Origin of the sequence: Micromonospora sp. WMMD734, assembly GCF_049178975.1 — a bacterium.
GTDB classification, from domain to species: domain Bacteria; phylum Actinomycetota; class Actinomycetes; order Mycobacteriales; family Micromonosporaceae; genus Micromonospora; species Micromonospora wenchangensis.
On the sequence record NZ_JBMHMK010000001.1, the window covers coordinates 3454751 to 3511797 of the forward strand.

Annotated in this window: 50 protein-coding genes and 1 riboswitch (2 of these 51 running past the window's edge); of the genes, 25 read left to right on the top strand and 25 right to left on the bottom strand. The window is 73.5% G+C overall.

The window, feature by feature from the left end; genetic code table 11:
• Nucleotides 1-547, top strand: partial view of a D-ribitol-5-phosphate cytidylyltransferase gene (locus ACN267_RS14740; protein WP_421488925.1) — the final stretch only. The gene continues 962 nt to the left of window position 1, outside the view; only the last 547 of its 1509 coding nucleotides appear in the window; the start codon falls outside the window, past its left edge; its stop codon occupies nt 545-547.
• A 24-nt stretch (nt 548-571) separates the two neighbouring features.
• Nucleotides 572-2284, top strand: coding sequence for a CDP-glycerol glycerophosphotransferase family protein (locus ACN267_RS14745; protein WP_204961191.1), 1713 nt, complete (start codon nt 572-574; stop codon nt 2282-2284).
• Between the two features lie 408 nt (nt 2285-2692).
• Here ACN267_RS14745 and ACN267_RS14750 read toward each other — a convergent pair whose 3' ends face one another.
• The 4 genes from ACN267_RS14750 to ACN267_RS14765 form a co-directional block, all read right to left on the bottom strand.
• Entirely contained in the window at nt 2693-3544 is an 852-nt protein-coding gene (locus tag ACN267_RS14750; protein WP_204961444.1) for a C39 family peptidase, read from the bottom strand.
• Nucleotides 3545-3818: 274 nt separating this feature from the next.
• Nucleotides 3819-3963, bottom strand: a riboswitch (cyclic di-AMP (ydaO/yuaA leader).
• Between the two features lie 364 nt (nt 3964-4327).
• Nucleotides 4328-5089 (bottom strand): hypothetical protein, encoded by a 762-nt coding sequence (locus tag ACN267_RS14755; RefSeq protein ID WP_421488926.1) that lies wholly within the window; start codon nt 5087-5089, stop codon nt 4328-4330.
• Between the two features lie 137 nt (nt 5090-5226).
• Nucleotides 5227-5622 carry a hypothetical protein gene (locus ACN267_RS14760; RefSeq protein ID WP_421488927.1) on the bottom strand — a complete coding sequence of 132 codons (396 nt, stop codon included), beginning with the start codon at nt 5620-5622 and terminating at the stop codon, nt 5227-5229.
• 217 nt (nt 5623-5839) lie between these two features.
• Nucleotides 5840-7051 carry an acyltransferase family protein gene (locus tag ACN267_RS14765; RefSeq protein ID WP_421488928.1) on the bottom strand — a complete coding sequence of 404 codons (1212 nt, stop codon included), beginning with the start codon at nt 7049-7051 and terminating at the stop codon, nt 5840-5842.
• Nucleotides 7052-7231: 180 nt separating this feature from the next.
• Here ACN267_RS14765 and ACN267_RS14770 point away from each other — a divergent pair, with 180 nt between their 5' ends.
• The 3 genes from ACN267_RS14770 to pseI all read left to right on the top strand — a co-directional run bounded on the left by ACN267_RS14770 (nt 7232) and on the right by pseI (nt 10877).
• A complete protein-coding gene (locus tag ACN267_RS14770) occupies nt 7232-8557 on the top strand; it encodes a polysaccharide pyruvyl transferase family protein (protein WP_421488929.1) in 1326 nt (441 codons plus the stop codon).
• Between the two features lie 89 nt (nt 8558-8646).
• Entirely contained in the window at nt 8647-9765 is a 1119-nt protein-coding gene (locus tag ACN267_RS14775) for a glycosyltransferase family 2 protein (RefSeq protein WP_421488930.1), read from the top strand.
• Between the two features lie 62 nt (nt 9766-9827).
• Nucleotides 9828-10877: a pseudaminic acid synthase gene (gene pseI, locus ACN267_RS14780; RefSeq protein ID WP_281899196.1), complete on the top strand. Its 1050-nt coding sequence runs from the start codon at nt 9828-9830 to the stop codon at nt 10875-10877.
• 43 nt (nt 10878-10920) lie between these two features.
• Here pseI and ACN267_RS14785 read toward each other — a convergent pair whose 3' ends face one another.
• Genes ACN267_RS14785 through ACN267_RS14800 form a run of 4 tightly spaced genes read right to left on the bottom strand, consistent with a single transcriptional unit; the run spans nt 10921 to nt 13567 of the window.
• Entirely contained in the window at nt 10921-11349 is a 429-nt protein-coding gene (locus ACN267_RS14785; RefSeq protein ID WP_281899197.1) for a hypothetical protein, read from the bottom strand.
• Nucleotides 11333-12079 (bottom strand): SDR family NAD(P)-dependent oxidoreductase, encoded by a 747-nt coding sequence (locus ACN267_RS14790; RefSeq protein ID WP_204961185.1) that lies wholly within the window; start codon nt 12077-12079, stop codon nt 11333-11335. Before ACN267_RS14790 ends, ACN267_RS14785 begins: the two co-directional genes overlap by 17 nt.
• On the bottom strand, nt 12072-13319 hold the full coding sequence (locus tag ACN267_RS14795; protein ID WP_421488931.1) for an AMP-binding protein: 1248 nt from the start codon (nt 13317-13319) through the stop codon (nt 12072-12074). Before ACN267_RS14795 ends, ACN267_RS14790 begins: the two co-directional genes overlap by 8 nt.
• Nucleotides 13316-13567 (bottom strand): acyl carrier protein, encoded by a 252-nt coding sequence (locus ACN267_RS14800; protein WP_239486210.1) that lies wholly within the window; start codon nt 13565-13567, stop codon nt 13316-13318. Before ACN267_RS14800 ends, ACN267_RS14795 begins: the two co-directional genes overlap by 4 nt.
• Before the next feature lie 89 nt (nt 13568-13656).
• On the opposite strand from ACN267_RS14800, the gene ACN267_RS14805 reads away from it, so the two are divergent.
• The gene (locus ACN267_RS14805; RefSeq protein WP_204961183.1) at nt 13657-14169 is read left to right on the top strand and encodes a GNAT family N-acetyltransferase; all 513 of its coding nucleotides are present in this window, start codon (nt 13657-13659) and stop codon (nt 14167-14169) included.
• Nucleotides 14170-14265: 96 nt separating this feature from the next.
• Here ACN267_RS14805 and ACN267_RS14810 read toward each other — a convergent pair whose 3' ends face one another.
• Nucleotides 14266-16056, bottom strand: a complete 1791-nt coding sequence (locus ACN267_RS14810; RefSeq protein WP_421488932.1) for a hypothetical protein — start codon at nt 16054-16056, stop codon at nt 14266-14268.
• 323 nt (nt 16057-16379) lie between these two features.
• On the opposite strand from ACN267_RS14810, the gene pseB reads away from it, so the two are divergent.
• From pseB to ACN267_RS14845, 7 genes are all read left to right on the top strand, one after another.
• Nucleotides 16380-17363: a UDP-N-acetylglucosamine 4,6-dehydratase (inverting) gene (gene pseB / locus ACN267_RS14815; RefSeq protein WP_204961181.1), complete on the top strand. Its 984-nt coding sequence runs from the start codon at nt 16380-16382 to the stop codon at nt 17361-17363.
• The gene (locus ACN267_RS14820) at nt 17360-18517 is read left to right on the top strand and encodes a DegT/DnrJ/EryC1/StrS family aminotransferase (RefSeq protein ID WP_421488933.1); all 1158 of its coding nucleotides are present in this window, start codon (nt 17360-17362) and stop codon (nt 18515-18517) included. The genes pseB and ACN267_RS14820 overlap by 4 nt, the downstream gene beginning before the upstream one ends.
• Nucleotides 18518-18529: 12 nt before the next feature.
• The gene (locus ACN267_RS14825; protein WP_204961179.1) at nt 18530-19366 is read left to right on the top strand and encodes a hypothetical protein; all 837 of its coding nucleotides are present in this window, start codon (nt 18530-18532) and stop codon (nt 19364-19366) included.
• Nucleotides 19363-21168, top strand: a complete 1806-nt coding sequence (locus tag ACN267_RS14830; RefSeq protein WP_421488934.1) for a class I SAM-dependent methyltransferase — start codon at nt 19363-19365, stop codon at nt 21166-21168. The genes ACN267_RS14825 and ACN267_RS14830 overlap by 4 nt, the downstream gene beginning before the upstream one ends.
• A 74-nt stretch (nt 21169-21242) precedes the next feature.
• Nucleotides 21243-21971 (top strand): cytidylyltransferase domain-containing protein, encoded by a 729-nt coding sequence (locus ACN267_RS14835; RefSeq protein ID WP_204961439.1) that lies wholly within the window; start codon nt 21243-21245, stop codon nt 21969-21971.
• Nucleotides 21968-23056: a PseG/SpsG family protein gene (locus ACN267_RS14840; protein WP_281903137.1), complete on the top strand. Its 1089-nt coding sequence runs from the start codon at nt 21968-21970 to the stop codon at nt 23054-23056. The genes ACN267_RS14835 and ACN267_RS14840 overlap by 4 nt, the downstream gene beginning before the upstream one ends.
• A gap of 13 nt (nt 23057-23069) precedes the next feature.
• Entirely contained in the window at nt 23070-23702 is a 633-nt protein-coding gene (locus ACN267_RS14845; protein ID WP_421488935.1) for an alpha-ketoglutarate-dependent dioxygenase AlkB, read from the top strand.
• A gap of 48 nt (nt 23703-23750) precedes the next feature.
• On the opposite strand, the gene ACN267_RS14850 is transcribed toward ACN267_RS14845, so the two are convergent.
• Together ACN267_RS14850 and ACN267_RS14855 are read right to left on the bottom strand one after the other, a co-directional pair.
• Nucleotides 23751-26240, bottom strand: a complete 2490-nt coding sequence (locus ACN267_RS14850) for a DNA gyrase/topoisomerase IV subunit A (RefSeq protein ID WP_421488936.1) — start codon at nt 26238-26240, stop codon at nt 23751-23753.
• 38 nt (nt 26241-26278) lie between these two features.
• The gene (locus ACN267_RS14855; protein ID WP_281899215.1) at nt 26279-28336 is read right to left on the bottom strand and encodes a DNA gyrase/topoisomerase IV subunit B; all 2058 of its coding nucleotides are present in this window, start codon (nt 28334-28336) and stop codon (nt 26279-26281) included.
• A 312-nt stretch (nt 28337-28648) separates the two neighbouring features.
• On the opposite strand from ACN267_RS14855, the gene ACN267_RS14860 reads away from it, so the two are divergent.
• Complete coding sequence (locus ACN267_RS14860) at nt 28649-29905, top strand: hypothetical protein (protein WP_204961174.1); 1257 nt, start codon at nt 28649-28651, stop codon at nt 29903-29905.
• A 62-nt stretch (nt 29906-29967) separates the two neighbouring features.
• Here ACN267_RS14860 and ACN267_RS14865 read toward each other — a convergent pair whose 3' ends face one another.
• Nucleotides 29968-30423 (bottom strand): RrF2 family transcriptional regulator, encoded by a 456-nt coding sequence (locus ACN267_RS14865; RefSeq protein WP_204961173.1) that lies wholly within the window; start codon nt 30421-30423, stop codon nt 29968-29970.
• Nucleotides 30424-30568: 145 nt separating this feature from the next.
• On the opposite strand from ACN267_RS14865, the gene ACN267_RS14870 reads away from it, so the two are divergent.
• The 4 genes from ACN267_RS14870 (at nt 30569) to ACN267_RS14885 (ending at nt 34886) form a co-directional block, all read left to right on the top strand.
• Nucleotides 30569-31786 carry a globin domain-containing protein gene (locus ACN267_RS14870; RefSeq protein ID WP_421488937.1) on the top strand — a complete coding sequence of 406 codons (1218 nt, stop codon included), beginning with the start codon at nt 30569-30571 and terminating at the stop codon, nt 31784-31786.
• 238 nt (nt 31787-32024) lie between these two features.
• On the top strand, nt 32025-33242 hold the full coding sequence (locus ACN267_RS14875; protein ID WP_421488938.1) for a glycosyltransferase: 1218 nt from the start codon (nt 32025-32027) through the stop codon (nt 33240-33242).
• A 56-nt stretch (nt 33243-33298) separates the two neighbouring features.
• Nucleotides 33299-34162, top strand: coding sequence for an alpha/beta fold hydrolase (locus ACN267_RS14880; protein WP_204961170.1), 864 nt, complete (start codon nt 33299-33301; stop codon nt 34160-34162).
• A gap of 100 nt (nt 34163-34262) precedes the next feature.
• Nucleotides 34263-34886, top strand: coding sequence for a hypothetical protein (locus tag ACN267_RS14885; RefSeq protein WP_067311729.1), 624 nt, complete (start codon nt 34263-34265; stop codon nt 34884-34886).
• Between the two features lie 109 nt (nt 34887-34995).
• Here the strand turns inward: ACN267_RS14885 and ACN267_RS14890 are convergent, their stop codons facing one another.
• Nucleotides 34996-35895: a DUF72 domain-containing protein gene (locus ACN267_RS14890; protein WP_281899226.1), complete on the bottom strand. Its 900-nt coding sequence runs from the start codon at nt 35893-35895 to the stop codon at nt 34996-34998.
• Nucleotides 35896-36039: 144 nt separating this feature from the next.
• Here ACN267_RS14890 and ACN267_RS14895 point away from each other — a divergent pair, with 144 nt between their 5' ends.
• Nucleotides 36040-36546, top strand: a complete 507-nt coding sequence (locus ACN267_RS14895) for a DinB family protein (RefSeq protein WP_421488939.1) — start codon at nt 36040-36042, stop codon at nt 36544-36546.
• 9 nt (nt 36547-36555) lie between these two features.
• Here ACN267_RS14895 and ACN267_RS14900 read toward each other — a convergent pair whose 3' ends face one another.
• Entirely contained in the window at nt 36556-37602 is a 1047-nt protein-coding gene (locus ACN267_RS14900; RefSeq protein WP_421488940.1) for a polyprenyl synthetase family protein, read from the bottom strand.
• Between the two features lie 4 nt (nt 37603-37606).
• Nucleotides 37607-38071 (bottom strand): hypothetical protein, encoded by a 465-nt coding sequence (locus ACN267_RS14905; RefSeq protein WP_281899232.1) that lies wholly within the window; start codon nt 38069-38071, stop codon nt 37607-37609.
• A 183-nt stretch (nt 38072-38254) separates the two neighbouring features.
• Between ACN267_RS14905 and ACN267_RS14910 the strand changes: the two genes are divergently transcribed.
• Together ACN267_RS14910 and ACN267_RS14915 are read left to right on the top strand one after the other, a co-directional pair.
• Complete coding sequence (locus tag ACN267_RS14910) at nt 38255-38542, top strand: hypothetical protein (protein WP_281899234.1); 288 nt, start codon at nt 38255-38257, stop codon at nt 38540-38542.
• A gap of 52 nt (nt 38543-38594) precedes the next feature.
• Complete coding sequence (locus ACN267_RS14915) at nt 38595-39290, top strand: Pr6Pr family membrane protein (protein ID WP_421488941.1); 696 nt, start codon at nt 38595-38597, stop codon at nt 39288-39290.
• Here the strand turns inward: ACN267_RS14915 and ACN267_RS14920 are convergent.
• The 3 genes from ACN267_RS14920 to ACN267_RS14930 all read right to left on the bottom strand — a co-directional run bounded on the left by ACN267_RS14920 (nt 39282) and on the right by ACN267_RS14930 (nt 42327).
• Complete coding sequence (locus ACN267_RS14920) at nt 39282-41348, bottom strand: glycogen debranching N-terminal domain-containing protein (RefSeq protein ID WP_421488942.1); 2067 nt, start codon at nt 41346-41348, stop codon at nt 39282-39284. The genes ACN267_RS14915 and ACN267_RS14920 overlap by 9 nt on opposite strands.
• Nucleotides 41345-41722 (bottom strand): SCP2 sterol-binding domain-containing protein, encoded by a 378-nt coding sequence (locus ACN267_RS14925; RefSeq protein ID WP_204961162.1) that lies wholly within the window; start codon nt 41720-41722, stop codon nt 41345-41347. The genes ACN267_RS14920 and ACN267_RS14925 overlap by 4 nt, the downstream gene beginning before the upstream one ends.
• Nucleotides 41723-41820: 98 nt before the next feature.
• Nucleotides 41821-42327: a mycothiol transferase gene (locus ACN267_RS14930; protein WP_421490424.1), complete on the bottom strand. Its 507-nt coding sequence runs from the start codon at nt 42325-42327 to the stop codon at nt 41821-41823.
• Nucleotides 42328-42526: 199 nt separating this feature from the next.
• Between ACN267_RS14930 and ACN267_RS14935 the strand changes: the two genes are divergently transcribed.
• Nucleotides 42527-43924, top strand: coding sequence for an acyl-CoA synthetase (locus tag ACN267_RS14935; RefSeq protein ID WP_421490425.1), 1398 nt, complete (start codon nt 42527-42529; stop codon nt 43922-43924).
• Between the two features lie 4 nt (nt 43925-43928).
• Here ACN267_RS14935 and ACN267_RS14940 read toward each other — a convergent pair whose 3' ends face one another.
• From ACN267_RS14940 to ACN267_RS14955, 4 genes are all read right to left on the bottom strand, one after another.
• Nucleotides 43929-44768, bottom strand: coding sequence for a metallophosphoesterase family protein (locus tag ACN267_RS14940; RefSeq protein WP_421488943.1), 840 nt, complete (start codon nt 44766-44768; stop codon nt 43929-43931).
• Nucleotides 44769-44846: 78 nt separating this feature from the next.
• The gene (locus tag ACN267_RS14945) at nt 44847-45485 is read right to left on the bottom strand and encodes a 4'-phosphopantetheinyl transferase family protein (RefSeq protein ID WP_421488944.1); all 639 of its coding nucleotides are present in this window, start codon (nt 45483-45485) and stop codon (nt 44847-44849) included.
• Nucleotides 45482-46531 carry a 2-oxoacid:ferredoxin oxidoreductase subunit beta gene (locus tag ACN267_RS14950; protein ID WP_281899247.1) on the bottom strand — a complete coding sequence of 350 codons (1050 nt, stop codon included), beginning with the start codon at nt 46529-46531 and terminating at the stop codon, nt 45482-45484. Before ACN267_RS14950 ends, ACN267_RS14945 begins: the two co-directional genes overlap by 4 nt.
• The gene (locus ACN267_RS14955) at nt 46524-48425 is read right to left on the bottom strand and encodes a 2-oxoacid:acceptor oxidoreductase subunit alpha (RefSeq protein WP_421488945.1); all 1902 of its coding nucleotides are present in this window, start codon (nt 48423-48425) and stop codon (nt 46524-46526) included. Before ACN267_RS14955 ends, ACN267_RS14950 begins: the two co-directional genes overlap by 8 nt.
• A 361-nt stretch (nt 48426-48786) precedes the next feature.
• On the opposite strand from ACN267_RS14955, the gene ACN267_RS14960 reads away from it, so the two are divergent.
• From ACN267_RS14960 to ACN267_RS14970, 3 genes are read left to right on the top strand one after another with little or no spacing between them, the layout of a single operon-like run.
• Nucleotides 48787-50313 carry a serine/threonine-protein kinase gene (locus tag ACN267_RS14960; RefSeq protein ID WP_421488946.1) on the top strand — a complete coding sequence of 509 codons (1527 nt, stop codon included), beginning with the start codon at nt 48787-48789 and terminating at the stop codon, nt 50311-50313.
• A gap of 17 nt (nt 50314-50330) precedes the next feature.
• The gene (locus ACN267_RS14965) at nt 50331-51635 is read left to right on the top strand and encodes a sensor histidine kinase (protein WP_204957353.1); all 1305 of its coding nucleotides are present in this window, start codon (nt 50331-50333) and stop codon (nt 51633-51635) included.
• Nucleotides 51599-52261, top strand: coding sequence for a response regulator (locus tag ACN267_RS14970; RefSeq protein ID WP_204928153.1), 663 nt, complete (start codon nt 51599-51601; stop codon nt 52259-52261). The genes ACN267_RS14965 and ACN267_RS14970 overlap by 37 nt, the downstream gene beginning before the upstream one ends.
• A gap of 68 nt (nt 52262-52329) precedes the next feature.
• On the opposite strand, the gene ACN267_RS14975 is transcribed toward ACN267_RS14970, so the two are convergent.
• From ACN267_RS14975 to ACN267_RS14985, 3 genes are all read right to left on the bottom strand, one after another.
• Nucleotides 52330-54894, bottom strand: a complete 2565-nt coding sequence (locus tag ACN267_RS14975; RefSeq protein WP_204957243.1) for an FtsX-like permease family protein — start codon at nt 54892-54894, stop codon at nt 52330-52332.
• Complete coding sequence (locus tag ACN267_RS14980) at nt 54894-55700, bottom strand: ABC transporter ATP-binding protein (protein WP_204957242.1); 807 nt, start codon at nt 55698-55700, stop codon at nt 54894-54896. Before ACN267_RS14980 ends, ACN267_RS14975 begins: the two co-directional genes overlap by 1 nt.
• A gap of 142 nt (nt 55701-55842) precedes the next feature.
• A protein-coding gene (locus tag ACN267_RS14985) for an AAA family ATPase (protein WP_421488947.1) crosses the window boundary here: on the bottom strand, nt 55843-57047 show its end. Its footprint extends 1630 nt past the window's final position; the window shows 1205 of its 2835 coding nt (coding positions 1631-2835); its start codon lies off the right edge, out of view — the gene reads right to left on this strand; its stop codon occupies nt 55843-55845.

A 57047-nucleotide genomic window follows, 5' to 3' on the forward strand; every position in this document is an offset into this window, starting at 1 on the left:
GTTCGAGGCCACCGGCCGGATCGACCACGTGGTGGTCACCGCCGGCATCCTGGAGAAGGGCGCGCTGGCCGAGATGGACGAGGAGACCATGGACCGGGTCCTCCAGGTCAACTTCGTCGGGCCGGTGATCGCCGCCCGGCAGTCCCTGCCGTACCTGCAACAGACCAAGGGTCAGCTGCTGCTCTACACGTCCAGCTCCTACACCCGGGGCCGGGCCCAGTACGCGCTCTACTCCTCGACGAAGGCGGCGCTGGTCAACCTGACCCAGGCGCTGTCCGACGAGTGGGCCGAGTACGGCGTCCGGGTCAACTGCATCAACCCGGAGCGCACCGCCACCCCGATGCGTACCAAGGCGTTCGGTGAGGAGCCGGAGCACACCCTGCTGGCCGCCGAGACGGTCGCCCAATCCTCGCTCGACGTGCTGATCTCCGACCTGACCGGTCAGGTGATCGACGTCCGGCGGGCCCCCGGCGAGCCGGCCCCGGTGCCGGCCCAGCCAACCGCGGCCGAGCAGGACCGGCTGCCCAGCGGCGTCGACGCCGGCTGACCCGCCCCCCCGGAGACGTACGACATGCGTGGTGACCTGGTCAGGAAACTGATCGCACGGTGCCTGACCACCGGCCTGGCCGTGCTCGCCTTCCTGGTGGTGGCGTTCACCGGCGCGACCGGCTGGGGCCTGGCCCTGGCGGTGGCCGCGCTGGCCGCCGCCGGCTACGAACGCCGGGTCCGCCCCGACGCCGACATCGTCGCCGAGACGGTGCTGCTGGCCGCCGGCATCCTGGTCGGCTACGCCCGCCGGCTCGACGACGGGTTCGACCCGGTGCTGGCGCTCACCGCGCTGCTGCTGCTGGGCCTGGTGCTGCTGGTGGGGCCGCTGCGCGACGCCGGCAACCTGGAGATCCGGGCGGCGAACCTGCCGGTGCGGGCGTGGACCCCGCTGGTCGCCGCCCGCCTCGGCGGCATCCTGCTGGGGCTGCTCGCGGTGGTGGCGGTGGCCGCCGCCCTCGCCCTGCCCGCCGTGGTCGCGCTGGCCGTCGTGCTGGTGGTGGCGGCCGGCTGCGGCGCGGTCGGCCTGGACCTGGCCCGGCGGCGGTTCCGGCCGCCGGGCGGGGGCGGCCCGGTGACCCGGGCGCTACGTGCGCACCAGCCGGAGTTCCTGCTCTACTTCTCCGCCCCACCCGGCTCGGAATACCAGGTCACCATGTGGCTGCCCTACCTGGAACGGTTGGGCCGGCCGTTCCTGGTGCTGCTGCGGGAGCCGGAATTCCTGCCCACGATCGCCGCCGCGACCAGCGCCCCGGTGGTCTACTGCCCCACCCTCAAGGCCATGGACGAGGCGCTGGTGCCCAGCCTGCGGGTGGCGTTCTATGTCAACCACGGGGCGAAGAACAGCCACTGCATCCGGTTCACCCAGCTCACCCACGTGCAGCTGCACCACGGCGACAGCGACAAGGCCCCCAGCGCCAACCCGGTCTCGGCCATCTTCGACAAGATCTTCGTGGCCGGTCCGGCGGCGATCGAGCGGTACGCGCGGGCCGGCGTGGAGATCCCCGCCGAGAAGTTCGTCGTGGTCGGCCGTCCACAGGTCGAAGCCATCGAGGTACGCCGGGAGGCCCGCCCGCCGGCCGCCCCGACGGTGCTCTACACCCCCACCTGGACCGGCCACCACGCCGACGCCAACTACTGCTCGCTGCCGGTGGCAGAGCCGCTGCTGCGCCGGCTGCTCGACCGGGGGGCCACGGTGATCCTGCGGGCCCACCCGTACACCGGGCAGAACCCGGCCTCGGCCCGGCAGTTGGCCCGGCTCACCGAGCTGCTCGCCGCCGACCGGACCCGGACCGGGCGGCAGCACCTGTGGGGGGCGGCGGCCAGCCGTGAGCTGAGCCTGACCGACTGTGTCAACCGCTCCGACGCGCTGGTCTCCGACGTCTCCGGGGTCATCTCCGACTACCTCTACTCGGGCAAGCCGTACGCGGTGACCGACCTGGGCGTCGACGGTGACGAGTTCCTGGACCGGTTCCCGCTGGCCCGCTCCGGTTACGTGCTGCGCCGGGACATGGCCAACCTGGACGAGGTGCTGACCGGGCTGCTGGACACCGATCCGCTGGCGGCGGCCCGGTGGGACACCCGCCGCCGCTACCTGGGCGACTTCCCCGACGACGCGTACGCCGACGGTTTCCTCGACGCGGCCCGCCGGGAGCTGGAGCCGGGCTGGAACCCGCCGGCCCCGCGTACCGCCGGCACCGCCACCTGGGACGACGCTTCGGTGTCCCCGCGCGGCTGACCGGGAGTCGACCCGGGCCGGGGTGGTGGCGTGGTTCGCCACTCGGGCCCGACGCGTGCACGGACGCCCCCTCACCAGTGCCGTCTGCCGCCTACAGACCTGATGACGCAAACGAATCACGCCGTGTGTGCCCTCGCTGACCGGCCGGGTACCGGCAATGATCGGCTCCGCCTGAAGTAGGTGCGGCGTCGGCACTGAGTCGTTGCCGTCATCAGCTCTGTAGGGAGCGAGGGTGGTATGTGCACCCCTCGGACGATGCAGGCGTGGTTGGTCCGGGGCGCGCCGGGTGGCACCCGGCATCGGTGGTGCCGATGCCGTCAGTCCTCGTCGGTCGGGCCGACAGCGGACCGCCCCGGTGCCCGTGGTCAGGCAGCCGAGGCGGTCCGGATCGAATTCGAGAGCAACGGGTCAGGCGGAGTAGCCCCGGGTGGCGATCCAGTTCGCCAGGGTGGTCACGCCGACCCAGTAGGCCGGCAGGGACGGGTCGGCCGAGTCGGCGATCCGCACGGTACGGCCGTTGTCCCGGTAGCCCACGGCGGCGACGTAGTGGCCACCGGGGAAGGAGTGCCAGCCGCCGTCGAGGTCGGTGGCGTCCCCGGCCACGTTCGCGACCACGGCCCGCTTGTCGGTGACCGCCGCGACCACGTCGGCCCGCAGCCGCTCGACCTGCGCGTCGCTCGGGGTGCCGGCGAACATCCGGGTCCGGTACGGATCGCCCTTGACCACGGCGTTGAGCACCCGGGTGGTGTCCTCGGCCGAGTTGGTGCCCATCTCGGTGGTGCCCAACTGGGCGGCGAGGTCGTCCTGGCCGCGCTCGATGCCGGCCGCGCTGAGCGCGTTACGCACCGCCGCCGGGCCACAGTAGTAGTAGGTGATCTGGGCCTGGTAGTCGTAGCGCAGAACCTTCGACGACGGCGGCTTCGGGGCCGCCTTGCGGGTCAGGTCCGGGTCGACGGTGGGACGGGACTTCGCCCGGGTGACGCGCGGCGACGGGGTGGGGCTCGCCGACGGGCTGGCCGTGGGGGTGGCCGACGGGCTGGCCGGGGCGGGCGTGGCCACCCGGGCCTGGGCGCGGCTGGCGACGTCGTCGAGGCGGGGGGCGGTCTCGGCCACGGCGGTGGCGCGCTGCTGGTCGGTCGGGGCGTCGTCGACCCCGGCGGCCAGGGCGGTGCCACCGGCGGCCAGGACGAGGACCGCCGCCGAGCCGACGACCATCCGGTACGGGCGCTGGGCGCCCAGTCGGCGGAGCTGTCGCTTCATGTGGTGCTTCACGGGGTGTTCCTCCACGGGGGCGAGGCGGCCGGGCACGCCGGACCGGCACGTGGCGGGTACGCCACGCGCGGATCGGGTGTTTGGGCCGCTCGTTCGGCAGGGTCCGCCCGACGGGAGCCGGGCGGATCGGCGGGTCGCCCGAGCGGGGTCGGGCGGCGGGGTGGACGGCCGGGTCAGCGCGTCAGGCGCGACGGTCCGGCGGCACCCCGGCACCGAGGTGGAGGGATTACCGAGGGGGTGGGGTCATGCTGCACGAGGAGGGAACTCCTTCCGCTGCCGCCGACCGGGTTAGCTGACGGATTCGGGCGGGAAGATCGCCCTACCCCGGGCCGTGGCCCGGAGATTCACCCCAGGTGGTGCGTGTGGGTCCCCGGTTCGTGACAAGCACGATTGAGCGGGTCGGCGCGGCGTCGCCTGCTGCGATCGGGAACCGCACCGGACCGCAGCGACACTACTGGTCGCCCTCCTCTCCCGCCAAGCCCTGTGACCTGCGTAAACATCGCCGGGCAGGCCGATGTGCGGGGCGTTCGGGCAGCCCGGGTGCGGGCCGGGGACGAATGGTCGTCCGGGCCCGTCGGGGCCGTGACCGGACAACCGACCCGCAACCTCCGATGATCAACGAAGTCGATGTGACCGGGTGTGACGGGCTGTCCGGTTCCGCCGCTGCGTGACCGCGTCCACACCCGCCTGGGTAACAATTCGGTCCCCGGGACTCCCGACCTCCCGGCCCACCCGGCCCGGGGTGGGACCAGGCGGTAGTCGCGGGGCGGGTCAGCCCACCCGGGCCGGGTGCCAGCGGGTGGCCGGGGTCGGGCGGGTCGCCGCCGACGTCGCGGCCCGGGGCAGCGGCACCCGGCCCGGACGCACCCGCTGCGTCGCCGCGTACGCCTCGGCGGCCAGCGACCGGGCGGCCTCGGCGGCCAGCTCGGCGGCCCGCCACGCGACGCGTTCCCGCCAGTGCGCCGCCCGGTACGCCGCCCGCCGGTCCTCCCGGACCGCCCGGGCGAGCATCACCTCGTGCTCGACGGGGTGCCGGCGCGGGTCCCAGCCGTCGCGGTGCGCGAAGACGTCCCGCAGCCGCTCCACCGACAGTTCGCCCCGCCAGTGCGCCGCCACCGCCTCCTGGTGCAGCCACCGCTCCCGGCCGGCGTACTCGGCAGGCGTCCGGGGGGTACGCGGGCTGGGCAGCGCCCCCGCGCCGGTGAACCGTCGGGCCGCCGTCTCCGCCTCGTCGTACTCCTGCCAGGCCCGTTCCAGGGTGTCCTGCGCGGCCAGCCATGCGGCCCGGTGACGGCGGGCGGTCTGGGCGGCCCCGGCGGCGGCCACGGTCACCTCGTCGGCGTAGCGGCGCAGGTCGGCGACCGGGGGTGGGGCGTCGGGCGGCGGCCCGACGGCGGTCACGTCGGTCGGCTGCTCCCGTTCGGGGCGGGCGACCAGGACGGCGAGGCCGGTCAACGCGAGGACGAGCAGCAGGGACCAGATCGCGGTGGCGGTCGGCACCCCGATCAGGAACTGGGACAGCACGGTGGTCACGGGTCGACACCTCGCGGGCGGATGGGGCGGATCGGGGCCGTACCGGGGCGGAACCGTTGCGGGCAACGTCCGTCCGGGGCGGTACGGGGACGAGGTCGTGGTGGTGGCGGCGGGCGGGCGGCCCCGGTGGGGCGGGGTCAGCGCGCCGGGGGTGCCCGGGGCCCGGGGGCGGCGGGCATCCGACCGGCCGGTGTCGACAGGGTGGCCGTCGGAAGCTCCCGTGCCGGACCGGCCGGCACGGCGGGCAGGCCGGCGTCGACCCGGTCGGTCGTCACCACGTCGACCCGCTCCGTCCCGCGGCCGTCGGCGCGGATGCCGTCACCCTGACCGGACGGGGTGTCGAGGGCCCCGGCGGCGGGGAAGGAGTGCGACGCGTCGGTCGACAGTGCGCCGGGGACCGGATCGAACAGCGCGGGGCCGGACAGCGCCGGGCCGGCGGCGGCGAACGCGAGTGCGACGGCGAGGCCGGCGAGCAGCCGGGACATCCCGCGCGCGACCCACCACAGGGGACTGGTGAGCGCGACCGGGAACACGGGACCACGCTACCGAAGGGGCCACCGGCCCGCAGCACCGCCGGGCGTGTCGCCGCGCCGGCCGCGCGGCAACCGGTCACACCCGGGCGGGCGACGGACCCCGGGCTTGGCATCCACCGTGGAGGGAGTCCCGCCGCCGCGCCCACGACCGAGCCGGCACACCGCCACCGAGGCGGCAGGTAGCGGCAGGCCGGCAGGGAACAGAGCCGGGGCAAGATCAGTGCGGGTCGCGCGGGCCCGCGTACTCGACGGGGCGGGCGTCGCGCGGCCCGCCGTCGGCCCCCCTCGGCCCCGGCACGACCGCCGTCCCGCCGGCACCCGGAGCAGCGGCACCGGGAACAGCGGCCGGGGCGGTGCGGCGGCGGGGGGCCAGCCGGCGCATCATCGGGGTCTCCACGAAGCGGTGCAACGCGGCGGCCAGCGCCAGGTTCACCACCAGGAAGCCGAGCACGGCCAGCGGCCCCGACCAGCCGGGCAACCCGACACCCCAGTGCCCGGTGAGCCGCAGCACGGTCATCATCACCAGCACGTGCACCAGGTAGAAGGCGAACGACACCTCACCGAGCCAGATCAGGGTGCGGTGCCGCCACGGCGACCGGCGACCCTGCACGTCCGCGCGGGCCGCCGCCGGGATGACCAGGATGTACGCCACCGACAGCAGCGCCGCCCACATCTCGGCCGGGATCCAGTGCGCCGCCACCCAGACGACCACGAACAGCAGGCTGGCCAGGGTCAGCCCGGGACCCCGCCAATGGCCCCGGCGCAGCAGTTCGGCGGCGGCCACGCCCAGCCAGAACTCGGTGGAGCGAACCAGCGGGAAGACCTGGGTGAACCACCAGTTGCTGCCCTCGGGCAGCAACTGCTGGCCGGGCCAGAGCGCCAGGATCACCAGCGGCACCGCCACCACCACGGCCCACAGCACGCCGGAGTGGGCCCGTCGGATCGCCGGCAGCGCCAGCGGCAGGCAGAGGTAGAAGAACAGCTCGCAGGAGAGCGACCAGCTCACGTTGTTGATGCTGTAGAAGTAGCCGGGGGTGGGGTCCCACGCCTGGACGAGGAAGAGGTTCTCCAGGGCGGCGCGGGGCACCACCGGGTCGGCGAACCACCACATCACCAGCAGCGCCGCCGCCCAGGTCAGTACATGGTTGGGATAGATCTTGGCGAGCCGGCGACGCCAGAAGTCCCGCCGCCGGTCGCCGTCGCGGGCCGACCAGACCAGCACGAAGCCACTGAGGATGAAGAAGAACTGCACCCCGGACAGGCCCAGGGTGAACAGCCAGTCGACCACCGCCTTGGCGTCGGGCTGGGTGACGATCCGCATGGTGCCGACGTGGTAGCCGAAGACCAGCATGGCGGCGATCCACCGCAGCCCGGTCAGCGACGGGAGCCGGTTCAGCGCCGGGGACGCGGGGGTGGGCACGCTGGTCACCCGGGGCACCCTACCGGCACACCCCGGTACCGGCGACGGACCGGGGTGGTGCGGATGTGCGGAAGGTGTACGAAATCCCTCCACTGCCCTAACATCGCGGGACCTGTCGGTGTCGGCGTACCCGTGGGTCAGATCGGCGGCCGGCGGAGGCTCCCGGCGAACGAGGAACGGAGCGAAGTGGTGCACCAACGGATCCTGATGCGGGCGAAGAAGGACCCGTTCGACGTACGCGGCCCGGAGGAGGCGTACGAGGGGAACTGGATCGGGGAGAACAACGGCAACCTGGTCTTCAGTCACGCCGCCCACAAGCTGCTGCGCACCTCCACCGCGCGGATCACGTCGACCGAGTTCAAGGTCGACCTGCGCGACGCCGACCGGATCAACGAGCAGTACGACGTGTACGTCATCCCGCTGGCCAACGCGTTCCGGCGCAGCTACGCCCACCGCATCGAGGTGATGACGAAGCTGGTCGAGCGGCTGCGCATCCCGGTGGTGGTCTTCGGGGTGGGCGTACAGACCGACATCCACGGCGACCGGGAGTACCTGCGTCCGATCGACGACGTGGTCAGCCGGTTCGTCCGGGCGGCGCTGGAGCGGGGGCCGAGCATCGGCGTACGCGGGGAGATCACCGCGCAGTACCTGAACACGCTGGGCTTCTCCGCCGTCGACGTGATCGGCTGCCCGTCGATGTTCCTGCACGGCGACCGGCTCCGGGTGGAGAAGACCGCGCCGGCCCTGAGCACCGACGCCCGGGTGGCGCTGACCGTCTCCCCGTACGTCAAGTCGATGGCGAAGATCATCGCCTCGCACCAGGCCCGCTACCCCAACCTGCGCTACCTGCCGCAGGACCTCAAGACGCTGGGCACCCTGCTCTACGGCGACGCGCCGCAGGACCGGGGCAAGACCAGCGCCATCCCGATCCACACCTCGCACCCGCTGTTCACGCAGGACAAGGTGCGGATGTTCCTCGACCCGTGGACCTGGATGGACTACCTCGCCGGGTTCGACTTCGCCTTCGGCACCCGCATCCACGGCACCATCACCGCGCTGGTCGCCGGCACCCCCGGCTACCTGTTCGCGCACGACTCGCGCACCCTGGAGCTGGCCCGCTACTTCGACATCCCGCACCGGCTGATGCCGGACGTGCCGGCGGACGTGGACGCCGCCCAGCTCTACGCCGAGGCCGACTACACCGGCCTGAACACCGGGCACCGGGCCCGCTACGAGGTGATGCGCGCCTTCCTCGCCCGGCACGACCTGGGCAACGCGTTCGACGACGGCGACAGCGCGGCCCGCTTCGACGCGCAGGTCCGCGAGACGGTGTTCCCACCGGCGGTCCGGCCCGCCTCGGCCAGTTCACCCGAGGAACTGCTGGCCCGCATCCAGTGGCTGCGCGACCGCAACACGGCGCTCGGCGACGACGTGCGGGAGCTGCGTGACCAGCGGCTTCGGGCCCGGGTGCGGCGCGCGGTCCCGGCACCGGTACGGCGGATCATAGGTCGTTAACCTGCCGCTCGGCCGGTGTTCAGCAGCTCCATCTCCACCGGATACGTCACGTTCCGTGGCCGTCCATACCCGTGCACCAGGGTGGCGGGGTGGTCAACCAGCCCGCGCCCACCCCGCTGCTCAGCGTCGTCGTCCCGGTCCACGGGGTGGAGGCGTACCTGCACCAGTGCCTCGACTCGGTGCGCACGGACGTGCCGGCCGACGCGGCGGGCGCGGTCGAGATCGTCGCCGTCGACGACGCCTCGCCGGACCGGTGCGGGGAGCTGCTGCGCGCGTACGCGGCCGAGCATCCGGGCGTCCGCGTGGTGCATCTGGCCCGCAACGTCGGGTTGGGTCCGGCCCGCAACGCCGGCCTGGACGTGGCCGTCGGCGAGTACGTCTGGTTCGTCGACAGCGACGACTGGTTGCCGCCGGGCACCGTCCCGGCGGTGCTGGACCGGCTCCGGGCGCACCGCCCCGACGTGCTGATGCTCGACCACCTGCGGGTACGCGACGACGGCCACCGTGAGGTGGACGCGAGCAGTCACCTGCTGCGCGGCATCCCCGGGGTGGTCCGCCTCGCCGACCGCCCCGGGCTGCTGCGGGTGCAGCACACCGCGTGGAACAAGGTGGTCCGCCGGGCCTACCTGCACGCGTTGGAACTGCGCTTCCACCCCGGCTGGTACGAGGACATCCCGTTCAGCAACCCGCTGCTCATCGGTGCCGAGCGGATCTCCGTGCTGGACCGGGTCTGCTACCTCTACCGGCAGGGCCGGCAGGGCGCGATCACCTCCACCCGCAGCGGTCGCCACTTCGACGCCTTCGACCAGTACGACCGGCTGTTCGACTGGGTCGCCCGCCGGTATCCCGACGAGCGGCTGCGCGGCGAGCTGTTCGCCCTGATGGTCAACCACATGCTGGTGGTGGTCGGCAACGACGGCCGGCTGCACCCGCACCTGCGTCGGGAGTTCTTCCACCGGGTCGCCGCGCACTACCGCCGGCACCTGCCGCCGGGCGGCTACCCCCGGCCGGGCGGGGTGGCCGGGCTCAAGCACCGGCTGGTCGGTCGGGACGCCTATCTCGCGTACGCGGTGCTGCGCAACGCGCACCGGCTGGCCGGCTGGCTGCGCCGCCCGGCCGCCCCACCGCAACCGGTGCCGCCGGTCGTCGGGCCGGCCCACCACTCCCCCGCCGACCGCGACGCGCTGGCGGGTCGCGGCAGCAGGTGACCGGCCGGTGGTTCGGCGGCGGCGGGGTTACCAGCAACGAGCACAGGGAACAGGGGTTTCAGATGACGACAGTGAAGATCGGGCCGCACCTGGTGGGGGCCGGGGAGCAGCCGTTCGTGGTGGCGGAGATGTCCGGCAACCACAACGGTGACCTGGGCCGGGCGCTTTCGATCGTGGACGCGGTGGCGGCCAGCGGGGCGCACGCGCTGAAGCTGCAGACGTACCGGCCGGACACCATCACCATCGACGTGGACACCCCGGCGTTCCGGATCTCCGGCGGGCACGAGCTGTGGGGCGGGCAGAACCTCTACCGGCTCTACGAGCGGGCCCACACCCCGTACGAGTGGCACGGGCCGATCGTCGAACGGGCCCGGGAGCGGGGGTTGACCGTGTTCTCGTCCCCGTTCGACCCGTCGGCGGTGGAGCTGCTGGAGGGGCTGGACGTCCCGGCGTACAAGATCGCCTCGTCGGAGCTGGTCGACCTGCCGCTGATCCGGCTGGTCGCGGGCACCGGCAAGCCGCTGGTCATCTCCACCGGCATGGCCACGCTCGCCGAGATCGACGCCGCGGTGCGCACCGCCCGCGACGGCGGGGCCGGCGGCATCGTGCTGTTGGCCTGCACCGCCGCCTACCCGGCCCCGCCTGCCGACAGCAACCTGCGCCGGATCCCGGTGCTGGCCGACGCGTTCGGGGTGCCGGTCGGCCTGTCCGACCACACGCCGGGCATCGGGGTGCCGGTGGCCTCGGTGGCGCTGGGCGCCTGCTTCATCGAGAAGCACGTCACCCTCGACCGGGGCGACGGCGGGGTCGACTCCGACTTCTCGCTGCACCCCGACGAGTTGGCCGCCCTGGTGGTGGAGTCGGCGCGGGCGCACGCGGCGCTCGGCGGCACCGCCGTCGGGCCGACCCCGGCCGAGCGGGAAGGGCTGCGGTTCCGCCGTTCCCTGTTCGTGGTGGCCGACGTCCGGGCCGGCGACGAGGTGACCACCGCGAACGTCCGCTCGATCCGTCCGGCCGGCGGCCTGCCCCCGGTGGAGATCGACCGGGTGCTCGGCCGCACCTTCACCACCGACGTCCCCCGGGGCACCCCGCTGAGCTGGGACCTCATCTGAGCTGTCCTGCTGCCCCGCCGTTGCGGTGGGGCAGCAGGACGCCTCAGGGGGCGAAGGCGACCGTGACCACCAGGTCGGCCAGGCGCAGGGTGCGCCAGACCGCGCGGGTGTGCGGGGGTACGGCCAGCCCGTGCCGCCGCCACCAGGCCGCCACCGGCACCTCGGCCAGCTTGCACAGACTCTCCGCCCGGGTCCAGCGGGCCCAGAAGTCGGCCGGGCCGAAGCGCGCGGCCAACGCGGGCGGGACCTCGGCGGTGGCCCGTTCGGCGTCGATCGCCACCCGCCAACCGGGCGCGGTCGGCCCGTACCAGCCGACGCAGCGCCCGTCGTCGAGGTGGCTGCGGGTCACCGCGTACCGCAGCTCGGCGGGGGTGCCGACGCGCAGGTGCCGTTCGGCGGCGCCCAGCAACGCCGGCACCGGCCGTAGCCCGACGTCCCGGCCCGGATGGGCCAGGTCAGATCGAGGCGGCACCGTCGACCACGATGACCTGGCCGTTGATGTTGGTGTGCGCGCACAGCAACATCCGCACCACCGGGACCACCTCGGCCGGTTCGGTCAGGTGGCCGGTGGGGGTGCGACGGACGATCTGGTCGAGCTGGGTGCTGCCCAGCACGGCGGACATCTCCGAGGCGAAGAAACCCGGTGCGACGGCGTTGACCAGCATCCGCCCGCCCAGCTCGCGGGCCAGCGAGCGGGTCGCCGCGTCCATCCCGCCCTTGGTGGCCGAGTACGCGACCAGGCCGGGGAAGCCGCGCTGCGCGCAGATCGAGGTGACGTTGACGATCCGCCCGCGCCGCCCCTGGCCGAGCATCCGCCGGGCCACCAGGCGGGTGAGCTGCAACGGCGCGGTCAGGTTGGTCTCGACGATCCGGGCGATGTCGGCGGTGGCGGTGTGCGTGTGCATCGAGTCCTGGCCGACGGCGGCGTTGTTGACCAGGCCGTCGACCGGGCCGAACCGCGCCTCGACCTCCCGCAGGAAGCGCTGGGCCGCCGCGAGGTCGGTGACGTCCACCGCCCCGACGTGCACCCGGTCGGGGTGCGCGTCGGCCAGCTTCTCCAGCTCGGGGGTGACGCTGCGGGCGAACGCGGCCACGGTGAGCCCGGCGTCGAGCAGGTCGGTGACGATGGCCAGGCCCAGCCCCCGGGACCCGCCGGAGACGAGGACCACGGTGCTGGCGGGAACGGGCGGGGAGTCAGACATCGCTCTTCAGGGTCTCCTTGACGGGGATCTCGGTCAGCAGGCGGATGCGCCGGGGCACCGCGTACTCGGGGAGCCGGTCGGCGCACCAGCGCACCAGCGCGCCCTCGTCAGGCGGGACCCCGGCGTCGCCCGGCGCGGTGCTGGGGACGACCTCGGCGACCACCATCCGGCCGAGCACCGGTGCGCGGCGGCCGGTGACCCGGGCCCAGGCCACCCCGGGGTGGGCGGTGAGCACGGCGCGGACCAGCCCGGCGGAGACCTTGCTGCCGCCGACGTTGATCTCGTCGGAGTCCAGCCGGCCGGTGATCACCACTCGGTCGTCGACCACCTGCGCCCGGTCACCGGTGCGCACCGGCCCGCCGAGGCCCACCCCGTGGTGCGGGGAGGTGATCACCAGTTCGTCGTCGCGCAGGGAGAGGGTGGGTCGGCCCGGGGTGACCCGGTCGAGCCAGGAGACCGGGAACCCGGCCCGCCCGTCGTGCACCACGATCGACGCGCCGACCTCGGAGGAGGCGTAGATCCAGGAGATCCGGGCGGTCGGGAAGAGCTCCCGCAGGCGGTCCAGGACGGCCTGGTCGACCGGTTCGCCGCCGAGGGTCAGCTGGCGCAGCGGCACCCGGGCCAGCGCCTGCGGGTCGCGGTGCAGGGTGCGCCGCCAGAAGGTGGGGGTGCCGGAGACGGCGTCGACGCCGTGCGCGGCGGCGAGCGCCGGCCAGTCGTCCAACTCGTGCGGGTCGACCACCACGAGGTGCTGACCGGGCTGGGTCAACGACAGGGTGACCACCTGCCACCAGGCGTAGCTGCCGGGGGCGTACGGGCACAGCCAGGTCCGGGCCGGCTGCGCCGACCGTACGGTGGTCAACGAGTCGAGGCTGTGCCCGACCCGCTTGGGCCGCCCGGTCGACCCGGAGGTCAGCAGCCAGAGCCGACCCGGCTCGGGTGACCTGGTGGTGGCCGGCGGCTCGGTCTGCGGCACCCCGTCGGTGAGCACGGTGACGGCGAACCCGGCGGCGCGCAGCTCGTCGCGCATCGCCGCGTCGACCCGGGTGGGGGCGGCGAGCAGCAGTTCGGTGCCGTCGACGGCGTGCCGCCCGGCGACGGCGAGCGCGTCGGCGGCCCCGGCGGTGAGGACCACCCCGGGGGACGGCAGCGCCGGGGCGGGCAGGTCGCGCCAGCTCCGGGCCACCCCGGCGACGACGACCCGGTTGTCCAGCCCGGCCGGCGAGGTCGCGACGGTCACTGTCGCTGGAGTTCGGCGAGGAAGTCGAGGACGTCGCCGACGGTGGCGATCCGGCGCAGGCCGGGGGCGTCGAAGTTCAGCTCCTCGCCGGTGGCGTCCTCGACCCGCAGGGCCAGCTCCGAGAAGTCCAGCGACCGGAAGCCGATCTCCCGCAGGTCGGTGGCGTCGTCGTCGGGCAGCACCCGGCCCTGGTTGCGCACCACCTGCGCCATGAGGTCGCGAATCTGCGCGCGACTCAATTCGTTCATGCGCCGGAGTGTACAGCCCGACAATTATCGGGCCGCTTTACCCGGGTAAGGTCCGCAGGAGTCCACAAGGTGAATACAAAGGGGTACGGGTGCTGCGCGAGGCCACGACGGACGACGTTAACCTGATGTTGTCCTGGCGTAATCAGGAAACCAACCGGCGGGTCAGCAAGACCAGTCACGAGATCACCGCCGCCGAACACGCGGCATGGTGGTCGCGGGTGCGTACCGACCCGACCCGCCGGGTGCTGATCTACCTGTACGACGACCGGCCGGCCGGCGTGGTGACCTTCTTCGACCTGCGCCCGGACGGGCCGCAACGCACCGCTTCCTGGGGTTTCTACCTGGACGCCGACGGGTTGGCCGAGCGGGGGGCGACGCTGCCCGCCTGGCTGGGCGTGATGCGGGCGGCGGTGGACCACGCCTTCGACGTGCTCGCGCTGGACCGGCTCGACGGCGAGGTACTGGCCGACAACACGGTCGTCCGGCAGATGAACCGACGGTTCCGGTTCGTCGAGGGCACCGCCCGACGGGAGACGCACGACGGCCGGGAAATCACCGTCGTCCCCATTTCCCTGAATCGGGAGAACCGCCGTCATCGCTGATTTTCCCGATTGTCCGGCGACCATTCACCGACTCGCCACCCCCCGTTAACCGAATTGCGCCCCGGCGGGGCGGTCACGGGCGGCCCGGCGATGGAGTCAGCTCCGCCGCCAGGCGGCCCAGCGCTGCTCCGGGTTGCCGCCGAGGCGGACGAAGCCGTACCGGGTGCCGTCCCAGTCGTCCGGCTCGCCGGGGGCCCACCTGACGAACACCACGTCGGCGTCGGCCGGCGGGTCGTCCCCGAACCACCGCACGTCGGCCCAGGTCACCTGGTGGCTGAGGTTGAACCGGAGCACCCACTGCACGCCGAGCGACGCCCAGACCCGGTCGCCGGGACGTACCCCGAGGTCGGAAACCCGGGGGGTGGGCGCGGTCGCCGCGACCAGCGGCCGGACCAGCCGGTCGGTGATCACCTGCATGGTGCCGAGGTTCACCGCCACCAGGGCGGCGAGCACCGGCACCCGCCACCGGGGCAGCCGCAGGGCGGCGACCAGCAGCAGGCAGCCGGCGATCCCCACGGCCGCCCCGGTGAACGGCCGGAACTCCCGCCAGCCACCGGTGAGCGCCATCAGGTCCGGTGCGCCGAACCCGCCGTAGCGCAGTTCGTGTCCCCGGCCGGCGACCCAGGCCAGCCGGGCGGCGATCAGGGTCGCGCCGGCCAGCAGCAGGCCCACCGCGACCGCCGCCCGCCGCCACCGCTGCCGGGGCGTCGCCGTCACCAGCAGCCCCACCCCGAGCAGCAGCCAGAACGGGGCGAGCATCTGCACGTACCGGCCGTAGATGGCGTCCAGCGGTTTGCCGGTGATGCCGGCCAGGATCACCGACGCGCCGGCCGCCACCCCCACGCTGGTCACCAGCGCCACCCCGACCGTCCACCGGGTCGCCCCGACCGCGTCCGCCGGGCCGGCGGCAGGCCCCGGGGGCACGGCGTCGGGCCCCGGGGTCGCGGCGGGGGTGGGACGACGCAGCAGGAGGTGCACGGCACCGGCCCAGGCGACGCCGGCCAGCCCGAAGGTGATGACCACCAGGTACCAGAGTTGGGTGGCGACCGCCGCGCCGACCCGCAGCAGCCCCGGTCCGGAGGCGACCGCCCGGACGGTGCCGCCGCCTGGCGGGTCGCCCAGCAGGTAGACCCGGTCGCCGAGCAGCCGGATGACCACCTCGTTGAGCAGCGCCAACGCCAGCACCGGCAGCACCGCGGCGAGCACCTGCGCCGGGCTGACCCGACGCCGCAGGAACAGCAGCAGCACCAGGCCGGCGTGCACGCCCACGATCACCAGGCCCCGGGAGTGCAGCAGGTGGAACACCCCGACCAGGGCGCCCACCCCGGCGGCGGCCAGCGGGCCGGGCCGGCGCACCCAGTGGTGCACGGCCAGCAGCCAGGCCAGCACCAGCGGCGCGAGCACCGCGTCGATCATCGCCACCCCGGCGTAGAACACCGTCGCCGGCAGGGTGGCCGCGACGGTGGCGGCGACCAGGGCGACCGGCCGGCGTACCGGCGTCAGCCGACGCAGCAGCAGGTACGCAAGCGGCAGCACCGTCGCGTTCACCGCCGCATTGATCAACTGCACCAGTCGGTAACTGTCGGCGAAGTCCCGCTCCCCGAGGAACACCGGGGAGATCAGCAGCGGGTAGCCGACCCGGCGCAACGGCCCGTTCTCGCTGCTGAACCCGCCCGGCCCGCCGGCCAGCGCGCGGGCGGTGTGCAGGTAGCTGTCCTCGTCGGTGTGGGCGATGGGCAGCGGCACGTGCCGGGACAGCCACATCCGCCAGCCGACGCCCAGCAGCCAGCCCACCACCAGCAGCACCGGCACCAGTCGACGGCGTCGGCCGACCGGCCGCCCGGCCGGGTCGGCGACCCGGTGTCCCACCTCGGTGACGGCCACCATGCGTCGCCTCCTGCTCGTCGGGGCACCCACGTCGGCCCGCCCGGGACACGCGGCGGTCCCGGGCCGGCTGGTGTCCGGCCGTGGGTGTCGGATGCGGTCCCGGTGCCCACCGGCCGCGCCGGGCCACTGTAGTCAGCGGCGTACCCGCTGGTCAGCCGGCAGCGACCGGGTCGGCAAGTGTTCGCCTGCCGGGGGGCCGGCATTCACACGACCAGCGTGGTCGGTTCACCCGGGGGCGTCGGGGTGTTAACCCGGCCTGGCTAGCGTCCGTCCGGTCGCCTGGCCCGAGCCGGCGGCGCAACCACGAGCTGGGGAGCACCACCTTGAGTGAGTTGAACGGGTCCTCCATTCTGGTCACCGGCGGGACGGGTTCCTTCGGGAAGACGTTCCTCCGGCACGTCCTCGACGTGGCCGACCCGGCCCGGGTGGTGGTGTTCTCCCGCGACGAACTCAAGCAGTACGAGCTGCGCCAGCAACTCGGCGACGACCCCCGGCTGCGCTGGTTCATCGGCGACATCCGGGACCGGCACCGGCTCACCCGGGCCATGCACGGGGTGGACCACGTGGTGCACGCCGCCGCCCTCAAGCAGGTGGACACCGCCGAGTACAACCCGTCGGAGTTCATCGCCACCAACATCACCGGCTCGCAGCACGTGGTCGACGCGGCCATCGAGGCCGGCGTCAAGAAGGTCATCGCGCTCTCCACCGACAAGGCGTCCAGCCCGATCAACCTGTACGGCGCGACCAAGCTCGTCGGCGACAAGCTGTTCGTCTCGGCCAACCACTACGCCGCCCAGCACCCCACCCGGTTCGCCGTGGTCCGCTACGGCAACGTGGTCGGCAGCCGGGGTTCGGTGGTGCCGCTGTTCCGCCGGCTCGCCGCCGAGGGCAAGAGCCTGCCGATCACCGACAAGCGGATGACCAGGTTCTGGATCACCCTGGACCAGGCCGTGCAGTTCGTGCTGGACAGCTTCGACCAGATGCAGGGCGGTGAGCTGTTCGTGCCGCGCATCCCCAGCATGCGCATCCTCGACCTGGTCGAGGCGGTCGCCCCGGACGCCACCACCCACGAGATCGGCATCCGGCCGGGCGAGAAGCTGCACGAGGAGATGATCGCCCCGGACGACAGCCGCCGGACGCTGCGCGCGAAGGACCGGTTCATCGTCCAGCCGACGATCGCCACCTGGGGCTACCGGCCGCCCGTCGACTGCGAGCCGGTGCCGGACGGCTTCGCCTACCAGTCCGACGGCAACGACGAGTGGTTGAGCGTCCCGCAGCTGCGCGACATGCTCGGCATCGCCGCATGACGACGATGCTCCCGTACGGCCGGCAGTCGGTGACCGACGACGACGTCGCCGCCGTGGTCGCCACCCTGCGCAGCGACTGGCTCACCACCGGCCCGCAGGTCGACGCGTTCGAGGCGGACCTCGCGGGCTGGACCGGCGGGGCCGGCTGCGCGGCGGTCGCCAACGGCACGGCCGCCCTGCACGTCGCGTACGCGGCGGCCGGGGTGGGCCCCGGCGACGAGGTGGTGGTGCCGCCGATGACGTTCGTGGCGACCGCCAGCAGCGCGGTCGCCCTCGGCGCGCGGATCGTCTTCGCCGACGTCGAGGAGGGGACGTTCACCCTGGACCCGGCGGCGGCAGCCGCCGCGACCACCGCCCGGACGAAGGTCGTCGCGGCCGTCGACTACGCCGGCCACCCGGCCGACTACGACGCCCTGCGCACCGCCCTGGCCGGCTCCGACGCGCTGCTGCTGGCCGACGCGGCGCACTCCATCGGGGCCAGCTACCGGGGCCGGCCGGTCGGGTCGCTGGCCGACCTGACCACCTTCTCGTTCTTCCCCACCAAGAACCTCACCACCGCCGAGGGCGGCGCGGTCGCCACCGCCGACCCGGAGCTGCTGACGCGGGCCCGCCGGTTCCGCAACATCGGGCTGGTCCGGGATCGCGCCGAGCTGCGCGCCCCGGACGAGGGCGGCTGGCACCAGGAGGTGCACGAATTCGGGCTGAACTACCGGCTACCGGACGTGCTCTGCGCGCTGGGCCGCAGCCAACTGCGCCGGCTCGGCGACTTCCTGGCCGCCCGCGCCCGGCTGGTGGCCCGCTACGACGAGGCGCTGGCCGACCTGGACGGGGTGCTCACCCCGACCCGCCGGTCCTGGGCCGCCCCCGCCTGGCACCTCTACCCGGTCCGGGTCCTCGACGGCCGCCGCCGCGAGGTGTACGACCGGATGCGCGCCGCCGGCATCGGCGTGCAGGTCAACTACCTGCCGGTGCACTGGCACCCTGCCTTCGCCGACCTGGGCTACCGGCGCGGGTCCTGCCCGGTGGCCGAGTCGTTCTACACCCAGCAGCTCTCGCTGCCGCTGTACCCGGGTCTCACCGACACCGACCAGGACCGGGTGATCGACGCGCTCGGCGCGGCGCTGCGCGGCGTCACCGCGCCCACCGCCGCCTGACCGGGGGAACCGATGCACCACGCGAACCACTTCTACGGCCACGCCCACGTGCTGGCCCGCTACTGCGGGCTGGGCGACGGCCACCCACCCCGGATCAACGGGTACGTCCAGCACGGCTGGAACATCGGTGACGGCCTCGCCCCCGGCCACCCGTACGCCGAGCGCACCCCCAGCCTGCTCTGGTCGGAGCAGACCCGGCGACGGGCCTGGTCGGTGGGGCGGCGCAACGTGGTGGTCGTCGGCGCACCCTTCGCGTACCTGCTCGACCTGCGCCGCGACGACCCGCCGCCGGCCGCCCGGGAGGGCACCATCTGGTACCCGTTCCACGGCTGGGAGGGTCAGCACGTCAAGGGCGACCACCGGGAGCTGATCGCCCGGATCCGGGACACCGAGCCCGGCCCGGTCACCGTCTGCCTCTACTGGCACGAGTACGGCATGCGCCGGGTCCGCCGGCTCTACGAGAACGCCGGCTTCCGGGTGATCTGCCACGGCTACCGGGGGCACTGGTGGCGCGACACCGACCCGCTGTTCCTCGACAAGCAGCTCACCGAGCTGCGCCGGCACGCCCGGGTGGCGTCCAACCGGTTGACCAGCGCCATCTTCTACGGCATCGCCGCCGGCTGTGAGCCGGCCGTCTACGGCGACCCGATGATCCTGGCCAAGGAGGACCCCACCTTCGGCGGCACCGCCCGGATCCGCCGGCAGTGGCCGCAGCTGCACGGCGAGTCGGTGGACCTGCCGACCGCCGTCGCGATCGCCCACGCCGAGCTGGGCACCGACCACCGCTGCACCCCGGCCGAGCTGCGTGAACTGCTCGGCTGGGCACGTCCCGCAGGAGGCACGAGTTGACCACTGGAACCACCGCCCCCGTCGTCCTGCCCGGCGGGGAGATGCTGGCCTGGTCCGACCTGCCGGAGCAGCGGCTGGCCGACGGGGGGCCGCTGGGCGCGCTGGCCGCCCTGGTCGTACCGGCCGGGGCGCGGGTGCTGCTGGCCGGGCCGCACGACCCGGCGCTGCTGGACCGGCTCGCCCACGCCGAGGTGACCTGCCTGCTGCGTAGCCACCCGGACGCGGTGGCCCTGGCCGACCGGGCCGCCCGGGTGGTGGTCGGCGGCCCCGCCGGACTCGACCCGGCCGACACGTTCGACGTGGTGCTGGCCGGGGCCGGACTGGACGCCGTCGAGTCGGTCGAGGGGGCCCGGCTGGGCTGGACGGGGGTGTTGGCCCGGCTGGCCGCCGCCCTGCGGCCCGGCGGCACGCTGCTGCTGCGCCTGGACAACCCGCTGGGGGTGTCCCGGCTGGTCGCCCCCACCCCCTGGTACGCCGACCGGGGCGACGCGGCGTGGAGCATCGGCGGGGTGCTCGACGCGGGCCGCCCGGCCAACCGGGAGCAGCTGCGGGCCCAGCTCGCCGAGGTGGGGCTGACCGTGGGCGTCAGCTATGCCGCGTACCCCGGTCCGGGTGCCCCGACGGCCCTGGTCGCCACCGACGCGCTGGAGCAGCGGCCCACCTCGGGGCTGCTCGACGCGGTGCTGCACGGTGCCTGCGCGGGCGGGTTCACCGCCGGCCCGGTGCTCCAGGACCCGGCCCGGCTGGCGGTCGACGCGCTGCACGCCGGGCTCGGCGCGGCGCTGGCCCCCGGCTGGCTGACGCTGGCCCGCCGCCCCGGCCCCGACACGTCGACAGGTCCGGCGCTGCCGGTGGTGCTGGTGCAGACCGGCCCGCCCGGCGTGGGGGTGGTCGAGGTGTCCGACCGGTCGGACGGCTGGCACTGGTCGGTCACCGGCGGCGGGGCCGACCGGACCCGGCCGGCGCCCTTCGCCAGCCGGGAGGCCGCCCACCGGGACCCGGCCGCACTCACCGGCCCGGTTCCGCCGGGACGGCTGCTGCGCACCGTGCTGCTCGACGGTTGCCTGCGTCGCGACCTGGACGCCCTGCGCCGGCTGCTGCGCGGCTACGCGGGCTGGCTCGCCGGGCAGGCCGACCCGGACAGGCGGCTCACCGGCGCGGCGGCGCTGGCCGACCCGGACACCGTGGTCGTCGACGGGGACACCTTCGCGGTGCTCGACCCGAGCTGGCGGGCCAGCGAACCGTTGCCCCTCGACGTGGTGCTGGCCCGGGGGCTGTGGCGGTTCGCGGTCACCCTGCTCACCGGCGGCTACGCCCACCCGTGGCCGTCCACCCTCGACGTCGCCGGGCTGACCGTGGTCCTCGGTGGGGTCGCCGGGCACGACCTGGACCGGGCCACCGTGGACGCAGCCGTGGAGACCGAGGCGGCGGTCGCCGCCGCCCTGCGTGGCCTGGACGCCGACGGGCGGGGGATGCTCGCCACCGAACTGCACGCGGTCACCCCCACCGATCCGCCCGCCGGACCGCGCAGCTACCAGCAGATGCGCGAAGCCTGGGTACGCCAGCGGGAGGAGCTGACCCGGCTGGCCGCCCTGCTGAAGTGGACCGAGGAGCTGCTCACCTCGCGGGAACGGGCGCTGCGCCGCGCCGACGCCACGATCAACCTGCTCAGCGGCTCGCTCAGTTACCGGGTGGGCCGGCTCGCCATCACCCCGGCCCGGCTGGCGAAGCGGGGTGCCCGGGCGGCCAAGCGGCGGGCCCGCGAGGCGCTCGGCCCGAAGCCGGCGGAGGAACAGCAGTGACCGCCCCGCACACGGGACAGTCCGACGCCCCACCGCACGGCGCGCTCGCACCGGCCGGGCCGGCCGGCTCCGACCTGCGGATCGTCGGGATCGTGCAGGCCCGGATGGGTTCGTCGCGGCTGCCCGGCAAGGTGCTGCGCCCGCTGGCCGGACGCAGCGTCCTCGGCCGGGTGGTCCGGGCCGCCCGGGACAGCGGGGTCCTCGCCGACCTGGTGGTCGCCACCAGTGTCGACCCGGTCGACGACGCGGTGGTCGCCGAGTGCGCGCGGCTCGACGTGCCGGTGCACCGGGGACCGGTGGACGACGTGCTGAGCCGGTTCGTCGGCGCGCTCGACGCCCACCCCGGCGACGCCGTCATGCGGTTCACCGCCGACTGCCCGCTGCTCGACCCGGAGATCGTCACCCTGGTGGCGGCGGTCTACCGGGCCGTCCCCGGGCTCGACTACGCCAGCACCTCGATCGCCCGTACCCTGCCCCGGGGGTTGGACGTGGAGATCATCCGGGCGGACGCGCTGCGCACCCTGGACCGGCTCGCCGCCGACCACCACCGGGTGCACGTCACCTCCTTCGCGTACGCCCATCCGGAGCTGTTCCGGGTGCTCGGGGTGACCCTCACCCCGGACCGGTCGGCGCTGCGGCTCACCCTCGACACCGACCAGGACTGGGCGCTGGTCAGCGCGGTCGTCGACCACTTCGGCGACGTCAGCGTGCCGCTGGCGAAACTCGCCGACTGGCTGGACGGGCGGCCCGACCTGCGTACCCTCAACTCCTCGGTACGCCAGAAGCGGCTGGAGGAATCCTGAACCCACCACGGATCGGGCTGCGCTGCGACGCCGGCCCGCACACCGGCGTCGGGCACCTGGTGCGGTGTCTGGCCCTCGGGGAGGAGTTCCTGGCCCGGGGCGCGCGGGTCGAGTTGTTCGGCACGGTGGACCGGGTCGGCTGGGCCGCCGCCCACCTGGCCGCGTGCGGCATCCCGGTCCACCCCGGTCCGGACACCCCCGCCGGGCTGGTCGAGGCGGCCCGTACGCACGCCCTCGACGCGTTCGTGCTCGACTCGTACGAGCTGGACCCGGCGGGCGCGGGGGCGCTGCGGGCGGCCGGCGTGGTCACCCTGGCGATCGTCGACGGGGACACCCGGGGTCAGGACGCCGACCTCTACCTGGACCAGAACTTCGGCGCGGACACCCCCGACGGGCAGCCCACCGCCGGCACACCCGGCGACGGGCGGCTGCTGGCCGGCGTCCGGTACGCGCTGCTGCGCGACGCGGTGACCGCCGCCCGGCCGCCGGCGCCACCGCCGGCCACCCCGACGGACCGACCCCGGGTGCTGGCCTTCTTCGGCGGCACCGACGCGGTCGGCGCGGCCCCGGTGCTGACCCGGGTGCTGCTCGGCACCGGGCACCCGATGGCGGTGACCGTTGTCGTCGCCCGCCCCGGGATCGAGGCCGACCTGTCGCAGGTCGGCACCGGGCGGGGGCAGTCGCTGCACCTCGTCGCGCCGACCGACGCCCTGCCCACGCTGATCGGCGCGGCCGACCTGGTGGTCAGCGCCGCCGGCACCTCCACCTGGGAGCTGTGCTGTCTGGGTGCGCCCGCCGCGCTGGTCTGCGTGGTGGACAACCAGCGCGACGCGTACCGGCGCGTGGTGGCGCACCGGCTCGCCGCCGGCCTCGGTGAGCTGCCGGAGCTGACCGCGCCGGGGTTGGCCGGCCGGGCCGCGCGGGCCGACGCGGCCCGCACCCTGCACACCCTGCTGGCCTCCCCGCAGCGTCGGGCGGCGCTCGCCGCCCGCGCCTGGGCCACCGTCGACGGGCGCGGCCGGCAGCGGGTGGCCGACGCTGTCCTCACCCGGATCACCGATCGTACGGGTGTACTAAAACCCTGATAGGGTGCCGGGTATGCCGCCGGCCGCCTACCAACCGTCGATGCTCGACCTCACCGACACCGGCCCGACGCTGACCCCGCTGACCGGGCTGCGCCGCCGGATGCTCACCCGGGGCGCCTGGGTCGACCACCTGCCCGGCTGGGTGCACGGCTCCGACACGGTCCTCGACACCCTGCGCACCGACGTCCCCTGGCGGGCCGAACGCCGCACCATGTTCGACACCGAGGTCGACGTCCCCCGCCTGCTCTGCTGGTACGGCCCCGACCGCCCGCTGCCGCACCCGCTGCTCACCACGGCCCGCGCGGCACTGAGCCGGCACTACGCCGCCGAGCTGGGCGAGCCGTTCGTCACCGCCGGCATGTGCCTCTACCGCGACGGGCGGGACAGCGTCGCCTGGCACGGCGACACCATCGGCCGTTCCGCGCACACCGACACGATGGTGGCGATCGTGTCGTTCGGGTCTCCCCGCCCGTTGCTGCTGCGCCCCCGGGGCGGCGGCGACACCGTGCGTTTCCCGCTCGGTCACGGCGACCTGGTGGTGATGGGCGGGTCCTGCCAGCGCACCTGGGAGCATGCCGTGCCCAAGACCACCCGCCCGGTCGGCCCCCGGGTCAGCGTCCAGTTCCGCCCCGTCGACGTCGCCTGACGCCGACGGGGCGGCCGGCCGCCAGCCCCTGCGGCGGCCGGGCCGGGCTCAGTCGCGTTCGATCAGGTGCCCGACGACGGTCGGGCCGAGCATGACGGCGAAGCCGGACCCGTCGCGGCGCGGATCGGCCGGCGGCAACTCCACCGGGTCACCCGTCGCCGTCGCACCCACCGGCCGCGCCCCGATCCAGGCCACCACCAGATCCGTCTCACCCTTGAGGAACCGCTGCGCCCGCACCCCGCCGGTCGCCCTCCCCTTCGCCGGGTACGACGCGAACGGCGTCACCTTGACCGTCGCCCCCGTCGAGGTGACCACCATCGGCTCCCCGTGCGCGGCGTCGTCGGTGCGGACCGCCCCGAAGAACACCACCCGGGCACCGGTGGGCAGGCTGACCCCGGCCATCCCGCCACCCTTGAGCCCCTGCGGGCGGACCACGGACGCCGCGAACCGCAGCAGGGACGCCTCACTGGTCACGAAGGCCAACGTCTCGCTGCCGTCGGCGAGCCAGGTGGCCCCCACCACCTCGTCGCCCGACCGCAGCGAGATCACCTCGAACTCGTCGGACCGCACCGGCCACTCCGGCGTGCACACCTTCACCACGCCCTGCCGGGTGCCCACCGCCAGGCCCGGGGAGCCCTGCGCGGTCGGGCCCAGCGGGGCCAGCCCGATCACCGTCTCCCCCGCCGCCAGCGGGACCAGTTCGGCGGCGGCCATCCCGCCCCGCAGTGACACCGTGCCGGCCTGCTCGGGCAGCACCGGCAGCGGCAACACGTCGACCTTGAAGGCCCGGCCGGCGCTGGTGACCAGGAGCACCCGGCCCCGGGCCGTGGTGTGCACGACCGCGCGTACCGTGTCGTGCTTGACCCGGCCGTTACGCCGACGCCCCTCGGAGGCCTCCTCCGACTCGGCAGCCGTCCGGGCCACCAGCCCGGTCGCCGAGAGGATCACCTGACACGGGTCGTCGGCCACCTCCAGCGGCCCGGCCGGCACCGACGCGGCCAGCACCTCCTTGAGGTCCCCGTCGACCAGGGTGGTCCGCCGCGACCCGGAGAACTGCTTCACCACGGCCGCCAGCTCGTCGGAGACGACCTTGCGGAGCACCTTCGGGTCGTCGAGGATCTTCGACAGCGCGGCGATCTCCCCGCGCAGCTTGTCCTGTTCGGCCTCCAGCTCGATCCGGTCGTACTTCGTCAGCCGCCGCAGCGGGGTGTCCAGGATGTAGGTGGCCTGGATCTCGGAGAGCTTGAACTTCTGCATCAGGCCGTCCTTCGCGGCCTGGGCGTCCTCGCTGGCCCGGATCAGCTTGACCACCCGGTCGATGTCGAGCAGGGCGATCAGCAGGCCGTCGACCAGGTGCAGCCGCTCCTCGCGCTTGCGCCGCCGGTACGCGCTGCGCCGGGTCACCACCTCGTACCGGTGGGCCAGGAACACCTCCAGCAGCGCCTTCAGGCCGAGGGTGCGCGGCTGGCCGTCGACCAGCACCAGGTTGTTGATGCCGAAGGACTGCTCCAGCGGGGTCAGCCGGTAGAGGTCGGCCAGCAACGCCTGCGGGTTGACCCCCACCTTGCACTCGACGACCAGCCGGGTGCCGCTCTCCCGGTCGGTGAGGTCCTTGACGTCGGCGATGCCGGTGAGCCGCTTGGTCTTGTTGACCTCGTTGGTGATCGCCGCGATGACCTTCTCCGCGCCGACCCCGTACGGCAACTCGACCACGGTGATCGCCTGCCGACCCCGGCTGCCCTCCAGCGGGCCGATCTCGACCCGCCCGCGCATCCGCACCACGCCGCGCCCCGTCTCGTACGCCCGGCGCACCTCGTCCAGCCCGAGCAGCAGACCGCCGGTGGGCAGGTCGGGGCCGGGGACGAACTCCATCAGCTTGTCGAGGTCGGCGTCCGGGTGGTTGATCAGCCAACGGGCGGCGGAGACCACCTCGCCGAGGTGGTGCGGGATCATGTTGGTCGCCATCCCGACCGCGATCCCGGACGCGCCGTTGACCAGCAGGTTGGGGAAGGCGGCGGGCAGCACGGTCGGTTGGGTCAGCGAGCCGTCGTAGTTGGGCTCGACGTCGACGGTGTCCTCGCCCAGCTCACCGACGAGCAGCATCGCCTCCCGGGCGAGCCGGGCCTCGGTGTAGCGCGCCGCGGCCGGGCCGTCGTCCGGGCTACCAAAATTTCCATGCCCGTCGATAAGTGGGGCGTTGAGCGAGAAGTCCTGGGCCATCCGGACCATCGCGTCGTAGATCGCGGTGTCACCGTGCGGGTGGTAGCGCCCCATCACGTCGCCGACCACCCGGGCCGACTTCACGTGCGAGCGGTCCGGCCGGAAGCCGTTCTCGTGCATCGAGTACAGGATGCGGCGGTGTACCGGCTTGAGGCCGTCGCGGGCGTCGGGCAGGGCGCGGGAGTGGATGACCGAGAAGGCGTACTCCAGGTAGGAGTCGGACACCTCGGTGACCAGCGGGTTGTCGAAGACCCGCGCGCCGGCCTGGTCGAAGGCGGACAGGTCCACCTTGGCGCGGTCGTCCTTACGGCGTGCCATCGTTCAGCTCTCTTCCCGGTGTGCGGCGGCCACGGTGCTCATGCGTCGATCGCGTCCCGGTCGACCCGGTCGGAGGAGTCGATCAGCCAGTTACGGCGCGGCTCGACCTTCTCGCCCATCAGCAGTTCGAGGATGCGCTCGGCGGCGTCGACGTCGTCGAGGGTGATCCGGCGCACGGCCCGGGTGGCCGGGTTCATCGTGGTCTCCCACAACTCGTCGGCGTCCATCTCACCGAGGCCCTTGAAGCGCGGGATCGGGGTGACGATCTGCTTGCCGGCCTTCTCCAGCTTGCGGACCGTCGCCTCCATCTCGGCCTGGGTGTAGGTGTAGGTGGTCTGCGGGCTGCGCCCCTTCGTGGTGATCTTGTGCAGCGGCGGCATCGCGGCGTAGAGCCGGCCGGCCTCGATCAGCGGGCGCATGTAGCGGGCGAACAGGGTGATCAGCAGGGTCCGGATGTGCGCACCGTCCACGTCGGCGTCCGCCATGATCAGCACCCGGCCGTAGCGCAGCGCGGACAGGTCGAAGGTACGTCCCGAGCCGGCCCCGAGCACCTGCACGATCGCGGCGCACTCGGCGTTGTCGAGCACCTGCTGGAGGTTGGCCTTCTGCACGTTGAGGATCTTGCCGCGAATCGGCAGCAGCGCCTGATATTCCGCAGAACGGGCAAGTCGCCCTGTGCCGAGGGCGCTGTCCCCTTCCACGATGAATAATTCACTCCTATCGATGCCTGCGGCGCGGCAGTCGACGAGTTTGGCGGGCATCGACGCGCCCTCCAGGGCGGTCTTGCGCCGGGCGGCGTCCTTCTGCTGTTTCTGGGTCAGCCGGACCCGGGCCGCGTCGACGATCTTCTGGAGCACCGTGCGCGCCTCGGCCTTGCTGCGCTTGTCCTCCAGCCAGGCCTTGACGTGCTGCTCGACCAGGGTCTGGAGCACCTTGGTGATGCCGGCGGTGGAGAGCTCGTCCTTGGTCTGCGAGGTGAACTGCGGCTCGGGGATGCGCACGTGCACCACCGCCGTCATCCCCTCCAGGACGTCGTCCAGGGTGGGCGGGTCCTCCTTGGGCTTGAGCAGGCCCCGGGTGTTGCGGACGGCGTCGGCCAGGGTCCGGGTCAGCGCCCGCTCGAAGCCCCGGCGGTGGGTGCCGCCGTGGGCGTTGCGGATGGTGTTGGTGAAGCACTCGACGGTGCGCTCGTAACCGGTGCCCCAGCGGAAGGCGATCTCGACCTCGGCCCGGCGCTGCACGTTGGACTGCATCACGCCGTTGGCGTCGGCGGCGTTCTCCCGGTACGTCCCCTCGCCGGTGACCAGCAGGGTGCCGGAGACCGGCCGGTCACCGGCCGGCGCCAGGAACTCGACCATGTCGGTGAGCCCGTTGGGGTAGTGGAAGCGCTCCTCGACCGGCTCCTCGGCGGTCTCGTCGCGCAGCCGGTAGTCGACCCCGGGGACAAGGAAGGCGGTGTTGCGCAGTTTCATCCGGACGGCCTCGACGTCGAGGCGCGCGCCGGTCTCGAAGTAGCGGGCGTCGTGCCAGTAGCGGATCGAGGTGCCGGTGCGCTGGCCGCGTTTCATCGCCCCGACGACCTGCAGGCCGGGGCCGGGGGTGAACGGGGCGTCCGGGCCGTCACCGGCGAAGACGCCGGGCACCCCGTGCCGGAAGGACATCGCGTGCACCTTGCCGCCGCGCCTGACGGTCACGTCGAACCGGCGGGACAGCGCGTTGACCGCGGAGGCGCCCACGCCGTGCAGGCCGCCCGAGGTCTTGTAGCCGGAGCCGCCGAACTTGCCGCCGGCGTGCAGCCGGGTGAGCACCAGCTCGACCCCGGAGATGCCGGACTTGGCGTGCACGTCGGTGGGGATGCCCCGGCCGTCGTCGTCGACCTGCACCGAGCCGTCGGCGTGCAGGATCACCTCGACCGTGGTGGCGTGACCGGCGACACCCTCGTCGGTGGAGTTGTCGAGGATCTCGTTGACGAGGTGACCCACGCCACGACTGTCGGTGGAGCCGATGTACATGCCGGGACGCTTGCGGACGGCGTCCAGGCCCTCCAGGTGGGTGAGGTCGTCTGCCCCGTAGAGGGTCTCAGGCTGTGCGGTCAACTGGTCGTACTCCCCGGTCTCGGCGGTGTGGTGCCGCTCACCGTCTCGATCTCCACGCGCGGCGTGCCGCAGCGAGCGTAGCCGTACGCCCCGACAGCGCCGTGCAGCCCCACGTCGGACGGCGGGTGCGCGTCCGCCGGTGACAACGCCGTCAGGCGTCGGGGCCTTCCCTGACGGGGTGCACCCCGGGCCGGAAACGACCGTTTCCGCCGTTGGACGATCGTGTTAAGAGGCATTGACGTCCATCTCGCCAAGTGATCTGATCCGGCCCGGAAGGATCTTTCACATTTCCATGGACAGATGGGGGACGTCATGTCCAGGTTCCACCGTAGCGCCCTCGCCGCGCTGCTCACCGTCGCCGCGGCCGCCCTGCCGGTCGCCGCCGGCCCGCCCGCGCCGGCCGTCGCCGCCCTGCCCACCGCCGCGGTCGCCCTCGGCGACAGCTTCATCAGCGGCGAGGGGGCCGGGGCGTACTCGGCGGTGACCGACGTCAACGGGGTCGCCCAGCCGTTCCCGGGCTGGTCGGCACCGAACACCAACGCGTACTTCTGTCACCGGTCACCCAACGCCTCACTGTTCAGGGCGGATCTGCCGGGGATCGCCGACCGGTTCAACCTGGCCTGCTCCGGCGGCCAGCCCTACGACATCGCCAACGCCTCGGCCAGCCGGGCCAAGGGCCGCCAGGTCGCCGCCCAGCTCGACCAGTTGCGCGCGGTCGGGCAGACCCACGACATCGACCTGGTGCTGGTCGGTCTCGGCTCGAACAACAGCTCGTTCACCTTCGGCAGTGTCGCCGAGAAGTGCGCGAACCGGTTCATCGCCGACGCCTGGACCGGGTGGTGGGAGTTCTGGGCGTACCTCGGCGGCCCGGTTGAGCAGGAGCCCTGCTCGGACGCCGACCTGGCCACCTCCGCCCAGGTCGCCGCCGCGACGGCGGAGACCACGGCGGCGGTCCGGCAGATCCTGACCACGCTGGACGAGATCGACGCCGACGGCCAGCACCGGATCGTCTTCCAGGACTACACCAACCCGCTGCCGCCGGAGCTGGCCTCGACCTACTGGGAGGAGGACAGCCGGGACGACACCCGGGACAAGTTCCGCGACCTGGGCGCCGAGCGGTACGCGGCCGGCTGTCCGATCCACCGGGCCAGCCTCGCCCCCGGTCAGCGTTTCTCGCAGGGCCTGGGCACCCTGGTCAGCTCGGTCCGCAGCACGCTGTCCGCCGAGTTCCCCGCCGCCGACCTGGTCTACCTCAACGTGCAGCGGGCCTTCGACGGGGCCCGGCTGTGCGAGTCGGCGGGCAGCCCCGGCAACGCGCTGGCCACCCCGATCCGGCTCCAGGACGGCACCTCCGGGGTCTTCGTGACCAGCCTGTCCGGTTACGACAAGCTGGACATCCAGCGGATCGCGAACACCTGTGGGACGTACTTCCAGACGTGCCAGGAGTCCTGGCACCCGAGCGCGGCCGGGCACCAGGTGCTCGGCCGGTGCCTGACCGGTGCGGCGGCGACCAGCGCCCACGCGGTCTCCTGCGTCCGCTCGCCGGACGGGACGATCCAGATCAGCTGAACCCGACGCCGGCAGGGCGATCGTGTGGGTCGCCCTGCCGGCCGGTCCGCGCCCCGGGCCGCTCAGGTCGCCACCGGGGTGCGGGCCGCGGCCGGGCCGGGCGCGGGGGTGGGCAGCAGGGCCACCGCCGGGCCGCCGGCCAGTTCCTCCAGGGGCATCTCGTCGAGTACGGCGAGGAAGGCCGCCTGGGCGCGGCGGAGCTGGACCCGCAGGCGGCAGCCGGCGCGCAGGGCGCAGCCGGTCTCCTCGCAGGAGACCACCTCCCCCTCCCCCTCGAAGGCACGCACGACCCGGCCGACGGTGATCCGTTCGGCCCCCTCGGCGAAGGCCACCCCGCCGCAGCGGCCCCGGACGGTGAACAGCACCCCGATGCGCTGGAGCCGCTGGACCACCTTGGCCACGTGGCTGCGGGGCAGGTCCAGCCGTTCGGCCAACTCGTCGACGGTGGTCCGGGTCGACGCGGGGGCGGTGAGCATGACGATCCGCAGGGCCATGTCCGTCGACAGGTTGAGCTTCACGGTCCGACCCTAGCCAGCGCCCCTGGTGGCGGACAGGGGCCGGGTGGCGGTGACCGGCGTGCCGACGGGCCCGGGACTTTCGGCTCTAAGAGGACTTTCAAGTTCCTGTTTTAGTGGTCTCCGGTACCCGTTTGGAGGAGGAGCCGTGCTCTCGGAGTCGTCAGCCGCCGTCGTCACCGCCACCCTGCCCGTGGTCCGGGCCCATGCCGACCGGATCACCGGCCGGTTCTACGCCCGGATGTTCGCCGCCCATCCGGAACTGCTGAACCTGTTCAACCGGGGCAACCAGGCGACCGGCCGGCAGCAGGCGGCGCTGGCCGCCTCCGTGGTCGCGTACGCCGGGCACCTCACCGGCGAGAACGCGACCGGGTGGACGGCGGTGCTGGAGCGCATCGCGCACAAGCACGCCGCACTGGGCATCGCCGCCCACCAGTACCCGCTGGTGGGCAGGCACCTGCTGGCCGCCGTCGGCGAGGTGCTGGGCGCGGCGGTCACCCCGCAGGTCGCCGCCGCCTGGGATGAGGTGTACTGGCTGATGGCCTGCGAACTCGTCGCCCGGGAGGCCCGGCTGTACGCGGCCACCGGGCTGCCCCGCGGCGGGGTGGTCTGGCGCGACTGGCGGGTCACCGGGGTGACGCCGCAGGCCACCGACGTCGTCTCGGTCACCCTCGTCCCGGTCGACGGCGGCCCGGTGCCGGGCTTCGTGCCCGGCCAGTACGTCTCGGTCGCGGTGGACCTCGACGGCGGGCGCGGCCGGCAGATCCGGCAGTACAGCCTCTCCGGCCGGCCCGACGCCGACCACTGGCGGATCACCGTCAAGCGGGTACGCGGCACGGGCGCGGCCCCGGACGGGCTGGTCTCCGGCTTCCTGCACGACCACGTCGGCCCCGGCGGCACCCTGCCGCTGAGCCCACCCTTCGGCGAGGTGAGCGCGGTGGCGGGCCAGGGGCCGCTGTTGCTGGTCAGCGCCGGGATCGGGCTCACCCCGGCGATGTCGGCCCTGGCCCACCTGGCGGCGACCGCGCCGGACCGGCCGGTGGTGCTGGCCCACGCCGACCGGGACGGCGCCGCCCACGCCCACCGGGCCGACCTGGTCGAGCTGCACGCCCGGTTGCCCCGGCTGCGCCTGCGGCTGTGGTACGAGGAGACCACCGGCGACGACGCCCGGGGGTTGCCCGCCGAGGTGACCCGGGGCCGGATCGACCCGGAGCTGATCCCGCTCTCCCCCGACGTGCACGTGCACCTGTGCGGTCCGCTGCCGTTCATGAACCGGGTCCGCGGCGGCCTGCTGCGCCGGGGGGTGCCGGTGGAGCGGATCGCCTACGAGGTGTTCGGTCCGGGGATGCTGCCCGAGGTGGGCTGAGCACTGCCGGTCACGGGGACGCAGGGCGCTCGGACGGGCACGCAAAGTTGTTGTTTACCGCCTCCGCGCTGGGCAACTGGTTCGGCATGCCGGGCGGCGCGTGACGTCCGGGCACCGACGCCGCAGGGGCGGCCGGGTGCCTGTCACGCGCCCGGTGCGCGGGACCGGGTGATGACGCCGGCCGGAGCCGCCGCACCGGATTCCGCCTCGCCGGTGACCGGCCCACGGAGGAGGAAGCATGCGCATCGCGATGGTCTCGGGACACGCCAGCCCGCTCGCCGTTCCCGGCGGACATGACGCCGTGGGGCTGCACCTGCACGTCGCCGAGCAGGCGGCGGCGCTGGCCGCCGAGGGCCACGAGGTGCGGGTCTACACCAGACGGGACGACACCGGGCTGCCCGACACGGTGCCGACCGACGCGGGGTACCAGATGTGGCACGTGCCCGCCGGTCCGGCCCGGCCGGTGCCCGCCGACGAACTCCTGCCCCACCTGGGCGAGTTCGGCCGCTGGCTGGCCACGCACTGGCAGCAGGACGGGTGGCGGCCGGACGTGGCGCACGCCCACTTCTGGCTCAGCGGCCTGGCGGCCGTGCACGCCGGTCGGCGTACCGGCACGCCCGTGGTGTTGACGTACCACGACCTGGGCAGCGCGTACCGTCGCCGCCCGGATGGCCGGGAGCGGGCCGGCCGGGGGCGGATCGGCTACGAGCGGGCGCTCGGGCGGGCCGTCGACCGGGTCGTCGTCCAGTCACACGACGAGTTGGGGGAGCTGGTCCGGCTCGGGGTGCCCCGGGCGAAGCTGGCGCTGGTGCCGTCGGGGGTGGACGAGCGGCTGTTCAGCCCGACCGGGCCGGCCGCCGCCCGGGTCGCGGGCCGGCCCCGGCTGCTCACCGTGGGTCCGCTGCACGAACGCCGGGGCGTGCAGGACGTCGTGCGGGCACTGCCCGGCGTGCCCGGGGCCGAGTACGTGGTGGTGGGCGGGCCGCCGGCCGGGTCGCTGCCGGCCGACGACGTCGCCCGCCGGTTGACCGCGCTCGCCGGGTCCTGCGGTGTCGCCGACCGGGTCCGGCTGGTCGGTGCGGTGCCCCGTGCGGAGTTGGCGGCCTGGTACCGCTCCGCCGACGTCCTGGTCGCCGCCCCGTGGTACGAGCCGTTCGGCCGTAGCCCGCTGGAGGCGATGGCGTGCGGCGTGCCGGTGGTGGGCACGGCGGTCGGCGGGATCACCGACAGTGTGGTCGACGGGTTGACCGGGGACCTGGTGCCGCCGCGTGACCCCCGGGCGCTGGGCACCGCGGTCCGCCGGCTGCTCGCCGACCGGGTACGCCGTTTCGCGTACGCGACGGCGGCGTTGGACCGGGTGCGGGTGCGCTACTCGTTGCGGCACTGGGCCGAGCAGCTCGGCACGGTCTACGCCGCGGTCAGCGGGGTCGGCCGGCTGGCCCCGGCGGCGGCCTGACCGCCCCCGGCGGGCGGCGCGACAGACCGCTTATTACCGACCGGTAGGATGTTCCGGTGAGCGGGGACGCGGATTACACGCAGCAGTTCGTCGACGTCGACGGGGCCCGGATCGGCATCCAGGTCTATCCGGAGCCCACCGGGTCGCCCGCCGCGCCGCTGGTGCTGATCTGCCCGGCGATGGGGGTCCGCGCCCGCTACTACCGCCCGTTCGCCGCCGCGCTGCGCGCCGCCGGGCTGGCCGTGGTCGTCGCCGACCTGCGTGGCACCGGGGCCAGCACGCCCACGCCGTCGCGGGCCTGCCGGTACGGCTACCGCGAACTGGCCGCCGACGTCGGCGCGGTCCTCGACGCGCTCAAGTCCCACCGGGACGGCCGCCCGACGCTGCTGCTCGGGCACTCCCTGGGCGGGCAGGCGGCCCTGCTGCACCTCGCCCTGCACGGTGTCGACCAGGTCGACGGGCTGGCCCTGTTCGCCGTCGGCATGCCGTACTGGCGCGGCTACCCGGGCCTGCGCCGGTACGGCGTGCTGCCGTACAGCCAGGGGATCGCGGCGGTCGCCGGCACGCTCGGGGTCTGGCCGGGCTGGGGGTTCGGCGGCCGGCAGGCGCGCGGGGTGATCCGGGACTGGGCGCGTACCGCCCGCACCGGTCGCTTCCCCACCCTCGACGGGGTGGACGGCGACGCGGCGGTGGGCCGGCTGACCCTGCCGGTGCTGGCGGTCAGCGTCGACGACGACCAGTACACCCCGCACCCGATCGTCGACCACCTCTGCGCCAAGCTCACCGCCGCGCCGGTCACCAGGCACCGGTACACGGCGGCCGAGGCCGGGGCCCCGCTGGACCACTTCCGCTGGGTCCGGGCCGGCCTGCCGCTGAGCCGGCGGGTAGCCGACTTCGCGGCCGGTCTGCCCCGCCGCTGACCCCGGTGTCCGGTCCGGTACCTGCCCGCCGGCAGCCGGGCGCGTAGCCCCCGTCGGGACGGGTATGCCGCTGCGCCCGAACACGGTGGAGGGGGATCAGATGTCGGAACGACACACCGCACTGCGCTCGATGCACGATCTCGGCCTGGCGGCCTGGTTCGGTGGCTCCCTGATGGGGGCGCTGGGCGTCAACGGAGCGGCGGCACGGATCAGCGACTCGACCCAACGGCTTCCGGTGGCCTCGGCCGGCTGGTCGCGGTGGACGCCGGTCAACGCGGCGGCGATCGGCGCGCACCTGGCCGGCGCGGTGGGTGAGCTGGCCACCGAGAGCCCCCGGATGATGGCCCAGTCCGGGGTGGGTCGGATGAGCGCGGTGAAGACGGCGCTGACCGTCGGCGCGCTCGCGGTCACCGGCTACAGCCGGCTGGTGGGCATGAAGTTGCAGAACGCCGGCAACCCGCCGGTGTCGGGGACCACCGAGCCCAACTACCAGACGCCCGCCGAGGTGGCGCACCGGCAGCGGCAGATGAAGGTCCTGCAGTGGACCGTGCCGGCGTTGACCGGGGCGTTGGTGGTGGTCACCGCGTACATGGGTGAGCAGCAGAAGCCGGGCCAGGTGTTCCGGGGGATGCTCGGGCGCGCCGGTGGGCTGATGGGTGCCCCGATGACGATGGGCCGGCTGGCCGCGACGGGGGCCCGGCGGCGGATGGCGATGGCCGGCTGACCGGCGGGCCGGGACCGGCCGGTACGGGGGCCGCCGTCAACGCCGACGGCGGGCCCCGTACCGGCGCGGTCAGTGGCCCGGCACGGACGGTGGGCCCGTACCGGCACGGTCAGTGGCGGGCGGCTGCCGTCGTGGGGGCCACCACCCCGAGCAGTTCGGCCAGCCGGGCGGCGTCGCGCTGGGCCTGCCCCGCGCAGCAGTTGTTGAACAGCACGTGCACCTCGCCCGACCGGTCGGCCAGGTCGGTGAGCAGGTCGGCCCAGCGGCGCAGTTCGTCGTCGGCGTAGGCGTACCGGAACCGGTCCTCCTTGCTGCCGTGTTCCCAGTGCGCGCTGTGGCCGTGCATCCGGACCAGCACCGGCTCGGCGGTACCGATCATGATCGGGGGCACCGAGGACGGGTGCCCCTGCGGCATGTCCACGCAGACCAGGCTGAGGTCGTGGTCGCGCAGGAAGGTCACCGTCTCGGCCGCCGCCGCACCGTCGAACCAGGACCCGTGGCGCAGTTCCACGGCGACCCGCCAGGGCCGGCACCGGTCGGCCAGTTCCGCGATCCGCCGCCGGGCGCCCTCCCCGCGCACCAGCCACGGCGGGAACTGCAGCAGCACCGCGCCGAGCCGGTCGGCCGCCACGAGCGGCGCCAGCGCCGCCCGGAACCGGGCCCACAGCTCGTCGTACGCCGCCTCGGGCAGGTCCCGGCGGCGGACCCGGGACGGCCCGGCGGGCGGGCGCAGGTCCCTCGGCAGCACCTGGACCGGTGTCGGGTGCCCGGTGAACAGGCTGAACGCCTTGACGTCGAAGGTGAAACCCGGTGGGGTGGCCGCCGCCCAGCCGGCGGTGGTCTGCGGCACCGGGACGGCGTAGTACGAGGTGTCGACCTCGACCAGCCCGAACCGTCCGGCGTACCAGCCCAGCCGCTGGGCCGGGGTACGCACCGACCGGGGATACCAGCCGGCGCGCAGCAGCGTCTGATCCGCCCAGGACGAGGTGCCCACCCTGATCGTTCCCATGTGGTCCAGTCCACCGCCAGGCGGCCGGATCGGCAACCGCAGGGGCGGATGCGGTCGCAGGTGCGGTGGGGCGGGGCGGGGCGGAAAGTGTCGGAGGGTGGCCCTAGCGTGACCCCCGACGACATCGACCACGGAGGGTGGCGGATGACCACTTCGGAGCGGGTGCTCACCGGCGAACGGGCCGACCTGGTGCAGTCCCTCGGCCTGCACCGCGGCTTCCTGCGGCACACCGTGCGCGGGTTGACCGACGCGCAGGCGGCGACCCGCAGCACCGCCAGCGAGCTGTGCCTGGGCGGCCTGATCAAACACGTGACCATGGTGGAGCACCGGTGGGCGCGGTTCATGGCCGGCGGTGCGGAGGCGATGGAGAGCGAGCCGGTCGACTGGGCGGGCATGTTCCGGATGACCGACGACGACACCCTGACCGACCTGCTCGCCCGGTACGCCGGGACGGCGGCCCGCACCGACGAGCTGGTCGCCACCCTCGACCTGGACACGGTCCACCCGCTGCCGGAGGCACCCTGGTTCGAGCCGGGAGCGAGCTGGTCGGTGCGGCGGACGGTGCTGCACGTGATCGCCGAGACCGCCCAGCACGCCGGGCACGCCGACATCATCCGCGAGTCCATCGACGGCGCGAAGACGATGGGCTGAGCCGGCCGGTCACCGTGGGCGGTCGACGACGTAACGGGTCAGGCCGAGCAGGAACCGGCCGTCCTCGGTGTCGGCCCGGTCACCGAGGACGGCACGCCCCTCGGCAAGCGCCGCCCCGGCCAGTTCCCGGGCGCTGCGGCGGGCCACCTCGACACTGTCGTACGCGGTCAGCCGGCGGTGCAGCCAGCGCACCTCGGTCGCCGTGCGCTCGGCGCGGGGGGTGCCGAGGAAGGCCACCGCCCGTTCCCGTTCCCCGGCCGTGCAGCGGGCGAGGAAGTCGATGAGGATCAGGGTGCGCTTGCCCTCCCACAGGTCGCCGGCGATCTCCTTGCCGTAGGCGGCGTACTCCCCCACCAGGTTCAGCACGTCGTCGGTGATCTGGAAGGCCGCACCGAGATACCAGCCGTAGCGGTCCAGCCGGTCAGGGCGCAGCCGTCCGCCGCCGGCCGCCAGCACGCCGGTGCGGCACGGGTAGATGCAGGTGTACCAGGACGTCTTCTTCAGGCACATCCGGTAGTAGTCGTCGGGGGTGAGGTCGCAGGCGTTGTCCCTGATCCAGCCGATCTCGATGGCCTGGCCCTCCAGCGAGTGACGCAGCATCAGCCGGGTCTGTTCGACCAGTTGCCAGGTGGTGCCGGAGCCGAGGGCGTCCCGGTTGGCCAGCAGCCGGTCCAGGGCGAGCAGGTTGGTCATGTTGCCGACGTTGAGCGCCACGCCCACGCCGTACGCGGCGGGCAGGGTCGGCGCGCCCCGCCGCTGCTCGCTGCCGTCCTGGATGTCGTCGTGAATGAGGAAGGCGTTGTGGAACAACTCGACGGTGGTGGCCACGTTGACCGCCGCCTCGTCCGGTTCGCCGCCGTCCCCGGCGAGCCGACACGCGGCCAGGCAGAGCGCCGCCCGCAGCCCCTTGCCGGAGCGGCGGGGATAGTCGGCGACCAGATCGTAGAGGTGGCGGGGGCCGCCGGTGGGCAGGTCGGCGAGCAGGGTCGCCATGGTCCGCGCCCGGTAGCGGTCCAGCACCGCGCCGACCTGGTCGTCGATGCCGGGGAGGGTCATCGGCTCAGGACACCGGGCCGGGCCCGCCGTCGGCCGCCGGGGCCCCCGCGTCCCGGTCGACGCGGACCGGGCCGGGAGTGGGTTCCGACCCCTGCCGGGACATCCGGTCGATCAGTCCGTTGGCCAGTTCCGGGGCGAGCCGCGCCAGGTCGAGCAGGCTGTCCAGCACGTCGTGGGCGTCGGCGGCGTATCGGCGGGTCAGCTCGCCCCGGTCACCGGTGGCCGGCAGCTGGGCGACCACCATGTCGATCAGCGCGTGGGTGTCGCTGCGGACCCGTCCGGCCACCTCGTCGAAGGCCGCCGGGTCGACCCGCCGGTCGGCGGTGAGTTTCTCCTGGAGCCGGCGGGCGCTGTCGATGCCGGCGGACAGCTCCTCCTGGAGCACCGATGCCGCGCGGGTGACGGCGGCCGACACCTCGTCGCCGACCTGATCGAAGCGTTCGTCACGGTGGGTGTCACGTTCGGGCATGGCCCAACCTCCCTCGATGCGACCTGTCCAGCGGATTTTTACACCAGCGCACCCCAGCCGGTCACGTACTGTAGGGATGCCGACCGGGTTCGCGTCGTCGCCACGCGGGTCGGATGTGACCGGGGCCACGCCGGGCCCCGGCGGCGTGACGTCCCACGCCGCGCCGACGCTGAGGGACACGAGATGACCCGATACCGTCTGGATCAGGAAACCGCTGAGCGGCTGCTCAGCGGGGTGGTCGACGGGTCGACCGGTCCGGTCCGGCCGCTGGCGACGCTGCTGACCGCGGTGCGCGCCGCCGTGGCCCCGGCCGAACTACCAGGCGAGCCGGCGGCGGTGTCGGCGTTCCGGGCCGCGCGCGCCGCCCTGGCCACCCCCGTCCCCGCCCGGTCCGCCGCCGATCCGACCGGACCGCTGGACGGCGACGACGTCCAGCCGCCGACGCCGACCGACGACCGCCGGGGCCGGTGACCGCCGAGCCACGGCAGACGACGGCACCGACGGGAGCTGGTAGCTTGCGCCGATGAGTCTGCGGCGTCGACGCCTGGCGGTGGCCTTCCGGCTGGCGATCGTGATCGGTGTGCTGGCCGGGATCGTGCTCACCGCCCTCGGCCCGGCCACCGTCACCGGGCTGCTGCCGTACTTCACCATCCAGAGCAACCTGGCGGTCGGCCTGTTCGCCGGTTACGCCGCCTGGCGGGCCGCGCGGCGTCGGCCCGAACCGCCGTCCGCGCTCAAGGGCGCGGTGACGCTCTACATCACCATCACCGGCGTGGTCTACCACCTGGTGCTGGCCAACCCGGCCAGCCCGTTCGCGATGACCCAGCCCGACCGGACGCCGGGCGAGGCGGTGGGCAACCAGCTCCTGCACACCGTCGTGCCGCTGCTCGCCGTCGCCGACTGGACGCTGTTCGACCCGCGCGGCCGGCTGCGCCCCCGGTACGCCCTCTGGTGGCTGGCGTTCCCGCTGGCGTACCTGGGATTCGCCCTGGTACGCGGGCTGGTCGTGCACCGCTACCCGTACCCGTTCGTCGACGCCGGGCAGCTCGGCTACGACGGCGTCACGGTCAGCGCGGTCTTCTTCGCCGTCGCCTTCTGGCTGCTCGGCCTGCTCTTCGTCGGCGTCGACCGGGCCCTGTCCCGGTGGGTCACCCACCCGCCGGCCGACCCGGTCACCCCCACGCGACCGACCCCGCCACCGGCCGGGCGGTCAGCGTAGCCGGGGGCGACGCCCCGGGCGTACGGCCGACCGGTCCCGGCCGTACGCGTCGGCCCGACCCCACCGGCCCGGCACGTCCAGCAGCTCGACCCGGCCGAAACCGGCGGGCAGGGCCGGGTTCACCAGCAGGTTGTCCCCGCAGGGCCGCAGCCCGAGGATCGTGCCGAGCAGCATCAGCAGGGCCCCGGCGGACCACGACTGCGGCCGGCCGGCCATCGGCAACTGCACCGGGTAGCCGGTGCTCTCCCGGGCATAACCGGCGACCACCTCCGGCACCGACCCGCCGACCAGATCCGCCATCGCGAAGATGCCGTCGGCGATCCGGGCGGCCTCCTCGTCATGGTGGTACCGCCGCAACCCGGCCGCGACCAGTGCGTTGTCCGACGGCCACACGGCACCCAGGTGCGCGCCCACCGGGTTGTACGCCAACTGCCCGGCGGCGAACGTGCGGACCCCGAAGCCGGAGAAGAGCTGTGGCCCCACCAGGTGGGCGGCGAGGGCGGCGGACCGGTCCTCGGCGACGATCCCGCTCCACAGCAGATGCCCGAGCTGGGACGTCAACGCCACCACGGGTGTGCCGTCCGGCTCCAGGGCCGACGCGTAGTGCTCCTGGCCGGGCAGCCAGAAGTCCCTGTCGAACCGTTCCTTCAGCGCGGCGGCCTGCCGCTCCAGCAGGTCGGCGTACTCGGGCTCGCCCCAGAACTCCCGGGCCAGGCGGGCTCCGCGCCGTTTCGCGTCGTAGGCGTAGCCCTGGAGTTCGCAGGTGGCCCTGGGCCCGGCGGGAGCCCGGCCGTCGGCGTCCACGATCGCGTCAGGCGAGTTGCGCCAGCCCTGGTTGACCAGCCCGTTGCGGGTGTTGCGCCGTTGGTAGCGCAGGTAGCCGTCGCCGGTCAGGTCGCCGTACCCGTCGATCCAGTCCAACGCCATCCGGGCCGGGTGGCGCAGCTGACGGACCAGCGCGGCGTCGCCGGACCAGCGCTCGTACTCGTCGAGCAGGATCACGAACAGCGGGGTGGTGTCGGCCGCCCCGTAGTAGAGCCCGGTCGGCTGCTCGTCGAAGGCGGCCGACTCGCCGTACCGCAGCTCGCCGAGGATCTTGCCGGGCTCCTCGTCGTGCTGGTCGTCGAGCCGGCCGCCCTGGAGCAGGGCGAGCATGCGCAGCGTGTTCGGGGCCAGTTCGGGGGTGAACGGCAGGGTCATCAGACAGGTGATCAACGCGTCCCGGCCGTAGAGCGCCATCGCCCAGGGCAGACCCCCCACCGGAACCCGCCCCGAGTACGCCAGCGGCACGTAGCGCAGCGCGGCCAGGTCGGTCAGCGCCTGCTCGTATGTCGCCGGCAGCCGTTCCCGCTCGCTGACCAGTTGCGGCGCCCGGTCGAGCCAGTCGCTCAGGTCGTGCCGCATGTCGTGGCGTACCCGCAGCCGGTGCGACTCCAGGCTCTCCCGCAGGTCGTGCCCGCCCTCGCCGCGGATGGACATCGCGACGTGCAGGTCGGTGGTCCACTTCCCGTGTGCCGGCACGGTGATCCGGTAGGTGAAGCCCCCCTCGTCGACGTCGGCCGGGGCGGTGCTGGAGACCGTCGCCTCCCGGGCGAACCGCTCCCGGTGGTAGCGCAGCCGCAGCACCGCGTCGGACGGGGAGGCGACCGTGGTGATCCGCCGGGGCGTCGGGCTGCGGATCTCCGAGGTGTCGGCGAAGTCCGCGCCGACCTCCATCCGCACCACGAACTCGGCCGGCTCGGCGGAGTGGTTGAGCACCGTCAACTGCTCGGTGAAGCTGTCGTCGATGGACCGGTGCCGGATCACCGACACGTCCGCGTCGACGTAGTGACTGGCCGTGCCGGGGACCAGGAAGAACCGGGTCTCGAAGTAGGTCATGTCGTCGCGGGACAGGGCGTGCAGCCGCTGCCCGTCGACGGTGAGCACCCAGCGGGACAGGAACCGGGTGTCGAAGGAGAACAACCCCACCGGCGTCCTCGGGTCCACCTCCATGTCGCCGTGCGCGTCGCTGACGGCGAAGGCGTTGCCGGCGATGACGTGGACCCGTTCCTCCCTCACCGGTGACCGTCCCGCTCCCGGGCGGCCTCCCGGGGGTGCCGGGCGTCGGGCGGGCCGGGGAAGATCCGCCGCAGCAGCATCAGCAGCCGCATGTTGCCCCGTACCGACAGGTCGTTGCGCAGCAGCGCGGTGGCGAGGTGGGTCCGGCCCGACGCCAACCGGTCGAAGACGTCCCGGTCGGCGCGGACGACCAGGTCGGCGTCCTCGGCGGACCGGGTGACCTCGACGCGCTGGTCGCGGACGGTCAACCGCCAGTGCGCGGTGTGCCCGTCCTCGGCGGCGTCCAGGCGCAGCGTGCCGCTTGTCGTCTCCGGCAGGTCGGGCCGCCGACCCCCGTCCCACCGGTCCAGGAACTCCGCCACCGACGTCCCCACGGCTGCCCTCCCCCACGGTGTGTCACGTGCCTGCTCAGCCTGCCGGTCGAGAGGGTGAGGCCGGCTCACCCGGGCCGGACGAGATCGGGCCGGACGAGTCACGGTCGCAGCAGGCCCCGCAGGTAGGCGGCCTGGCCGACATGTTGGAGGTCGTCGGCGGCGATGCTGACCAGCCGGACCCCGAGGGTCACCGGCGGGTCCCAGCTCTCGTCGACCACCCGGTCGAGGTCCGCCGGGCGCAACCCGGTCAGGAACCCCCGGGTCCGTTGCGCCACCGCCCGGTGGTAGTCGACGAGCGCCTGCGCGTTCTCCGGCCCGACCGTGGCGACCTGCTCGGGGGTGTGGCCGTAGCCGGTGTCGGCCGGGTCGGCGGGCAGCCCGAACCGGGCCGCCCGGTCACCGGCGACCCACACCTGGTCGACCCCGAGCAGGTCGGCGACCTGCTGGTCCTGGATCCGGGTGAGGTGCCAGACCAGCCAGCCGACCGGGTTGACGCCCGGCCGGGGGGTACGGCACAGCTCCTCGGGGCCGAGCCCGTCCACCGCCGCGTCCACCAGGTCGGGCAGTTGGTCGTAGATTCCGGTCAGCAGGTCGTCGACGTCCACCGGGGCCTCCTCGTAGCGGCGTACCCGACCGGGATACCGCAACCGGACGACCACAAACCGCCGCGCCGGGAACCCCGGTGGCGCAGCGTGGTAGGGGTGGTGACGGGCCGGTCGCCGCACTAGCGTCGGCGGCACGGGGCCGCACCGTGCCCCGGGCGAATCGACCGGAGGGGCGTGGACCGTGTCGCTGCTGGCCGCGATGTCATCGTCGGTGGACGACCGTCCGGATCTGATCCGGGTGGGTGACCTGTCGCTGTCCCGGTCCCGGTTGCACGGGCTGGCCACCGCCGTCGCCGACGACCTGCATGGCCTGGACCGGGTCGCGGTCGAGACCACCCCGACGATGGAGACCGTGGTGGGGGTGGTGGGCGCACTGCTGGCGGGCACGGCGGTGGTGCCCGTGCCGCCGGACGCCGGGCCCCGGGAGCGGGAGCACATCCTGCGCGACTCGGCGGCCGGGGCCCTGCTCGCGCCGGCAGGCACGACCCCGGAGGGCTCCCCGGCGGCGGACAGGTTGCCTGTCGTCCCGGTAGACCTGGGCCGGGTGTCGGCGACCACGCATCCGGAACCCGGACCGGAGCGGACCGCCCTGATCCTCTACACCAGCGGCACCACCGGCGCGCCGAAGGGCGCGCTGCTGTCCCGGGGGGCGATCGCCACCTGCCTGGACGGGTTGGCCGACGCCTGGGCGTGGACGCCTGACGACCTGCTCGTGCACGGGCTGCCGCTGTTCCACGTGCACGGGCTGGTGCTCGGGGTGCTCGGGCCGTTGCGGGTCGGCAGCCGGCTGCACCACGTCGGCCGGCCGCAGCCCGAGCGGTACGCGGCGGCCGGCGGGACGCTCTACTTCGGCGTACCGACGATCTGGTCGCGGATCGCCGCGGCGTCGGCCTCGGCGCGCGCCCTGCGCGGCGCGCGGCTGCTGGTGTCGGGCAGCGCGGCGCTGCCCACGGCGGTCTTCGACGAGCTGACCGGGTTGACCGGGCACCGGGTCGTCGAGCGGTACGGCATGACGGAGACCCTGATCACGGTGAGCGCCCGCGCCGACGGCCCGCGCCGTCCGGGCGCCGTCGGGGTGCCCCTGCCCGGGGTACGCACCCGGATCGTCGACGAGCAGGGCCGGGACCTGCCCACCGACGGGGCTGCGATGGGCGAGCTGCTGGTCACCGGCCCGACCCTGTTCGACGGTTACCTGAACCGGCCGGACGCCGACGCGGCGAGCCGTACCGCCGACGGCTGGTTCCGCACCGGGGACGTCGCCACCGTCGGCCCGGACGGGTGGCACCGCATCGTCGGCCGGGCGAGCACCGACCTGATCAAGAGCGGCGGGTACCGGATCGGGGCGGGTGAGGTGGAGGAGGCGTTGCTGGCCCACCCGGCGGTGCGTGAGGCGGCCGTGGTGGGCCTGCCGCACCCGGACCTGGGGCAGCAGGTCACCGCGTACGTGGTCGGCGACGGGGTGACCGGGCCGGAACTGGTGGACTTCGTGGCCCGGCACCTGTCGGTGCACAAGCGGCCCCGGGAGGTGCGGCTGGTCGACGCCCTGCCCCGCAACGCGCTGGGCAAGGTGCAGAAGAAGCGCCTCGTCGAGGGGTGAACCGTCAGACCTGCACGGGCGTCGGCAGCACCCGCCGCAGCCACGAGTCGGGGCGGGGACGGGTCCGCCACTCCCGGGGGTAGCCGACGGAGACCTCTTCGAAGCGCACCCCGTCGTGCCAGGTCACCCGGGGGATGTGCAGGTGCCCGTAGATCACCGCGGTGGCGTGGAAGCGGCGGTGCCAGTCGGCGGTGAGTTCGGTGCCGCACCACTGGGCGAACTCGGGGTAGCGCAGGATGTCGGTGGGCATCCGGACCAGCGGGTAGTGGTTGACCAGGACCTTCGGCACCGCCGGGTCGCTGCCGGCGAGCCGGGCCTCGGTCAGCGCCACCCGGGCCCGGCACCAGGCGTCCCGGCTCGGGTGCGGGTCGGGGTGCAGGAAGACCTCGTCGGCGCAGACCACCCCGGCGGCGTGGGCCCGGGCCAGCGCCTGTTCCTTGCTGGTGACACCCGGCTCGCGGAACGAGTAGTCGTAGCCGACGAACAGCGGCGCGACCAGCAGCGGGCCGCCGGGCCCGGTCCAGATCGGGTAGTCGTCCTCGGGGGTGGCCACCCCCAGGTCCCGGCACTGCCGCACGATGGCCTGGTAGCGGGCCTCGCCGCGCAGCCGGACCGGGTCCTGCGAGTGGGTCCACAACTCGTGGTTGCCGGGCGCCCAGATCACCTTGGCGAACCGTTCGGCCAGCAGCGCCAGCGCCCAGGTGACGTCGGCGAAGAGTTCGGCGACGTCACCGGCGACGATCAGCCAGTCGCCGGCCGCGCGGGGCCACAGGCTCTCCACGATCTTCCGGTTCTCCGGGTACGCCACGTGCAGGTCGCTGACGGCGTAGATGCCGGCGTTCATCGGGTGTGGTCCCCTCGTTCGTCCGGATCCGCACGGCGGGGCGCGGTTCCGGGTCGGCTGGTGCGGTACGGCTCGGGTTCAGTGCGGTACGGCGACGACGGTCAGGGTCAGGCCGGCGTCGTGCAGGTAGCGACCGTCGAAGTCCCGACCGCGACCGGGGACGAGGACGCGGGCGGCGAAGGTACGGTCGGTCGGGTGCAGGACGATCCGGGCCTCGTCGAAGCCGAGGAAGATCCCGGTGATCGGGAACCATGCCTTGTAGAGGGACTCCTTGGCGCTGAACAGCAGCCGGTCCCAGTGCGGTCCGGGGGCGTCGGTGGCCAGCCGGTCCACCATGGCGCGTTCCTCGGGCAGGGCGATCGCGTCGAGCACGCCGTCGGGCAGTGCCGCATCGGGTTCGGCGTCGATGCCGATGGCGCGTACGTCGGCCGCGCGGGCGACCACGGCGGCCCGGTAGCCGGGGCAGTGGGTGAGGCTGCCGACCACACCGGACGGCCAGACGGGTGCGCCACGGTCGCCGGTGAGCACCGGCGCGGGCGGTACGCCGAGGGCGCGCAGCGCCCGGCGGGCGCAGGTACGGGCGGTGGTGAACTCCCGCACCCGCTTCTCGACGGCGCGGGCCACCAGCGCGGCCTCCGCGGGGTGCAGCGGCTCGGTGTCGGTGTCGTCGAACGCCTCGACGGCGACGACGCCAGGCGGTGTGATCCGGTCGATCATGCGTCGGCCAGCGGCCTGATGGTCCAGGTGTCGCCGGTGTGGAGGAGGGTGGTGAGTTGTTGTTCGGGGGTGTCGGTGGTGGTGTTTTTGGCGGTGGTGATTTGGTGTTGGACGAGGGTGTCGTAGGTGGGGCGTTGGGTTTGGCGGAGGATGCCGATGGGGGTGTTGCGGTGGTCGGGTTGGGGGAGGCGGGTGAGGGCGAAGGCGTAGGCGGGGTCGGTGATGGTGGTGTCGTGGGTGATGATGTTTTCGGGTGGGGTGGTGGCGGTGTCGCGGATGTCGAGTCCGAAGCTGTGGGGTGGGTGGACGAGGCAGTGTTGTTTGTTGCGGCCGAAGGTGATGGGTTGGCCGTGTTCGAGGGGGATGAGGTAGTCGTCGCGGGTGTCGGGTTGTTTGAGTGGGTCGAAGGCGCCGTCGTTGAAGATGTTGCAGTTTTGGTAGATCTCGACGAAGGCGGTGCCGTGGTGTTGGGCGGCGGCGCGGAGGATGGTTTGGAGGTGTTTGCGGTCGGAGTCGATGGTGCGGGCGACGAAGGTGGCTTCGGCTCCGAGGGCGAGGGACAGGGGGTTGAAGGGGGCGTCGGTGGAGCCGGCGGGGGTGGATTTGGTGATTTTGCCGGTTTCGCTGGTGGGGGAGTATTGGCCTTTGGTGAGGCCGTAGATGCGGTTGTTGAAGAGCAGGATTTTGAGGTTGACGTTGCGGCGCAGCGCGTGGATGAGGTGGTTGCCGCCGATGGACAGGGCGTCGCCGTCGCCGGTGACGACCCAGACGGACAGGTCGGGGCGGGTGACGGCGAGGCCGGTGGCGATGGCGGGGGCGCGGCCGTGGATGGAGTGCATCCCGTAGGTGTTCATGTAGTAGGGGAAGCGGGATGAGCAGCCGATGCCGGAGATGAAGACGGTGTTTTCGCGGGGGATGTTGAGTTCGGGCATGAATTGTTGGAGGGCGGCGAGGATGGCGTAGTCGCCGCAGCCGGGGCACCAGCGGACTTCCTGGTCGGATTTGAAGTCTTTGCCGGTGAGTTTCAGGGCGACGGGTTCAGGCATTTTTGCAGACCTCTTCCAGCATCGTCTCCAGTTCGGCGGCGGTGAAGGGTAGGCCGCGGACCTGGTTGTAGGTGATCGCGTCGGTCAGGTATCGGGCGCGGATGATCTGGGCGAGTTGGCCGAGGTTCATCTCGGGGATGACGACGCGGTCGTAGGCGGAAAGGACGTCGCCGAGGTTGGCGGGCAGGGGGTTGAGGTGGCGTAGGTGGGCTTGGGCGATGGGTTGGCCGTGGTGGCGCAGGGTGCGGCAGGCGGCGCCGATCGGGCCGTAGGTGGAGCCCCAGCCGAGCACGAGGGTCCGGGCGGTGCCGTCGGGGTCGTCGACGTCGAGGTCGGGCACGTCGATGGCTTCGATGCGGGCGGCGCGGGTGCGGACCATGTAGTCGTGGTTGGCCGGGTCGTAGGAGATGTCGCCGGTCTTGTCGGCTTTTTCCAGGCCACCGATGCGGTGTTGCAGGCCGGGGGTGCCGGGCACGGCCCAGGGACGGGCCAGGGTGTCCGGGTCGCGTAGGTAGGGCAGGAACGTGACGCCGTCGTCGCCGTTGGGGGCGGTGGCGAAGTCGACGCGCAGGTCGGGCAGGTCGTCGACGTCGGGTAGCAGCCAGGGTTCGGAGCCGTTGGCGACGTAGTTGTCCGACAGCAGGATCACCGGGGTGCGGTAGGTCAGGGCGATCCGGGCGGCCTCGAGGGCGGCGTGGAAACAGTCCGAGGGGGACTTCGCGGCGATCACCGCGACGGGGGCCTCACCGTGGCGGCCGTGCAGGGCCATGTTCAGGTCCGCCTGCTCGGTCTTTGTCGGTAGACCGGTCGACGGGCCGGCGCGTTGCACGTCCACGATGACCAGGGGGAGTTCCAGGGCGACGGCCAGGGAGATCGTCTCGGATTTCAGGGCGACACCGGGGCCGCTGGTGGTGGTCACTCCCAGGGCGCCGCCGTAGGAGGCGCCCAGAGCGGCGCCGACCGCGGCGATCTCGTCTTCGGCCTGCATGGTGACCACACCGAGCCGCTTGTGTTTCGACAACTCGTGCAGGATGTCCGACGCCGGGGTGATCGGATACGCGCCGAGGAACACCGGCAGACCCGACCGCACCCCCGCCGCGACCAACCCCAACGACAGAGCGGCGTTACCGGTGATGTTGCGGTAGGTGCCCGGCAGCATCGCCGCGGGTTTCACCTCGTACCGCACCGAGAACGAATCCGTCGTCTCGCCGTAGTTCCAGCCCGCCTTGAACGCCGCGATGTTCGCCGCGACCAGATCCGGCCGCTTGGCGAACTTCCGCTCCAGAAACCGTAGGGTCGACTCGTACGGGCGGGAGTACATCCACGACAACAACCCCAGGGCGAACATGTTCTTCGCCCGCTCGGCGTCCTTCTTCGACACCGACAACTCCGCCAACGCACCCACCGTCATCGACGTCAACGCCACCGGATGCACCACAAACCCATCCAGAGTGTCGTCCTCCAACGGCGACACCGCATACCCGACCTTCGTCAGGTTCCGGCGGGTGAACTCATCGGTGTTCACGATGATGTCCGCACCCCGACGCAGATCACCCACATTCGCCTTCAACGCCGCCGGGTTCATCGCGACCAACACGTTCGGCGCGTCCCCCGGCGTCAAAATGTCGTAATCAGCGAAATGCACCTGGAAACTCGACACCCCCGGCAACGTCCCCGCAGGCGCCCGAATCTCCGCCGGGAAATTCGGCAACGTCGAAATATCATTACCCAACTGCGCCGTCTCCGAGGTGAACCTGTCCCCCGTCAACTGCATCCCGTCACCCGAGTCACCAGCAAACCGGATCACCACCCGGTCCAACTGACGCACCTCGGTCCCGCCGGGGGTCCCACCGTCCGTCGCCGGCGCATCGTCGTACCGTGTCGTGGAGGTCATGGGCGATCGCGTCCCTCTCTTCTGCGCGGCGCGCACCACGACGGTGCGCCGCCGGTGAACGGGCGGGCCGACACCCGGCCCCGGCGGTACCAGCGCAGCCGTCGGCCGGCGCGGTACGGCCGGCGCAGGTCCGTACCGCCGGGGTCGGCGACCCCGGCGTCAGCCGGCGGGGTCGCCGACCGCATCAAGCGCCGGCGAGCGCGTGCGACCACACGCTAGGTTCCGGTCCCGGCCGTGCCAACCCTTAGCGATCCCCTACCCCGACCCACCCGCGGACGGCCCGGCGACGGGCGACGCGGGGCGTCCACCGGGGACGGCGCAGGGGGCGCGTGCCTCGACCCGGCATGGGACACTTGTCTACATGGGCGAGCTGACCAGCGGCGCAGTGGCCGAGCCGGGGTCACCGCTGCGGCCGGGCGATCCGGAACACGTCGGGCCCTACCGGCTGCGCCGCCTGCTCGGCTCGGGCGGCATGGGGGTGGTCTTCCTGGCCGAGGCCCCGGGCGGGGGCCGGGTCGCGGTCAAGGTCGTCCACGACGAGTTGCGCTCCCGGCCGGAGTTCCGGCGACGGTTCGCCCGCGAGGTCGCCGCCGCCGGCCGGGTCGCCGACTTCTGCACCGCCCGGGTGCTCGACGCCGACCCGCAGGGGCCGATCCCCTACCTCGTCACCGAGTACGTGACCGGGTCGTCCCTGCACGAGCACGTGACCCGGCACGGCTCGCTCTCCGGCCCGCAGGCCGAGGCGCTGGCCGTCGGGGTGGCCGCCGGGCTCACCGCGATCCACGCCGCCGGGCTGGCGCACGGCGACCTGACCCCCCGCAACGTCCTGCTGTCCCCGTTCGGTCCGAAGGTCATCGACTTCGGGCTGGCCAGCCTGATCGAGGCACTCGACCCGACCACCGGCCCCTCGTACGGCACGCCCGGCTGGTTGGCCCCGGAGCGCCTCGCCGGTTTCCCGCCCGCCCAGCCCGCCGACGTCTACGCCTGGGGGATCCTCGTCGGCTGGGCCGCCACCGGTCGGCTGCCGGTCGACCCCCGGGTGCACCCGGCCGGCCCGCCCGACCTGAGCGGGCTGCCCGCCGGCCTCGCCGCGGTGGTCGCGCGGGCGTTGCGCACCGACCCCCGGCAACGTCCCACCGCCCGGGAGGCGATGCTGATCCTGGTCGGCAGCGCCGACACGGCCAGCATCCGCTCGGCGGTGGAACCGGTGGCCGCCACCACCGAGCAGCTCGACGGCACCCGGTGGTACCCGGCGGCCGGCCAGCCGGCCACCCTGGTCGCCCCGACGCCGCCGCCGCGTCGACCGCCGCCGCCCTGGCCGGCGGTGCTGACCGGGGTGGTGGCGGTGGTGGCCCTCGTCGTGCTGGGCGTGGTCGCGTTGCGACAGGCCGACCAGCGGGGGGCACCGTCCGCCGGGCCGGACCCGTCCGCGCCGTCCGGCGTCGTCACACCGAGCCCCACCCCGAGCCCGTCGCCCACCCCCACCCCCAGCCCCACCCCCGCCACCGCGACCGGGCAGGACGGGTCGCTGGAGTTCACCGTGACGGGGGTGCACTGCGGGTCGCGGGAGATCGGGTTCTGGCCGTTGACCCAGAAGGCGGACGGCGTGTTCTGCATGGTCGACGTCGACGTGGTCAACAAGGGGTCCAAGGGCACCATCGTCTGGCCGCTCAGCCAGCGGCTGGTCGACGCGGACGGGCGGGGATACACCCCGGACACCCGTTCCCTGCTCTACTATCCGGACACGCAACGGTTGACCAAGAGCATCAAGCCCGGCGCGACGGTCAGCGGATCACTGGTCTACGACACGCCGGTCGGCGCCGAACTGCGCCAACTGGTCGTCCACGACACGCCACTGAGTGCGGGCACCACCATCGATCTGCCGTGACCGGGGAGCCGGAGGACATGGACGTCGCCATCACCGCGGAACTCACCGGGCGGGCCCTGTCCCGGGCGCTGCACGCCACCGGGCGCGGCGTGGTGCTCGTCGCCAGCGCCGCGCTCAGCCTGGCCCTGCTCGTCGCCACCGTGCTCGCCACGGCGTTCATCTCGCTCGGCGTCGGGGTGCTGCTGCTGCCCCTGGTCACCCCGCTGGTCCGCTGGCTCACCGGGCGGTGCCGGGATCTCGCCGGCCGGGCCGGGGTGTCGATCGCCACGCCCTACCTGCCCGCGCCGCCGACCGAGCGGGGGGTGGTCGGCTGGGTGCAGCGCTGCCGGTCCATCCTCACCGACCCGGCGACCTGGCGCGACCTGCTGTTCCTCCTGCTCAACGTGTTCGTCGGCTTCGTACTCGGCCTGCTGCCGGTCACCCTGCTGGTCTACTCGGTGGAAGGGCTGCTGCTCTCCGCCGGGTTCTGGATGCTGATGCGGGAGTCCGGGGTGGATTTCTGGTACGGCTTCACCCCGATGGACACCTGGCCGCACGCGGTGCTCGGCGCGCTGGTCAGCCTGGTGGTGTTCGCGATCTGGGTGGCCGCCGCCCCCGGGGTGGTGGCCGGACACGCCTACTTCGCCCGGACGCTGCTGGGCCCGAGCGAACGGGCGGAGATCGCCTCCCGGATGCGGCACCTCTCCGAGACCCGCTCGGATGTGATCAACATCCAGGCCACCGAGCTGCGCCGGATCGAACGGGACCTGCACGACGGGGCGCAGGCCCGGTTGGTCGCGATCGGCATGAAGCTCGGTGCGGCCACCCGGCAGCTGCGGACCAATCCGGACGTCGCGGAGACCCTGCTGGTCGACGCGCGCAACGCCACCGCCAGCGCGCTGGAGGAACTGCGCTGCCTGATCCGGGGCATCCACCCGCCGGTGCTGGCCGAGCGGGGGCTGGAGGACGCCATCCGGGCGATCGCGTTGGAGAGCCCGATCGAGGTCGACGTCATCGCCGACGTACCCGGCCGGCTGGCCGCCCCGGCGGAGTCCGCCGTCTACTTCGCCCTGTCGGAGCTGTTGAACAACGTGGTCAAGCACGCCAACGCCGACCGGGCCAGCATCGACCTGCGGCACGAGGACGGTTCGCTGCGCGCCGTAGTGATCGACAACGGTCAGGGCGGTGCCGACGCCACCCTCGGCACCGGACTCCGGGGCATCGAGCGGCGCTGTGCTACGTTCGACGGGACGCTCGTCCTCAGCAGTCCCGAAGGTGGGCCGACCGTCGCGATCCTGGAGCTGCCGTGCGCGTTGTACTCGCCGAGGACCTCTTCCTCCTGAGACAGGGAATGGTCCAGCTCCTCGAATCCTACGACTTCGAGATCGTCGCGGCGGTCGACAACGGCCCGGCTCTGCTCGACGCCCTGGTGACCCTCCGCCCGGAGGTCGCGGTGGTCGACGTTCGCCTGCCCCCGACCTTCACCGACGAGGGCCTGCAGGCAGCCCTGGAGGCGCGTCGCCGCTGCCCCGGACTGCCCATCCTGGTCCTCTCCCAGCACGTCGAGCAGTTGTACGCCAAGGAGCTGCTCGCCGACGCCAGCGGCGGCATCGGCTACCTGCTCAAGGACCGGGTGCTCAACAGCGACCAGTTCGTCGACGCGATCCGCCGGGTCGCCGACGGGGGCACCGCGATGGACCCACAGGTGATCTCGCAGCTGCTGGCCGGCAGGTCCCGTCGGGAGCCACTGTCGACCCTCACCCCGCGCGAGCGGGAGGTGCTCAAGCTGATGGCCGAGGGATGTTCGAATACGGCCATCGCCCAACGTCTCATCGTCAGTCAGGGTGCCGTCGCCAAGTACACGACCAGCATCTTCACCAAGCTGGACCTGACCCCGGCCGACGACAGCAACCGCCGGGTGCTGGCCGTGCTGGCGTACCTCAACGGCACCCGGGCCGACGTCGGCTGACCCGACGCCACATGCGACGGTGCCCCCGGTCGGTCGACCGGGGGCACCGTCGTGTGTGCGGGTTGCCGTCACTCGACGGCGACGGCGGCCTCCGCCGGCCGGGAGAGCATCACCCGGCGGCCCGGCAGCACGGTGGCGGCGAAGGCGAGCACGGTCGCGCCCGCCACCACGGCCAGATAGATCCATATCGGACCGGAGGGCACCGGTCGGCCCAGCACCACGATGCTGAACGGCATCAGCGTGGCGATGGAGGCGATCGTGCCGAGCACCACCCCGATGACCGCGACCATGCCCGCCTCCACGCTGAGCATCTGGAGGGCCTGCTTGCGGGTGGCGCCGATGAGCCGCTGCATGCCCAACTCCCGGCGGCGGCCGGCGGTCGCCACGATCAGGGTGTTCGCCACCGAGATCATCGTGTAGCCGGCGACCAGGGCGACGAGCAGGTAGTTGACCCAGGCCTGGGTCTTGGTCCGCTCGGCGAACGTGGTGATCGCCTCCCGCCCCTCGATCATCGTGCCGGGGTTACCGGCGACCTTCTCCCGCAGGCTGGCCGTCAGCGCGTCCCGGCTGGTGCCGGGTTCGGCGGTGACCAGGATCTGCCGGGACAGCCCGGTGGTGCTGTGCGCGGCGAGCAGGTCGGCGGGGAGCAGGATCGTCTCGAACCCCTTCTTCGCCGGGTAGAGCGCCACCACCCGCAGGTCCACCGCCGAGCGGTCGCCGAGCCGCAGGGTGATCTGGTCGCCGACGCCGACGTTGAGGTTCTTCCCGGCCACCTCGGGCAGCGCCACCGTGTCGCCCCGCAGGTCACCGAGGTTGCCGTCGCTGGTCCGCACCCCGGTGATGCCGGCGGCGCTGGCCCCGCTGACCCCCTGCAACGGCCAGGGCGACTCGACGTGCGACCCGTCGTACGGCTTGTTGATCCAGCCGGCGCTGGTCACGTACGCCGACGCCTCCTCGACGCCCGGCGCGGACCGGATCGCCTCCACGGTGTCGGCGGGGAAGCCGCCGGTGGTGGAGCTGAGCACCAGGTCGGCCCGCAGGTTGTCCGAGTAGTAGCGCTCGGCGGCCTCGTTCTGGGTGGTCTGGAGGTAGAAGTTGGCCACCGCCAGCGCCACGGCCAGCATGATCGGGGTGACCGCGGAGGCCACCCGGACGGCGCGGGTGCGGACGTTGACCGTGCCGAGGTAGCCGGCGAGGCCGAAGAACGCCCGTACCGGCAGGCTGAGCACGCCGGCCAGCAGCCGGGTCAGCCCCGGGCTGATCAACGCGATCGAGATCGCCCAGCACATCACCGCCGGCCCGGCGGTCGCGGACGCCACCGCGCCCTGCATCACGATCGCGGTCACCAGGATCAGCGCGAAACCGGCGGCGAAGAACAGGATGGAGAACACCACCCGGGGCCAGCTCACCCACTTGCGCTGCAGGGCGGCCTCGGCGATGCCGGCGGTGGGCTTGGTCTTGGAGGGGCGGCGACCGGCGACGTAGGCGGCGACCATGGCGGCGAAGATGCCGATCGCCGGCGCGGCCAGGTAGGGGATGAAACCCTGGTGGAACTGCACCACCGGCGAGATGACCCCGGCGTCGGAGACGATGTCGTAGAGCAGCGGCCCGAGGAACACCCCGGGCGCGCAGCCGAGGATCGCCGCACCGACCGCGACGACGAGCGCCTCGCGGCGCACCATCGCGCGGATCTGCCGGGGCGTCGCGCCGATCGAACGCAGCAGCGCGATCTCCTTCTGCCGCTGCTGCACCGACAGGCCCAGCGTGCTGGCGACCACGAAGATCGCCACGAAGACCGTCATGCCGGCGAAGACCCCGGAGAGCGGGATGAGCTGCGCCTGACCGCCGACCGCCTCGGGGAACTCGGCCGCGCCCCGGTCGTCGCCGGTGAGCACGACGAGCTTGCGGTCGGCGAGGGTCCGCTCGATCCGCTCGCGCAACGCGTCCAGGTCGGTGCCGGGCTTGGCCAGCACACCGATCGCGTCCGCGGTGCCGGTGTGCGGGTTGAGCCGCCGCTCGTCGTCGTCGGAGAAGAACAGCGCCGACTGGCTCAGCTCACCGGGCGGCGCGGCGATGCCGGTCACCTGGAAGGACGACTGGACCCCACCGACCACGACGTCGACCCGGTCGCCGACCTTGATCCGGGCCAGCTTGGCCACCGCCCGGTCCAGCACCACCTGGCCGGCCTGGGCCGGCGGCTGCCCGTCGAGCCGGTACGGCCCGAGCTGCGCCGACTCCCACCGGTGGCCCAGCGACTGGGTCCCGACGATCACCGGTGCGCCGTTGCGGACGACGGTGGCGGCGAACGACGCCTCGGCCACCGCCCGTTCGACCCCGGGCACGCCCTGGATCTTGCCGACCAGGCCCGGATCGATCCAGTACCGCTCGGCCAGCGGCACCGACTTGATGTTCTTGGTGTCCTGCGGGTCCTTCTTGGGCACGCCGTAGGTCTGCTTGCCGCTCACCACCACGTCGGCCGCCGCCAGCCGCTGCGGCGGGACGGCCATCCGGATGCCGGTCTCCATCAGCCCGCCACAGGCGACGATCAGCGCCACACCGAAGAAGACCGCGATAAATGTCGCGATAAAGGCGAGCTTGCGGTAGCGCAGGGTGCGCCACGCGAGGTACGTCATCAGAAGCCACCCCTGCCGGTGGACTGCGGCGCCCGGTTCTGCTGCCACGCGGTCAGGTGGGTCATCCGCTCGGCCACCACGTCGGCGGTCGGCGCCTCCAGTTCACCGATGAACTGGCCGTCGGCGAGGAACAGCACCCGGTGCGCGGCAGCGGCGGCGACCGGGTCGTGGGTCACCATGATGATGGTCTGTCCCCCGCTGGACACCGTCTCGCGGAGCAGTTGCAGCACCTCGATGGTGGTCTGGGTGTCCAGCGCGCCGGTCGGCTCGTCGGCGAAGATGACCGCCGGGCGCATGATCAGCGCCCGCGCGATCGCGACCCGCTGCTGCTGACCACCGGACAACTCGCTCGGCAGGTGCTTGCGCCGCTCGGCCAGCCCCACCCGGCCCAGCACCTCCACCACGGAGTGCCGGTCGGGCCGGCGGCCGGCCAGTCGGAAGGGCAGGCCCACGTTCTGCTCGACGTTGAGCGCCGGCATCAGGTTGAACGCCTGGAAGATGAAGCCGACCCGCTCCCGACGCAGCCGGGTCAGCTGGTTCTCGTTCATGCCACTGAGTTCCTTGCCGTCCAGCACCACCGAGCCGGACGAGGGCACGTCGAGCCCCGCCGCGCAGTGCAGGAACGTGCTCTTGCCGGAGCCGGACGGCCCCATCACGGCCGTGAAGCTGCCCCGGGGGAAGCTCATCGTGACGCCGCGCAGCGCGTCGACACGGTTGTCGCCGCGCCCGTACGTCTTGCGCACGTCGTCGAGCCGCACCGCGTCGGCACCACTGATCGGCGTCCGCCGGTCCTTGTTTCTGTTCACCTCATGCTCCCCGCAAAAGAACGTCGCCGAACGGCGGTGGGTACATGTTTCACGGTATGGATCGGGCCGATTGCGCTCAATGGAGCTAATGACCCGAAGGGGTGGGCCTAGGCCCACCCCGGAATCGCCACCGCTGACGAGCTCAGCTCGCCTGGACCGCCGACTCCCACTGCGGCCAGGACCGCTCGGTCCCGCCCGGCGCGACGGCGAGCAGCCCGGCCCCGGCGGCGTCCATCGGCAGCCCCAGCGACAGCTCGGTGCGCCGCCTGACGTTCAGCTTCCGGTAGACCCGGGTGAGGTGCTGTTCGACGGTGCTCACCGTGATGTAGAGCTTCTTGCCGATCTCCCGGTTGGTGTGGCCGAGCGCGGCGAGCGTCGCCACCCGCTGCTCGGCGTCACTGAGCCGGGACATCTCCTCGTGCTCCGGCGGGGTGTCCGGGTCGTCGGCGCCGGCCGCGTCGCCCCCGGGCAACAGCCGGCGGCACAACGCCTGCGCCTGGATGTCCTTGGCGAGCTGCATCGCGCTGCGGGCCACCACCCGCGAGGTGTTGAACTCGCCCCGCCCGTAGTGCGCGCTGCTGAGCGCGGCCAGGGCCAGGAAGAGCTGGTAGCGGTCGCCGGACTCCTGGAGCAGGTTGGCCGCCTGGCGCAGCGTGTTGACCCGCTGCTTGACGTCGAGCGCGGACCCGAGCAGCCGCAGTGAGATGCCCCGGGTGCGGGCGTTGTCGGCGCCGGGCCGGGAAAGCTGCTCGGTCACCATGCCCCGGGCCCGGTCGGGCCGGCCGGAACGCAGGTAGACCTGGGCCAGGTCGCCGCGCCAGGGCAGCAGGGTCGGCAGGTCCATCCCCCACTGGGTGGCCAGCTGCCCGCAGGTCTCGAAGTCGGCCAGCGCCGCGTGCACCCGCCCGCCGGCCAGGTGCAGGTGGCCCCGGGCCCGCAGGTACATCGGCCAGAACCAGGTGTCGCGCATCGCGTCCGGGATGACGTGCTTGAGCTGCGCCTCGGCCTCGTCGAGCTTGTCCATGCCGATCTTGGCGAGCAGCATGTTGGACAGCGGTGAGCCGATCGCCACGCCCCAGTTGTGCGGGGACATCGCGTCCAGCGCCTCCCGGGCGAACCGCTCGCTGAGCGGCAGGTCGCCCTGGCGCAGCGCGATGTGCGAGCGGACGTCGGACAGGATGGCGTGCCAGGTGGTGGCGCCCCGCGCGCCGGCCTCGGTGCCGAGCACGTCGCACCAGTGCACGGCGCGGTCCATCCGGTCGGCGTAGACCAGGGTCTGCAGGGCGCACAGCGCCGACTCCAGCCCGACGTCGACCAGCAGGTGGCTGCCCAGCACCTGCTCGGCGC

What these genes read in the sequence shown, in the direction of transcription:
- ACN267_RS14745 (WP_204961191.1), top strand. Translation starts at nt 572, where the DNA reads ATGCGTGGTGACCTGGTCAGGAAACTGATCGCACGGTGCCTGACCACC.
- ACN267_RS14750 (WP_204961444.1), bottom strand. Translation starts at nt 3,544, where the DNA reads ATGAAGCGACAGCTCCGCCGACTGGGCGCCCAGCGCCCGTACCGGATG.
- pseI (WP_281899196.1), top strand. Translation starts at nt 9,828, where the DNA reads ATGACGACAGTGAAGATCGGGCCGCACCTGGTGGGGGCCGGGGAGCAG.
- ACN267_RS14790 (WP_204961185.1), bottom strand. Translation starts at nt 12,079, where the DNA reads ATGTCTGACTCCCCGCCCGTTCCCGCCAGCACCGTGGTCCTCGTCTCC.
- ACN267_RS14800 (WP_239486210.1), bottom strand. Translation starts at nt 13,567, where the DNA reads ATGAACGAATTGAGTCGCGCGCAGATTCGCGACCTCATGGCGCAGGTG.
- ACN267_RS14810 (WP_421488932.1), bottom strand. Translation starts at nt 16,056, where the DNA reads ATGGTGGCCGTCACCGAGGTGGGACACCGGGTCGCCGACCCGGCCGGG.
- ACN267_RS14820 (WP_421488933.1), top strand. Translation starts at nt 17,360, where the DNA reads ATGACGACGATGCTCCCGTACGGCCGGCAGTCGGTGACCGACGACGAC.
- ACN267_RS14825 (WP_204961179.1), top strand. Translation starts at nt 18,530, where the DNA reads ATGCACCACGCGAACCACTTCTACGGCCACGCCCACGTGCTGGCCCGC.
- ACN267_RS14845 (WP_421488935.1), top strand. Translation starts at nt 23,070, where the DNA reads ATGCCGCCGGCCGCCTACCAACCGTCGATGCTCGACCTCACCGACACC.
- ACN267_RS14850 (WP_421488936.1), bottom strand. Translation starts at nt 26,240, where the DNA reads ATGGCACGCCGTAAGGACGACCGCGCCAAGGTGGACCTGTCCGCCTTC.
- ACN267_RS14860 (WP_204961174.1), top strand. Translation starts at nt 28,649, where the DNA reads ATGTCCAGGTTCCACCGTAGCGCCCTCGCCGCGCTGCTCACCGTCGCC.
- ACN267_RS14875 (WP_421488938.1), top strand. Translation starts at nt 32,025, where the DNA reads ATGCGCATCGCGATGGTCTCGGGACACGCCAGCCCGCTCGCCGTTCCC.
- ACN267_RS14885 (WP_067311729.1), top strand. Translation starts at nt 34,263, where the DNA reads ATGTCGGAACGACACACCGCACTGCGCTCGATGCACGATCTCGGCCTG.
- ACN267_RS14890 (WP_281899226.1), bottom strand. Translation starts at nt 35,895, where the DNA reads ATGGGAACGATCAGGGTGGGCACCTCGTCCTGGGCGGATCAGACGCTG.
- ACN267_RS14895 (WP_421488939.1), top strand. Translation starts at nt 36,040, where the DNA reads ATGACCACTTCGGAGCGGGTGCTCACCGGCGAACGGGCCGACCTGGTG.
- ACN267_RS14900 (WP_421488940.1), bottom strand. Translation starts at nt 37,602, where the DNA reads ATGACCCTCCCCGGCATCGACGACCAGGTCGGCGCGGTGCTGGACCGC.
- ACN267_RS14905 (WP_281899232.1), bottom strand. Translation starts at nt 38,071, where the DNA reads ATGCCCGAACGTGACACCCACCGTGACGAACGCTTCGATCAGGTCGGC.
- ACN267_RS14910 (WP_281899234.1), top strand. Translation starts at nt 38,255, where the DNA reads ATGACCCGATACCGTCTGGATCAGGAAACCGCTGAGCGGCTGCTCAGC.
- ACN267_RS14915 (WP_421488941.1), top strand. Translation starts at nt 38,595, where the DNA reads ATGAGTCTGCGGCGTCGACGCCTGGCGGTGGCCTTCCGGCTGGCGATC.
- ACN267_RS14935 (WP_421490425.1), top strand. Translation starts at nt 42,527, where the DNA reads ATGTCATCGTCGGTGGACGACCGTCCGGATCTGATCCGGGTGGGTGAC.
- ACN267_RS14940 (WP_421488943.1), bottom strand. Translation starts at nt 44,768, where the DNA reads ATGAACGCCGGCATCTACGCCGTCAGCGACCTGCACGTGGCGTACCCG.
- ACN267_RS14945 (WP_421488944.1), bottom strand. Translation starts at nt 45,485, where the DNA reads ATGATCGACCGGATCACACCGCCTGGCGTCGTCGCCGTCGAGGCGTTC.
- ACN267_RS14950 (WP_281899247.1), bottom strand. Translation starts at nt 46,531, where the DNA reads ATGCCTGAACCCGTCGCCCTGAAACTCACCGGCAAAGACTTCAAATCC.
- ACN267_RS14955 (WP_421488945.1), bottom strand. Translation starts at nt 48,425, where the DNA reads ATGACCTCCACGACACGGTACGACGATGCGCCGGCGACGGACGGTGGG.
- ACN267_RS14960 (WP_421488946.1), top strand. Translation starts at nt 48,787, where the DNA reads ATGGGCGAGCTGACCAGCGGCGCAGTGGCCGAGCCGGGGTCACCGCTG.
- ACN267_RS14965 (WP_204957353.1), top strand. Translation starts at nt 50,331, where the DNA reads ATGGACGTCGCCATCACCGCGGAACTCACCGGGCGGGCCCTGTCCCGG.
- ACN267_RS14975 (WP_204957243.1), bottom strand. Translation starts at nt 54,894, where the DNA reads ATGACGTACCTCGCGTGGCGCACCCTGCGCTACCGCAAGCTCGCCTTT.